Genomic DNA, 57,046 nt, shown 5'->3' with positions numbered 1-57,046 from the left:
GAGATCGAAATCGCGGTGCGCAAGTACGGCGTGCCGCACGAGTTTTCCGAGCCGACGCAACGCGAGGCGGAAGCGCTGCCCGACGTGGTCCGCGACGCCGACCTGGCTGGCCGCATCGACTTGCGCGATGTGCCGTTGGTCACCATCGATGGTGAAGACGCACGCGATTTCGATGACGCGGTCTACGCAGAGCAGGTCAAGATCGGCCGCACCAAGGGCTGGCGTCTGATCGTGGCGATTGCCGACGTGTCGCATTACGTGCGGCCCGGACATCCGCTGGATGCAGACGCCATTGATCGCGCGACCTCGGTGTATTTCCCGCGCCGCGTGATCCCGATGCTGCCGGAGAAGCTCTCGAACGGCTTGTGTTCATTGAACCCGGAAGTGGACCGTCTGTGCATGGTCTGCGATGCGGTGATCACGGCCAAGGGCGAGATCAAGGCTTATCAGTTCTACCCGGCAGTGATGCACTCGAAGGCGCGCCTGACCTACAACGAGGTCTGGGCGATCCTGTCGAACGTGAAGGGTCCGGAGGCTGCCAAGCGTGCGCCGCTGGTGCCGCATCTGCAGGACCTGTACGAGCTGTATCAGACGCTGCTCAAGGCGCGCCGCGAGCGTGGCGCGATCGACTTCGACACCACCGAGACGTACATCGTCTGCAACGCGCAGGGCAAGATCGAGCAGATCCTGCCGCGCACCCGCAACGACGCGCACAGGCTGATCGAGGAGTGCATGCTGACGGCCAACGTCTGCGCGGCCGAGATGCTGGAGAAGTACAAACATCCGGCGCTGTACCGCGTCCACGCTGGCCCGACGGAAGAAAAGCTGCAGGCGCTGCGGGCCTTCCTGAAAACGAGCGGCTTGACCTTGGGCGGCGGCGACAAGCCGCAGGCGGCCGATTACGCCGAACTGATGGAAAAAGTGGCTGCGCGTCCTGACGCACCGATGCTCCAGACCATGCTGCTGCGCTCGATGCAGCAAGCGGTTTACAGCCCGGACAACATCGGCCACTTTGGCTTGGCGTATCAGGCATATGCGCACTTCACCAGCCCGATTCGCCGCTATCCGGACTTGCTGGTGCATCGTTCCATCAAGTCGATCCTGCATCGCACGCGCTATGTTCCGGCGCTGGCACCGGGCGTGCAATTGAATAGCGCGCTGTCGCCCAAGGCGCGCCGTTTACAAGCCGAAGCCGAGAAAGGCGTGCCGGCAGCGGTCGTCAACAAGGCCAAGACAGAAGCGATCTGGAATGAACTGGGCGTGCACTGTTCGGCCAACGAGCGTCGCGCCGACGAAGCCTCGCGCGATGTCGAAGCCTGGCTCAAGTGCTATTTCATGCGCGACAAGCTCGGCAACGAGTTCTCGGGCACCGTCAGCGCGGTCACATCGTTCGGCATCTTTGTGCAACTGGATGAGCTGTACGTGGAAGGCTTGGTACACGTGACCGAGCTCGGCAGCGATTACTTCCAATACGACGAAGCCCGCAACGAACTGCGCGGCGAGCGCACGGGCATCCGTTATCGCCTGACCGACCGCGTGCGCGTGCAGTTGCTGCGCGTGGATCTGGATGCCCGGAAGATGGATTTCCGCCTGATCCAGGAGCCTTCAACCAAGGCGCTGCGCCCGGCCAAGGTGACCGGCGCCCCAGAAGCCGCGACCGCGCGTCAGCCTGCAGGGGCAACGCCGGCGCCGCCGGTTGGCCGCAAGAAGCCGCGCCAGTTGGCTGCATTGCTGGGCGGTACGGCCAAACCGGAGGAGTCTTTTGACGAGACGCTTGATCGCGTCATCGAAGAGCAGCCGGTGTTTGAGCCGGGAGGCCGTGCCGTGCCCCCGGGCCATGCGCACGCCAAGCCAGCGCGTAAGAAGCAGCCGGCGCGAGGCCCGAAGCCCAAGGGCAGCGCCAAGACTGCTGCGCCGCGCAAGACAGCAGGCAAGGCTCCGCGCAAGACCAAGGGACGTTAAACCGGTTAAAGCGGCCGGGGAGCGAGGGCAGACGGGTACAATCGCGCCATGTCTAAGTCCAAGCTCCTCATCGGCTTTCATGCCGTTACCGCCCGACTGCGCCACGGCGCCAAGTCGATCGACGAAATCTACTTCGAGGCCAACCGCCGCGACCGCCGCATGCAGGATTTCCTGAAAGCGGCGGAAGCAGCGGGCGTGCGTCTCATCCCCGCTGATGCCGACCGTCTGCGCGGCATTGCCGGGACCGACCGCCACCAGGGCGTGGTTGCCAAGGCAGAGTCGCTGTCGCTGGCGCTCAATCTCGATGAACTGCTCGACGGCATCGAAGGCACGCCGCTGCTGCTGGTGCTCGACGGTGTGACGGATCCGCATAACCTCGGTGCGTGCCTGCGCGTGGCGGATGCTGCCGGTGCGCATGCCGTGATTGCACCGAAGGACCGCAGCGTTGGGATCAACACGACGGTCGCCAAGGTGGCTAGCGGCGCGGCCGAAACCGTTCCGTACATCACCGTGACCAACCTGGCGCGCACGCTGCGCGAGTTGCAGGAGCGCGGCGTATGGGTGATTGGCACGGCTGACGAGGCCGAACAGGATCTCTACCAGGCGGACTTCAAGGGCCCCATCGCCATCGTGATGGGCGCCGAAGGTGAGGGCATGCGTCGCCTCACGCGCGAGACGTGCGACGCGCTGGTCAGCATTCCGATGGCGGGCAGCGTGGAGAGCCTGAACGTATCGGTGGCCAGCGGCGTGTGCCTGTTTGAAGCTGTGCGCCAGCGTGCAGCGGCACCTGCCAAGAAGTAATGAGTATCGAACCCTCGGCCGCATTGGCCCAGGCCCGTGCCTGGGTCGAGGCCGCCCAGCGCGTTATGGTGCTGACGGGCGCTGGCGTCTCAGCAGAATCCGGCGTGCCTACCTTCCGTGATGCGCTGACTGGCCTGTGGTCGCGGTTCAACCCCGAAGACATGGCCACCGAGGCCGCGTACCGCAAGCACCCGCGCACGGTGTGGGACTGGTATCAGGAGCGCCGCGAGCGCGTGCTGCAGGCGCAGCCGAATCCCGCCCATCTGGCGATTGCCGCACTGGCCAAGCGCAAGAGGGTGACGCTCGTCACGCAGAACGTCGATGGTTTGCACCAGCGCGCCGGCAGCGAAGGGGTGATCGAACTGCACGGCAACCTGTTTGCCAACAAGTGGTTGGGTGGCTGCGGCAAATGCGATATCGCCACCGCCGAGCAGGGCAGGCCGCCGCGTTGTGCGACGTGCGGCGCGATGTTGCGCCCCGGTGTCGTTTGGTTTGGCGAGCAGCTGCCCCTCGTGGCGAACTACCGCGCTGAAGAGGCAGCCAACACGTGTGACGTATGCCTGGTGGTTGGCACGTCCGGCATGGTGTATCCGGCGGCCGGGCTGCCGGGGTTGGCAAAGGACCACGGCGCTAAGGTGATCGTCGTGAATCCGGAGCCGAGCGCGCTGGATGCAACGGCCGACCTGGTGATCCACCAGCGGGCGGGCGTCTGCTTGCCCGCCATGCTGGAATAAGGCGCGGCGTTCTTCTTACGCTGCCACGCGCAGCGGCTCAATCAACGCTTCCAACTTGACCGCGTCCGCCGCAAACAGGCGGATGCCTTCGGCCAACTTTTCGGTGGCCATGGCATCGGCGTTCATGTGCCAGCGGAACGATTGCTCGTCAGCCGGCAGCCGCACGATGTTGGCGGCGTTGGCATTGTCCGGAGAGAGCTTGCGTTCGACGGGCGCGTCGGACTGCTGCAGCTGGGCGAGCAAATCGGGGCTGATGGTCAGGAGGTCGCAGCCGGCCAGTTCAACGATCTGCGAGATGTTGCGGAAGCTCGCGCCCATCACTTCGGTCGGGTAGTCGAACTTCTTGTAGTAGTTGTAGATGCGCAGGACGGACTGCACGCCGGGGTCGTTCGCGCCGCCTTGTGCGATCGGGTCCCAGTTTGCGCCGGCGTCCTTCTTGTACCAGTCGTAGATACGGCCGACGAACGGCGAGATGAGCTGCACACCTGCTTCCGCGCACGCCACGGCCTGGGCCAGCGAGAACAGCAGCGTCATGTTGCAGCGAATGCCTTCGGCGCGGAGTTGATCCGCTGCGCGAATGCCTTCCCACGTCGACGCGATCTTGATCAGCACGCGCTCGCGCGCCACGCCACGCGCCTCGTACAGCGCAATCAGATGCTTGGCCTTGGCGACCGTCGCCTCGGTGTCGAACGACAGGCGCGCATCGACTTCGGTCGACACGCGGCCCGGGATGATCGACAGGATTTCGCAGCCGAATGCCACGAGCACGGCATCGATGATGTCCTCCACGCTGTCGCTGCGGGCGTCACGCACGGCTTGTTCCAGCAGCGGACGGTACTCGGCCTTCTGCACGGCCTTGAGAATCAGCGACGGATTGGTCGTCGCATCGTGCGGCGCGAAGGCGCGCATGGCCTGGAAATCGCCCGTGTCGGCGACGACGGTGGTGAACTGCTTGAGTTGATCGAGCTGAGTCATGAAGCGAGTCCGAAGTGCGTTCCAGCGTTTCGCTGGAGGTGGAAAGGTGAATCGATTGTACTCCGCAGGTTTGCCTCCGCCAGCCGGCCGAGAGCCATCGCATTGATCCGGTACACTACCGGGTTTTCCGATCCCGACCGAGTTTTTGCGATGACGCAGGATGAACTGAAGGCGCTGGTGGCGCAGGCCGCAGCAGATTACGTATTGGCCAACGTGCCCGAGGGCGCCGTGCTGGGTGTCGGCACCGGCTCGACCGCCAACCTGTTCATCGACGCCATGGCGCCGCACAAGGCGCGCTTTGCCGGCGCGGTGTCCAGTTCCGAAGCTTCGACGCGCCGCCTGCAGGGGCACGGCTTCACGGTGCTCGATCTGAATGAGGTCGATGCCATTCCCGTGTACGTGGACGGCGCTGACGAGATCGACGCCTCGGGCGCCATGATCAAGGGCGGCGGCGGTGCGCTCACACGCGAGAAGATCGTCGCGTCGGTCGCCAGCGTGTTTGTCTGCATCGCCGATGGCAGCAAGCTGGTTGAAACGATGGGTGCGTTCCCGTTGCCGGTGGAAGTGGTGCCGATGGCACGTGCGGCCGTGGCCCGCCAACTTGCTGGGCTGGGCGGTCAACCGCGTCTGCGCATGACGAAAGAAGGCCAGATCTACAAGACCGATAACGGCAACGTGATCATCGACGTGGTGGGCCTGCGCATTGCCGATCCGAAGGGCCTGGAATCGATCGTCAACGATATTCCGGGCGTGGTGACAGTCGGCCTGTTTGCCAAGCGCGGCGCCAATGTGCTGCTGCTGGGGACCGAAGCGGGTGTGCAGCGTCGCGATTTCTGATCGCTGTTCGCGCATTGTCGAAAGGCTGCCCATGCAAATGGGCGGCTTTTTTTGTGGTCGTTGCGGCGCGTTGAGTCGGCATTGCCCAAACAAAAAGCCGTTCAGTTTTGCGCTGAACGGCTTTTTATTGGCAACGGCCGATTAGGCCGAGGGCGGCGGCACGTAGCCGGCGGCTTCGTCTGCACCATCGCCAAAAAAGTACTTCTCGGTCTGCTTGAGCAGGTACTGGCGTGCGCGCGAGTCCGCCATGTTCAGGCGGTTTTCGTTGATCAGCATGGTCTGGTGCTTGAGCCAGCCGGCCCAGGCTTCCTTCGAGACGCTTTGCCAGAGTTTCTTGCCCAGTTCGCCGGGCAGGGGCGGGAAGTCGAGACCTTCGGCTTCCTTGTTGAGCTTGACGCAGTGGACCATGCGGGCCATGGGGATTCCTCTTGTGTGGCGGGAGCGCCGCTCGAGCGCGACGCAGGTGCCGCTATTGTAAAGGCCGCGCGCCGCCGGGCTAGGATTCCACGACGCGCGCCAAGGGTTTAGAGCTTCTTCATCAGCACCATCGATCGCCGCTGCCAGTTGTACAGCTTGCGGCGGTCTTCCGGCAGATCGTCCACGCTCGCGCGCACGAAGCCACGCTTGAGGAACCAGTGTTCCGTCCGAGTCGTGAGGACGAACAACCGCCTGAGGCCCAGCGCACGGGCGCGCACTTCTGTGTGCTTGAGCAGGCGCTCGCCGTCGCCGGTGCCCTGGCTGTCTGGGGAGACGATCAGGCAGGCCATTTCGGCCATGCCGTCCTTCGGGTACGGATACAGCGCGACACAGCCAAAGATGATGCCGTCGTGCTCGATGACCGAGAAGTTGGCGATATCGCGCTCCAGCAGCCGGCGTTCGCGCGGCACCAGCGTGCCGTCGGCTTCCAGCGGCTCGATGAGCGAGACGATGCCGCCCACGTCGTCCAGTGTGGCGTCGCGCAGATATTCCAGATCGGTGTGCGAAACCATGGTGCCCACGCCATCGTGCAGGAACAGCTCCAGCAGGATGCTGCCGTCCAGCGCGAACGGAATCACGTGTGCCCGGCGCACGCCGCCGCGCATCGCCTTGACGATGTGCTGCAGGTAATAAGCCGTGTCGTGCGACAGGCTGCCGTCGCGCAGGCGCTCGATCGCTGTTTCCATCGACAGGTCCTGCTGCAGCTTGCCCACGCGGTCCATGATGCCGGGCAGCTCCGTGATGAAGATGAGCTTGTCGGCCTTAAGCGCCGTGGCGGTGTTGGCGGCCACGTCTTCCATCGACAGGTTGAACGCCTGGCCCGTCGGCGAAAAGCCTAGCGGCGAGAGCAGCACGATCTTGCGGTTGGACAGGGAATGCTGGATCGACTCCGCATCGATCTTGCGCACCAGCCCCGTGTGCTGGAAGTCCACGCCGTTGACGATGCCCACCGGCCGCGCTGTCACGAAGTTGCCAGACACCACCGACATGCGCGCGCCGGCCATCGGTGTGTTGGGCAGGCCCTGGCTGAAGGCGGCTTCGATATCCAGGCGCAGTTCGCCGGAAGCCTCCTTGGCGGATTCCAGCGCGGCTGCGTCCGTTACGCGTACGCCATCCACGAACTGGGTTTTCACGTTGCGCAGGGCAAGCTGTTCTTCCACCTGCGGGCGCGAGCCGTGCACGAGCACGATGCGCATGCCCATCGCATGCAATAGCGCGACGTCGTTGACGAGTGCGCCCAGCATGCCGGCCTGGACCAGCTCGCCGCCAAAGCCGATCACGAACGTCTTGTCGCGGAAGGAATGAATGTAAGGCGCCACCTCGCGCAGCCAGTCCACAAACTGCTGCTGTTCGGGCGTGGGCGGAATCGGCGCGACGTCGACTGGGGCGGGCGTGTGCGCCGCCAGCGAAACGCCGGAGGCGGGGGCGGAGGAGCGAGCGGTCACGGACGGAGGAGGAAAAGCGGCACGGGGCGCGGGCCGGCGTAGGAAAGATGCGCGGATTATAATCCCGCCCGATGTCAGATTCCCACGCCCAGCCGCCCCGGCCACGCCCGGCGGCGCCTTCCCCGAAATCGCCGAAAGACACGCCGCCGCCCGAGCGCAAGCCGGGCGGCAATGGTCGTCCGCAGCGCCGCCAAAAGCCCACGCCGGAAGAACTGGCCGCGGCGCTGGAGGCTCGCCGCGCACGTGCCAACCGCGTCCCCCCGATTACGTTTCCTGAAGCGCTGCCCGTGTCGGCCCGGCGCGACGAGATCGCCCAGGCCATCGCCGCCAACCAGGTGGTGATCGTCTCGGGCGAGACCGGCTCAGGCAAGACCACGCAGTTGCCGAAGATCTGCCTGTCGATCGGGCGAGGCATTGGCGCGGGCGGTACCGGGCTGATCGGCCATACGCAGCCGCGCCGGATTGCCGCAACGTCTACCGCCAAGCGCATCGCGCAGGAAATCGGCACGCCGGTGGGCGAGCACGTGGGCTTCCAGGTGCGCTTCAACGACACGCTGTCGGCGGGTGCATCGGTCAAGCTGATGACCGACGGCATCTTGCTGGCCGAGACGCAGAACGATCCGCTGCTGCGCGCCTACGACACGATCATCATTGACGAGGCGCATGAACGCAGCCTCAACATCGATTTCCTGATCGGATACCTGAAGCAGCTTCTGCCGCGCCGGCCTGACCTGAAGGTGATCATCACCTCGGCGACCATCGACGCGCAGCGGTTTGCCGAGCACTTTGCGGGCCCCAAGGGGCCGGCGCCCGTCATTGAAGTCAGCGGCCGGTTGTATCCGGTCGAAGTGCGCTACCGCCCGATCCAGCGCGACGAGAAAGACAAGGAGCGCGATCTTTACGAAGCCCTTGTCGATGCGGTGGACGAGCTCGCCCGCGAAGGCTCGGGCGATGTGCTCATCTTCCTGCCCGGCGAGCGCGAGATTCGCGAGGCGGCCGAGGCGCTGCGCAAGCACCATCCGGCGCATACCGAGATCCTGCCGTTGTTTGCGCGCTTGTCCGTGCAGGAGCAGGAACGTGTGTTCCGGCCGTCCAACGCGCGGCGCATCGTGCTGGCGACCAACGTGGCCGAGACTTCGCTGACGGTCCCGGGCATTCGCTACGTGGTCGATACGGGGCTGGCGCGCGTGAAGCGCTATTCGTATCGCAACAAGGTCGAGCAACTGCAGATCGAGCCGGTGTCGCAGGCCGCGGCCAACCAGCGCGCCGGTCGTTGCGGCCGGGTGGCCGATGGCGTGTGCATCCGCCTGTATGACGAGGCGGATTTCATTGCGCGGCCGCGTTTTACCGATCCGGAAATCCTGCGTTCGTCGCTGGCCGCGGTCATCCTGCGCATGAAGGCGCTGCGGCTGACGGATGTCGAGCAGTTTCCCTTCATCGAGCCGCCGCTGGGCCGCGCGATTGCAGACGGCTATCAGCTCTTGCAGGAACTCGGTGCTGTCGACGATGAAAACGCGCTGACGCCGCTGGGCAAGCAGGTCGCCCGTCTGCCGCTGGACCCGCGCGTGGCTCGGATGATCCTGGCTGGCCGCGACCACCAGTGCCTGCGCGAGATGTTGATCATCGCGAGCGCCTTGTCCGTGCAAGACCCGCGCGAGCGTCCGCAAGAACTGCAACAGCAGGCTGATCAGGCGCATCGCCAGTTTGCCGATGAGAAATCGGAGTTCCTCGGCTGGGTGAAGCTGTGGAAGTGGTTTGAAGAGGCTGTCGCACACAAGAAGTCGAACAAGCAGCTGCAGGATCAGTGCCGCTCGCACTTCCTGTCGCACGTGCGGTTGCGGGAGTGGCGCGACGTGCATTCGCAGTTGCACACCACGGTGGCGGAGCAGGGCTGGAAACTCAACGAATCCGATCCGACGTATGAGCAGTTGCACCTGGCGCTGCTGACGGGGCTGCTCGGCAATATCGGTGTGCGTATTGAAGAGGCGGATGGGAAAGGCCGCGAATACCTCGGCGCGCGCGGTATCAAGTTCTTCCTCTGGCCGGGGTCGGTCATTGCGCGCAAGGCGGGCAAGTGGGTCGTGGGTGGCGAACTGATCGAGACCAGCCGCCTGTTCGGCCGCACGCTGGCACGCATCGAACCGGAATGGGTGGAGAAGGTCGGCGCGCACCTGTTGAAGGTGTCGTGGAGCGATCCGCACTGGGAAAAGAAGGCCGGGCAGGTGATGGCCTTTGAGCGCGGCACGTTGTACGGCCTGCCGGTCTATCAGCAGCGCCGTGTGCACTTCGGGCCGATGCAGCCGAAGGAAGCGCGCGAGATGTTCATCCGCCGCGCGCTGGTCGATGGCGAGTTCGAAACGCGTCTGCCGTTCTTCACGCACAACCAGCGCCTGGTGCGCGAGATCGAAAACCTCGAACACAAGTCACGCCGACAAGACGTGCTGGTGGACGACGAACTGATCTACGCGTTCTACGACAGCCAGATTCCGGCGGACATCTACAACACCGTATCGTTCGAACGCTGGTATGCCGAAGCCGCCAGCGCGGGCGGCAAAAGCGGCCAGAAGCTGCTGTACCTGAATCGCGATGACCTGATGCGGCACGAAGCGGCCGGCATCACGACTGACCTGTTCCCGAAGGTGCTGCCCATTGCCGGTATCGACATGGGGCTGACGTACCACTTCGAGCCCGGCAGTCCGCGCGACGGCGTAACGCTCACCGTGCCGCTGTATGCGCTCAACCAGGTGCCCGTGCAGCGCACCGAATGGCTGGTGCCGGGCATGCTCAAGGAGAAGGTGCATCTGCTCCTGAAGAGCCTGCCGCAGAAGCTGCGTCGCCATTGCGTGCCGCTGCCGGACTACGCCGCAGGGTTCGTCTCGCGCGTGCGGTTGGGCGATGGCGACCTGCTCGACCGCTTGATCGCCGACGTGCGCGAGCAGACCGGCATCGCGCTCAAGCGTGCCGATTTCAAGCTCGAAACGCTGCCCGCGCATCACTTCATGAATTTCAAGGTGATCGACGAGCACGGCCGCCAGCTCGACATGGGCCGCAATCTGGCCCAGTTGCGCGCGGAGCTGGGCGGACGCGCGCAGCAGACATTCCAGTCGATCGCCGCGCAGGACGCTGCCGTGGCCGGAATCCAGAGCGACAGTGCGAGGCCCGGCAAGGCGGGCAAGTCGGAAGCGCCGTCAAACGCCGCGCTTTACTCGGGCCTGACGACATGGAGCTTTGGCCAGTTGCCGGAACTGCTGGAGGTCCGCAAAGGCAACCAGACGCTGTTCGGGTATCCGGCACTCGTTGATGCCGGTGATCACTGCGATGTGGAAGTCTTCGATGATCCGGCGGAAGCCACGCGCATCCATCGCCTGGGCTTGCGGCGGTTGTTTGCAATTCAGCTGCGCGAGCCGTTGAAGTACCTGGAAAAGAACATCCCGGGCCTGTCGCAGATGGCGATCCAGTTCATGAACCTCGGCACGCAGGACGATTTGCGCGACCAGATCCTGGATGCCACGCTGGAGCGCGCCTGCCTGCAAGACCCGCTGCCCACCGATGACGCCAGCTTCGGTGCCCGCAAGGACGAAAGCCGCGCGCGCCTGACGTTGCTGGCACAGGAGATTGCGCGGCTGGTCGGCGCCATCCTTGCCGAATATGCGCAACTGCCGCGCAAGCTGCAGATCGCCAAGCCGTTTGCCGCCGCCACCGCCGATATCGACGCGCAGCTCAAGACGCTGATGCACAAGCGCTTTATCGAGGCGACGCCGTACGCGCAATTAACGCATTTCCCGCGTTACCTGAAGGGCATCGCCCTGCGCATCGACAAGCTCAAGGCCGACCCCGCCCGCGACACGCAGCGCATGCAGGAGATGGCGCCGCTTATCCAGCAATACCAACGCGCGGAAAAGGCCTTGCGTGTGCAAGGGCAGGGCGGCAACGACCCACGCATGGAGGAATTCCGCTGGATGCTGGAGGAGTTGCGCATCGCCCTGTTTGCACAGGAGCTGCGCACGCCGGTGCCGATGTCGGTCAAGCGGCTGCAGAAGGTGTGGGAATCAATGCAGCGATAGCTGGAATGCGTTGTCGGGAGCGGGGAAAGTTCCCGCTTTCTTTTTTTGATTTGTGTCAGCGATGGCGTAAATGCGAGCGTTAAAATGGCTGGCTAAGTTGCTGAATCTTCTCGATATGTCTGCCTTGCGCGCCTCGTTTGCCTCCCGTTGGTTTTCCACGCTTATCCTTTCGGCCGCTGCTTTGATGGCAGCGCATGCGGCGCGTGCTGAAGTCGTCACCGTGCTCAATTCGGGCGACGCAAGCGTCTCTTTGATCGATAAAGACACCCGCAAGGTGCTGGAGACGTTTCCGATCGGCAAAGAGCCGCACCACCTGATCGCGACGCCAGACGAAAAATCGTTGATCGTCGCCAACGCCGTCGGCAACGAGCTGGTATTCCTCGATCCCGTGACCGGCAAGATTCAGCAGCGTGTTCCGCACATCGACGACCCATACCAGATCGGCTTCTCGCCGGACCAGAAATGGTTTCTGACGACCGGCAACCGTTTGGATCGCGTTGACATTTACCGTTGGGACGGCCACGCGCTGACCATCGCCAAGCAAATTCCGGCAGCCAAGACGCCCAGCCACATTGCCTTCACCGCCGACAGCAAGATCGCGTTCATCACCCTGCAGGATTCCAACGAGGTAATGGCCATCGATTTGCCTACGCAGAACGTGATGTGGCGCATGACCATTGGCTCTGCACCGGCCGGCGTGTGGGTCACGACTGACCAGAAATACCTGCTGGTGGGCATGACCGGCGCGGATTACGTCGAGGTGATCGACTGGCACAACCGCACCAGCGTCAAGCGCATCCCGACCGGCAAGGGCGCGCACAACTTCCGCGCGCTGGGCGACAAGCGTCACCTGTTCCTGTCGAACCGCGTGTCGGGCACGATCAGCATCATTGATCAGCAAACGCTGACCAAGGTGGGCGACATTACCGGCCTGCCGCCTGGCCCCGATGACATGGAATTGACCGCCGACGGCAAACAGCTGTGGGTGACCTGCCGCTGGGCCAAGCGCGTGGCGATCGTCGACGTGGCAAGCCGCAAGGTGGTGGAAGAGATCAAGGTGGGGCGCTCGCCCCATGGCATTTACTTCCGCACACGCGCTCCCCTGATTTGAGTATTGCGACGATGAAATCCGGCCTGTCGATGTTGCGCACGGTCGCTGCTACGGCGGCGCTGGGTTTGTGCGCGTTGGCCACGGCTGCGCCCGGTGGGGTGAATGCCGGCGCGTGCAAAGGCACCGTCTATTTGACGTTCGACACAGGCAGCATGAGCCAGGCGCAGTTGATTGCCGACACGCTGCGCCGCCATCGCATCCACGCCACGTTCTTCCTTGCCAACGAGAAGACCATCCACGGCGACAGCACGCTGGATGACGGCTGGGCGCCGTATTGGAAATCGCTTGCTGCCGATGGTCACGCCTTCGGTACGCACACCTTCGACCACGTCTACTACAAGGGCGAGGCGGGCGTGGGCAAGGTCCGCTTCCGCCCGCAGTTTGGCGAGCAGGGCGGCCGTAATGTCGTGTGGGGCGAGCCTGAATTCTGTGCGGAACTGAAACACAGCGCCGAGCGCTTCAAGGCCATGACCGGTCAGCCGATGGACCCGCTGTGGCGCGCGCCGGGTGGGCATCTTTCGGCAACGACCGAGGCCTGGGCCAAGCAATGCGGGTTTGCCCACGTGGCATGGGCGTCCGCCGGTTTTCTGGGCGATGAGTTGCCGTCCGAGCGTTACCCGAACGATGCGCTGTTGCAGAAGGCACTGTCCAGTCTGCGCGACGGCGACATCACCATGGCGCATCTGGGCATCTGGTCGCGTAAGGATGCGTGGGCGCCAGCGGATCTGGAGCCGCTGATCACCGGTCTGGAGCGCAAGGGTTTCTGCTTTGCCACGCTGCGTGATCATCCGCAGTACAAAGCCTGGTTTGCTGCTCACCCGGCACACACGGCGGCCCGCTGACATGTTTGACTGGATTGCCGACACCTTCACGCAAGCCCAGGATGTGCTCTTCCAGCACGTCGTGATGCCGATCACCTATGCCATCGGCCTGGGTGGTTACGTTGAAGATGCGTACCCGGGCACCGAATGGCTGCTGATGGGGCTGGTGCAGATTGCAGTGCTGCTGTTGATCTTCCGCCCGCTGGAGCGCTGGCGCCCGGTGGAGCCGATGCACGACCGCAAGGCCGTGCGCGCCGACATCTTCTACACGCTGTTTCACCGCCTGGGATTCTTTCCGCTGCTGCTGTTCTTCACGCTGCAGCCGCTGATCGACCACCTCGACGGCAAGCTGCGCTTCTGGGGCTGGGCGCATTTGAACGTGGAAGACTGGTGGCCAGGCGTCACGTCGGTTTCCATCGTCAGCTTTCTGATCTATCTGGTGATGTTCGACTTGCTCGACTACTGGTATCACCGCCTCTCGCACAAATTTCACTGGTGGTGGAACCTGCATTCGCTGCATCACAGCCAGCAACAGATGACGCTGTGGTCTGATGACCGCAACCACATCCTCGACGATGTGCTGCGCGGCGCGGTGTTTGCCGTTGCGGCACTGGTCATTGGGGTAGAGCCCTCGCAGTACGTGCTGCTGGTCGCCATTTCGCAGTTGCTGCAAAGCCTGCAGCACGCCAACGTGCGGTTGCATTTTGGCTGGCTGGGCGACCGGCTGCTGATCTCGCCGCGCTTTCATCGGATGCATCACGCCATCGGGCTGGGGCATGAGCTGCCGGGGAAGCCCGGCGTGCTGGGTGGCTGCAATTTTGGCGTGCTGTTCCCGTGGTGGGACATGCTGTTCGGCACCGCCATCTTCTCGCCGGAGTACCACGCCACCGGTATCCGTGATCAACTTCCCGCACCGCAAGGGCGCTCGCGAGACTACGGACGCGGCGTGCTGCGTCAACAGTGGCTCGGCCTCAAGCGCTTGTTCGGCCGAGCGTAAAGCGCACGTGCGGCGGCGCCGGCGTCGTTTCTGCGCGCTGTGCTAGGCTGTTCGCTCCCTGAATTCCCGATTTCTGCATGAACGACCTGATTCGCTCATTTGGCCGGGCGCTGCTCTCGCAACTGCATCCGCGCATGCTGTTCCTGACCGTCATGCCGTTCGTCGTGGCTGTCGTTGTCTGGGGCGGGGTGCTGTATTTCGGCTGGGATGCCATGAACGGCATAGCCCGCAACGCCGTGGAAGGCTGGGCCTTCATGGGCTGGATCAAGAGCGGCCTCAACGCCATCGGCATGGCCGGGTTGTGGTCGGCCATCGCGCCGCTGCTGGTGATCACCTTGCTGGTGCCGGTGATTGTCGTGTCGATCCTGGTGCTGGTGAGCGTGGCGTCCGTGCCGGTGGTCATGCGTTTTCTTGATCGCAGCTATCCACAGTTGGAGCGTCGCAAGGGCGGCTCGGTGTTGGGCAGCCTGACGCATGCGCTGCTATGCACGCTTGTGGTCATCCTGGTGGCCGTCGTCACGCTGCCGCTGTGGCTGATTCCCCCGTTTTTTGCACTGATTCCACCCTTGTTGTGGGGTTGGCTCACGTACCGGTTGATGACGTACGACGCGTTGGCTGACCACGCGACGGCCGAAGAGCGTCGTGCGATCATGCAGCGCTACCGGCTGCCGCTTCTGGGTATCGGCGTGGCCGTTGGCATGTTGGGCTCGGCGCCCACGCTGCTGTGGGTATCGTCGGTGGTGACGATTGTGTTGTTCCCGATCATCGCCATCGCCGTCATCTGGTTGTATGTGCTGATCTTCATTTTCTCGGCACTGTGGTTCGGTCATTTCTGCTTACGTGCGCTCACGCGCCTTCGCGCTGAAGCGCCGCCCGCGCGCATGGTCGAGGCCAGCGTGATCGAAGTCACTACCATTGAACTACCTCGCGAATAATCAGGAACCATCGGAACTGACATGGCTTTCGGCATGATCATCATCGGCGACGAGATTCTCTCCGGCCGCCGCGAAGACAAGCACCTGCGCAAGCTGATCGAAGTGCTCGGCGAGCGTGGCCTGGCATTGGAGTGGGCCGAGTACGTCGGCGATCAGCCCGCGCGCATCACGAGCGTACTCAAGCGTACGTTCGCCAGCGATGACGTAGTGTTCTGCACTGGGGGCATCGGCGCAACACCCGATGACCATACACGCCAATGCGCCGCTGCTGCGCTGGGCGTGCCATTGGAGCTGCATCCGGAAGCGCGCGAGCAGATCACGTTGCGTATTTCAGAGTCGGCCAACGGTGACCCGGTCAAGGCCGATGTCTCCACGCCTGAAAACCAGCACCGCTTCAAGATGGGTGAATTTCCGCTGGGCGCGCGCATCATCCCGAACAGCTACAACCGTATCCCCGGATTCTCGGTGGCGCATCACCATTTCATGCCGGGTTTTCCGGTGATGGCGTGGCCGATGATGGAGTGGGTGCTTGACACCTATTACGCCGATCAATTCCACCGCGCGCCGCGTGAGGAGCGCTCGTTCCTGGTGTTCGGCTTGCCGGAGTCGCGGCTCACGCCGCTGATGGAGCGCATCGAAGCTGAGTTCGATGGGGTGAAAGTCTTCAGTCTGCCCAGTGTGGGCGATGCAGCGCGCGGCGAGCGCTATGCCCGCTCGCACATCGACCTGGGCGTTAAGGGCTCACCGGACGCTGTGTCGCGCGCCTATCTGTTGTTGCGAGAGGGCGCGTTGGCGCTGGGTGGCGAGATTTTCGAGGCGGACGCCCCCACGGCGTCCTGACGCCCAGCAGCGTACCTCAGGCGCCGTGCCAGGGCAGGCCCCGGAAGCACCAGCCCTCCACGGTCTTGCGATGGCCTTCGGTGTCTTTGGCGCCCTCAAAACCTTCCAGCACATCCATCGCTGCCGCATAGCCTGCTTGCGCAGCCGCTGCCGCCGCGTGCTTGGAGCGCGCGGCGCTGCGGCACAGGAAGAGCACCGGCACATCTTTTGGAACGGCAGCTTCCAGCGCGCTCAGAAAGTTGGCGTTGCGTACGCCGCCCGGATACTGATTCCATTCCACATGCACGAACTGGCTTGGCGAGATGTCCGGCGTGCCGACCCAGTCGAGCTCGGCGCGCGTGCGCACGTCCACGAGACGAGCCTGCGGGTCGGCGGCCAATAGGGCGGCAGCCTCTTGCGGCGACAGTGCGCCGAAGTACGGCAGTTGGTCTGCCTCGCGGCGGGCGGCAGCAGCCTCGAGCAGGGACTCGCGGGTCAGCGTGGTGGCAGTCATGATGGGCAGGAGCCAGTGAAAGAGTAAGTGACCATTCTAGCGCCGCCGTCACATGGCGCGGGTAAAAATCCCCGAGATGGTGCGCGCACCGTCTTTGTGCACACAAATAGTGCTGCTTGGGGTGATATGCACTGTTTGTGTGCGTTGACTATGCTGCTTGGACAGCGTTAGCTCCTTCAGCGGGGCAGCGCGAACATGGGGCCGGCCGGATTGCCGGGACGCGCGCACCGTGTCAGGCATGGGCTGGCGCGGCGCTGCACTGTTTGCGGGAGTGCGTGCCCGATGTCGGACCGGAATTGGCATAGTTTCTGCTAAGATTCCCGCGGTCTTTTTCGGGGGCGTCCGTTCATGTCGGACGACCTTGCTGGAAAGAAGATGTTTCGGAGTGAGGACGAATTGCGGCCGATGTGCAGCGATCCGTCACACAACCGGCTCACAATACTTTGCGTTATTGCGCTACCAGGAGAATGGCATGTCCCAAAGCATTGCAGACGTGATGAAGCTCGTGAAGGAAAACGACGTCAAGTTCGTCGATTTCCGCTTCACCGATACCAAGGGTAAGGAGCAGCACGTCTCGGTCCCCGTTTCGCACTTCGACGAAGACAAGTTCGAAAGCGGCCACGCTTTCGACGGCTCGTCGATCGCCGGCTGGAAGGGCATCGAAGCGTCGGACATGCTGCTCGTGCCGGATGCAAACACCGCGCACGTCGACCCGTTCTACGAAGAGCCGACCCTGGTCCTGACCTGCGACGTGGTCGAGCCGTCGGATGGCAAGGGCTACGACCGCGACCCGCGCTCGATCGCCAAGCGTGCCGAGGCCTACCTGAAGAGCACCGGCCTGGGCGACACCGCCTACTTTGGCCCGGAACCCGAATTCTTCATCTTCGACGGCGTGACCTGGAACATCGACATGCAGGGTTGCTTCGTGAAGATCGATTCCGAAGAAGCTCCGTGGTCGTCGGGCAAGGAGTTCGAGCACGGCAATTCGGGTCACCGTCCGGGCAAGAAGGGCGGCTACTTCCCGGTTGCTCCGATCGACACGTTCCAAGACATGCGCTCGGAAATGTGCCTGATCCTGGAATCGCTGGGCATTCCGGTTGAAGTGCATCACCACGAAGTGGCAGGCCAAGGCCAGAACGAAATCGGCACGAAGTTCAGCACGCTGGTGCAACGCGCCGACTGGACCCAACTGCAAAAGTACGTGATCCAGAACGTCGCACACACCTACGGCAAGACCGCAACGTTCATGCCGAAGCCGGTCGTGGGCGACAACGGTTCGGGCATGCACGTTCACCAGTCGATCTGGAAGGACGGCCAGAACCTGTTCGCAGGCAACGGCTACGCCGGTCTGTCGGAATTCGCGCTGTACTACATCGGCGGCATCATCAAGCACGCTCGCGCGCTGAACGCCATCACTAACCCGGGTACGAACTCGTACAAGCGTCTGGTGCCGGGCTTCGAAGCTCCGGTCAAGCTGGCTTACTCGGCACGCAACCGCTCGGCTTCGATCCGTATTCCGTACGTTGCGAACCCGAAGGGTCGTCGTATCGAAACGCGCTTCCCGGATCCGCTGATGAACCCGTACCTGGGCTTCTCGGCACTGATGATGGCCGGTCTGGATGGCGTGCAGAACAAGATCCACCCGGGCGAAGCCGCAGACAAGAACCTGTACGACCTGCCGCCGGAAGAAGACGCAAAGATCCCGACCGTGTGCTCGAGCCTGGATCAGGCCCTCGAGTACCTGGACAAGGATCGCGAGTTCCTGACCCGCGGTGGTGTGTTCTCCAACGCCATGCTGGACGCCTACATCGAACTGAAGATGGAAGAAGTCACGCGCTTCCGCATGACGACTCACCCGCTCGAGTTCGAGATGTACTACTCGCTGTAATCTGTGAGCGCCCCGGGCAATGTGTCGGGGCGAAGAGACGGTTGTGAGAGGAAGGGCGGCGCAGGTCGCCCTTCCTTTTTATGAGCGGAGTTTTGTGGCTAGAATGAGCGTCCGCCGGACTCCGGCGCCCGATCGACGTATCCGCCAGGTTCCATTCATGTTCCGTCCTTCCCCACGCATCGCATCCGGACTGTTTGCCGCGGCTGCGGCGGTGTTTGCCACGCTGTCCGTGCAGGCGCCCGCGTACGCCGATGATGTCTATCTGTGCACCGGCCCGAATGGCGTGCCGGAGTACCGCAACAGCGGCAACGTGAAAGGCTGCAAGAAGTTGACGCTGCCCGATGTGGTGACCGTCCCCGGTACACGCAGCCCGCGCAGTGCAGGAGCCGCGCCCGCACCGGCTCAAAACAATGCAGGCGGCGGTTTCCCCCGCGTGGACAACGCCACGCAGAAGGCACGTGATGGCGAACGCCGCCAGGTGCTGGAGGCCGAGCTGGCAGACGAGGAGCGCAAGCTCCAGGCGTTGAAGACCGAATACAACAACGGTCAGCCCGAGCGCCAGGGCAACGAACGTAACTATCAGAAGTATCTGGACCGCACCGCGCAGTTGAAGGGCGACATCGAGCGCAGCCAGGCCAATGTCGATTCCATCCGCCGGGAGCTGGGCAACCTCAAGGACTAGATGAACCATGCGTCGACTGATCCGCAAAGCGGCACGCCGCGATGAACAGGAACAGACGACGCCATCCGCGCCGTCAGCCTCCGCCGCCGGGCTGGAAGTCTCCGTAGGCGAGCCCATCGACGGGCCGCCGCTGATTCCGTTCTCACATGGTGCACCGCCGTCGTTCCCTGGGCTCGATGCGGTGCCCAATCCCATCCTCTTCGTCCGCCATCCGGCGCTGACGGTTTTCTACGCCAATCCTGCCGCTGAAGCCGCACTGGCCGTGTCCCGCCGCCAGTTGGTGGAGATGTCGCTGTACGAGCTGTTTGCCGATCCGTCGGAGCTGGCCGAGATGATCGCCACCGTGGCAGCGCGTCAGTTCGACGCCAAGCGGCGCGACGTCTCGCTCGACCGTGTGGGTCATGAGCCGCTGCACGCGCACGCCGTGGTGGGGGCGCTCGACTTTGCGCCCGGTTCGGTGCTGCTCGAGCTGCTGCCCAACGAGCAGAAGATCCGCAGCGAGCGAGAAGAGCGTCTGCTCGACCTGACCTCCGCCAACAAAGAACTGATCCGCAACCTTGCGCATGAGATCAAGAACCCGTTGGGCGGCATTCGCGGCGCGGCCCAGTTGCTGGAGTTCGAGCTGCCCGAGCGCTCGCTGCGCGAGTACACACAGGTGATCATCAAGGAATCCGACCGGTTGCAGACGCTGGTCGACCGCCTGCTGGAGCCGCACCGGCATCCACATATCGTGGGCGATGTGAACATCCACGAGGTGCTGGAGCGTGTGCGCTCGGTGGTGCTGGCGGAATTTCCGCAGGGCTTGCGGATCGTGCGCGACTACGACGCGAGCCTGCCGGAATTCCGAGGCGACAAGGAGCAGCTCATCCAGGCCGTGCTCAACATCGTTCACAACGCGGCGCATGCGCTGGGCCCTCGCATTGCGCAGGGCGACGGCGAAATCATTCTGCGCACCCGAGTGGCACGCAAAGTTACGATTGCAAAACGTCTTTACAAGCTGGCATTGGACTTGCATGTAGTGGACAACGGTCCTGGTATCCCGGAGGACATCCGCGAGCGAATCTTCTTCCCGCTGGTGTCCGGAAGGGAGGGGGGAAGTGGGTTGGGCCTGACACTCGCGCAGACGTTCGTGCAGCAGCACGATGGTCTGATCGAATGCGAGAGCAGGCCAGGCCAGACGGATTTCCGCATTCTCGTGCCGCTGCACTGAAGCGCCTGAGCTTCAGCGACGCAGCGCGAGACGGCCCAGGCGAGACGAAGTCAAGCAGACGAACCAACACATGAAGCCAATCTGGATAGTCGACGACGATCAATCCATCCGCTGGGTCCTCGAGAAGGCGCTCGCGCGTGAGAGCCTGCTCTCGCGCAGCTTTACCAACGTGCGCGACGCGCTCAATGCGCTCGACGAAGAAACGCCGCAAGTCCTGATTTCCGACGTCCGCATGCCGGGCGGCTCGGGGCTGGATCTCCTGCAGGCCATCAAGGCCAAGCACCCCGGGCTGCCGGTCATCATCATGACCGCGTATTCGGATCTGGACAGCGCCGTGGCGGCGTTCCAGGGTGGCGCGTTTGAATACCTCGCCAAGCCGTTTGACGTGGATCGCGCGGTCGAGCTGATCCGCCGCGCGCTGGAAGAGAGCCTGCGCGAAGAGGAAATCGACGATCGCCTGAGCGATGCGCCTGAGATTCTCGGTCAGGCGCCGGCCATGCAGGACGTGTTCCGCGCGATTGGGCGGCTGTCGCAGTCGAACGTGACGGTGCTGATCACCGGGGAATCGGGCACAGGTAAGGAACTGGTGGCGCGGGCGCTCCATAAGCACAGCCCGCGCGCGAGCGGCCCCTTCATCGCGCTGAATACGGCGGCGATTCCGAAAGACCTGCTCGAATCCGAGCTGTTCGGCCATGAGCGTGGCGCATTTACGGGCGCGCAGACCATGCGCCGCGGTCGCTTCGAACAAGCCGAGGGCGGCACGCTGTTCCTCGACGAAATCGGCGACATGCCGTTCGATCTGCAGACGCGGCTGCTGCGCGTGCTGTCGGATGGACATTTCTATCGCGTGGGCGGTCACAACCCGCTCAAGGCCAACGTTCGCGTCATCGCGGCCACGCACCAGAATCTTGAAACGCGCGTCAAGGACGGTCTGTTCCGCGAGGACTTGTTTCACCGCCTGAACGTGATCCGTCTGCGCTTGCCGGCGCTGCGTGAACGCCCGGAAGACATCACGCTGCTGGCACGCCATTTCCTGCAGAAGAGCGCTAAGGAACTCGGCGTGGAGCCCAAGCGCATGTCGGACGATGCGCTTGCACATATCGCCACGCTGCCGTTTCCAGGCAACGTGAGGCAACTGGAAAACCTCTGCAACTGGCTGACCGTGATGGCGCCGGCGCAGACCATCGAAGCCAAGGACTTGCCCGCCGACCTGGTGCGGGGCAACGCGCAAATGCTGCCGGCCATGGGCGACGCCCCGGCGCGCCAGGCCTTCATCGGCGAGCCTTCGCACGGTGGCGAACCGTATGGTGTTGCGCCGTCGGTCGATACGTTGCTCTCAACCGCTTCAGTGGGCGCATCCATCGCCGCAGGGTGGGAGCGTGCGCTCGCGGGTGAGGCCAAGGCCATGCTTGAAGCGGGCCAGCCTGACGTGATGGACGCGCTTACCCGTCGCTTCGAAAAGGCGATTCTGGAGGCTGCGCTTGGTGTCACGCGCGGGCGCCGCGTCGAGGCGGCAACGCGCCTGGGCATCGGCCGCAACACCATTACACGCAAATTGCAGGAGCTTGGCTTCGACTGACGCGCTGTCAGCAGGGCCAGTCCACCGAATATCGTCGAGCTTGGCGATTGGGATTGGGCGGATTTCCAATACGGGAGTCCGCCCTTTTTTTGTGCCGCGAATGCGTGCCGCGCTTAGTGCAGCTTGTGCTTCAGCTGCGACAGTTCTTCATGCGCGCGCATCACGGCAGATTCCACGGAGTGGTCGACCTTGCCGGTGGCGTTTTGGCAGGCCATCTTCGCGCGGTCGGAGCAGGCTTCGAGCTTGTCGATGGCCTCAACGAAGGTCTGCTGATCTTCAGCGCCTTCCAGGCGCGAGTGGCATTGGCGAGCTTGGTCGTCCAGTTGCTGGATCGATTGCTTCAACGAGTCGGGCACGTCCTTGTGCGAGGCACAGGTCCGGGCCAGTTCGGCGATGGTGCTTTCCGCATGTTCAAAACGCTGGCGCAGTTTCTCTGTTTGCATGGAGGGCTCCTGTCGGTTGCGTGAAAAGGGCGTTGCCGCCGTATGCACCGTTATGAGGCCGTCACATGGTGCAAAGCGGTGCAACGCCCAATTTCGGCGCAAGCGGCGTGCCGTGTGCGGCAAGCGACGCCGCACCTCCAGGTTGTGTTGCGGTGCAAGGATGCTGGGTCAGGCGCGCGGCGCGGGCAGGGCCAGAGAACGCGCTTCCAGGATGCGCTGGGCAACTTCGGCAAAGCCGCCGCCGCCCTCGGCCTCTGTGAGGTAAGTGGGCGGCACGGGCAGCGTATCGATCACGTCCAGCACATTGGCCACACCCACCGAGAGCGGGAAGAACTCGAACATTGCAGCATCGTTGGCAGAGTCGCCCACGAACACCCAGCGGTCGCGCTCGGCATGCAAGTCCAGGCCGAATGCGCGGCGCGCGAGCGACACGCTGGCGCTCAGCTTGTCGTGCTTGCCGAACCAGCCGTTGACGTGAATCGAACTGACCGTGGCATGCATGCCGTGCGTGCGCATGATGTCGACGATATGTTGCACGGCGTGTTGCGGCAGCGGCGGGACTTGCTCCGCATGATCGACAGCGAGATCCGCCGCGTGCCAAGCCTGGTCCGTTGCCAGCGCAGAACCCGGCACGGCGCGCCTGATCTCCGCACCGACTTCACGGATGCGCTCCAGATTGCGCGCGCGCGTTTGCGCGTCGTCAACAAAGTCAGTGGCCAGATGCCCGCGCGAATCGACGCGCATCGCAAACGCGCCGTTCTCGCCGATCACGGCATCGACGGGCCACAGTCGCGCGATGACTTCGCACCAGGCAATCGAGCGGCCCGTGACCGGCACGACCTTGATGCCGGCGCGATGCAGGCGCTCGAGCGCCGAGTACGTCTGCGCGGGAAGCTTCCCCCTCGTGGTGAGGGTGCCGTCCACATCGGTGAAGACGCCGGTGATATTGCGCAGCGCATCATCCGAGAGCTGGTGCAAGGCCAGCGGAATACGTCGCTCGGCGATGAGGGGCGTGGCTTCAGGCGAGTCCGGAGCGGCAGGAGTGGTGGGCGAGGCGAGCATGCTGCGGGTGCAAAAGAGAGTGTCTTGAACCCATTCTAACGGCCGTTGCAAGCCAAACCTTGGAGGGATTTCCCGATTTCTTTGTGACAGAAAGCCAAGTAACATCCCGCTGTCATAAAAATGACCGACCGTGCATATACAGTCGGCGCGCCGTGGGCGGAGCGAGGGAGCCCGCCGGGTCGAAACCAGGAGAAATCATGTCGATCAAGAAGATTGCGGGGGCCGCAGCAGTATTGGCCGCGTGTACGTTTGCGCAAGGCGCGTACGCGGTGACGGAAATCCAATGGTGGCATTCGATGGAAGGCGCCTTGAACGACAAGGTGAACGAGATCGCCGCCAAGTTCAACGCGAGCCAGTCCGACTACAAGATCGTGCCGGTCTACAAGGGCCAGTACGATGAATCGCTGGCTGCGGGCATCGCGGCATTCCGCGCCGGCAACGCACCGGCCATCCTGCAGGTGTTCGAAGTGGGTACCGCGACGATGATGAACGCCAAGGGCGCCATCGTGCCGGTGGCCAAGGTCATGAAGGACGCCGGCGAGAAATTTGATCCGAAGGCCTACGTGCCTGCTGTGGCTGGCTACTACACGTCGAACAAGGGCGAGATGCTGTCGTTCCCGTTCAACAGCTCGACGACGATCATGTATTACAACAAGGACGCCTTCAAGAAGGCCGGCCTTGACCCGAACAAGCCGCCCGCAACGTGGCAGGAAGTGGCCATCGATGCGGCCAAGCTCAAAGCCGCAGGCGTGCCCTGCGGCTACACGACCGACTGGCAGTCGTGGGTGCATCTGGAGAGCTTCTCGGCCTGGCACAACGTTTCGTTTGCGACCGAGAACAATGGTTTTGGTGGAGCAAAGGCTCGCCTGAACTTCAATGGCCCGGTGCAGATCAAGCACATCCAGAACCTGCTCGACATGGAGAAGAAGGGCTACTTCACCTACGCCGGCCGCAAGGACGAGCCGAAGGCGAAGTTCATTGCGGGTGAGTGCGCCATGCACACGGGTTCGTCGGCAGCGCTGGCGAACATCCGCAAGGGCGTGGGTACCAAGTTCGCCTTCAGCCCGGCTCCGCTGCCGTACGAAGCCGGCGTGCCGGGTGCCCCGCAGAACACGATCATCGGCGGCGCTTCGCTGTGGGTGATGGGCGGCCACAAGTCTGAAGAGTACAAGGGCGTCGCGAAGTTCTTCTCGTTCCTGTCGCGTCCGGATATCCAATCTGACTGGCACCAGTCGACCGGCTATCTGCCCGTCACGATGGAAGCGTATGAGCTGACCAAGAAGTCCGGCTACTACGACAAGAACCCGGGCGCTGACGTGGCCGTCAAGCAGATGATCGTCAAGACGACCGACAAGTCGCGCGGCATTCGTCTGGGCAACTTCCCGCAGATCCGGCAGGTGATCGACGAAGAGCTGGAAGCCGTCTGGGCCGGCAAGAAAACGCCAAAGGAAGCGCTGGACACGGCTGTGGCACGCGGCAACGAGCTGCTCGCCCGCTTCGAGAAGACCGTCAAGGAATAAGCGCCGATTCGGTGCTCGTCTAAACCGCCGGCCTCGTGCGTTCGCACCGGCCGGCGGTGCGTTTTTGGAATGTCGCATGGAAAAACGCGTCGTTTTTCGGTCGCGCTGGCTGCCGTATGTGCTGGTAGCCCCGCAGATCGTCATTACTCTGGTGTTCTTCTTCTGGCCCGCGGGGCAGGCGCTGTATCAGTCGCTGCTGCGCCAGGATGCCTTCGGCATCAACCTCGAATTCGTGGGGCTGGAGAACTTTCGTGATCTCTTCAACGATCCGACCTACCTCGGGTCGTTCCAGACCACGGCAGTGTTCGCCATTGGCGTCGCGCTGGTGGGTCTGGGCACCTCGCTGGCGCTGGCGTACTTTGCTGACCGCGCGCTGCGTGGTGCCACGTTCTACAAGACCCTGCTGATCTGGCCGTACGCCGTTGCGCCGGCCGTGGCTGGCGTCCTGTGGAGCTTCCTCTTCAACCCGACGCTGGGCATCGTGTCGTTCGTGATCCGCAAGATGGGCGTGGACTGGAACTTCGTGCTCAACGGCGGGCAGGCGCTGACGCTGGTGGTCATCATCGCGGCATGGAAGCAGATCAGCTACAACTTCCTCTTCTTCCTGGCGGGGCTGCAGAGCATTCCGAAGTCGCTGATCGAAGCGGCGGCCATTGACGGTGCGGGGCCGTGGAAGCGCTTCTGGTCGATCGTTTTTCCGCTGCTGTCGCCCACCACGTTCTTCCTGATGGTGGTGAACGTCGTGTACGCGTTCTTCGACACCTTCGCCATCATCGATTCGGTCACGCAGGGCGGGCCGTTCAAGGCGACGGAGACGCTGGTGTTCAAGGTCTATCAAGACGGCGTGCGCGGTCTCGATATCGGTGGATCGGCGGCCCAGTCGGTGATCCTCATGGCCTTGGTGATCGTGCTGACGATCGTCCAGTTCCGCTACGTCGAACGCAAAGTCCAATACTGAAAGGAGGGCAACCGCACCATGATTGAACGCCGTCCGTTCCTGGACTTCCTCACCCACGTCGTGCTGATCCTTGGCGTGATCGTCGTGGCGTTTCCGGTGTACGTTGTATTCGTCGCATCGTCATTGACGGCCGAAGACGTGCTGCAAGCACCGATGACGCTGATTCCTGGTCCGCACCTCATCGAGAACTACCGCACGGTGCTCACGTCGGGCATGGGCAACTCGGCCACGCCGGTCGGCACCATGCTGATGAACAGCCTGATCATGGCGTTGGGCATCTCGCTCGGGAAGATCGCGATCTCCATCATCTCGGCCTTCGCGATCGTCTATTTCAAGTTCCCGCTGCGCAAGACGTTCTTCTGGCTCATCTTCGTTACGCTGATGCTTCCGGTGGAAGTTCGCATCCTGCCCACGTACAAGGTGGTGTCGGATCTCGGCATGCTGAACAGCTACTTCGGCCTGACCATTCCGATCATCGCGTCGGCCACGGCCACGTTCCTGTTCCGGCAGTTCTTCCTGACCATTCCCGATGAACTGGCGGAAGCTGCGCGCATCGATGGCGCCGGCCCGCTCAAGTTCTTCTGGGATGTGGTGCTGCCGCTCTCGCGCACCAGCATCGCGGCGCTGTTCGTGATCCAGTTCATTTACGGCTGGAACCAGTACCTCTGGCCGCTCTTGATCACGACCGAAAAGAGCATGACGCCGATCGTGCTGGGCGTGACGCAAATGATCTCTCGCTCTGGCGATTCCGCCACCGACTGGAACCTGCTGATGGCCACCGTGATGCTGGCCATGTTGCCGCCCGCGGCAATCGTGATCGGCATGCAGCGGTGGTTTGTGAAGGGCCTCGTCGAAACCGAAAAGTAAAAGAAGCAAGATGGCAAAACTTTCGCTACGCAACGTCCAGAAGCATTACGCCAACCTCCAGGTCGTGCACGGCATCGACATGGAAATCGGCGACGGGGAGTTCATCGTCATCGTCGGCCCGTCGGGCTGCGGCAAGTCCACGCTGCTGCGCATGGTGGCGGGGCTGGAGCCCATCACCGGTGGTGAAGTGTGGATTGGCGACCGCGTCGTCAACGAACTGGAGCCGGCCGAGCGCGATATCGCGATGGTGTTCCAGAACTACGCGCTGTATCCGCACATGAGCGTGTTCGACAACATGGCCTACGGCCTGAAGATTCGCGGCTTGCCCAAGAGCGATATTCAGGCGCGTGTGGAACAGGCGGCGGGCATTCTTGAACTCGGCAAGCTGCTGGATCGCAAGCCGCGCCAGCTCTCGGGCGGCCAACGCCAGCGTGTGGCCATGGGCCGCGCGATCGTGCGTGAGCCGGCCGTGTTCCTGTTCGACGAGCCGCTCTCCAACCTGGATGCCAAGCTGCGCGTGCAGATGCGCCTGGAGCTGAAGGATCTACATCGCCGTCTGCGCACGACGAGTCTTTACGTCACGCACGATCAAGTTGAAGCGATGACGTTGGCTGATCGCATGATGGTGCTCAACGGCGGGCGGGTCGAGCAGATCGGCACGCCGCTTGAGGTGTACTCGCGTCCGGCCAGCACGTTCGTGGCGGGTTTCATCGGTTCGCCGCCGATGAACCTCGTGCCCGTGTCGCGCCATGCCGGCGGCGGTACGCAGATCCGGGTGGATGGTGCGAAGGAGGGTGAGGCTGCCGCCACGCTGGGCCACCTGCCGATGGGCCTTCACCTGCCCGAGCGCGCGCTGATGGGTTTGCGCCCCGAGCACATCGAGCCGTGCTCTGCCGATGAGGCCATCGCCTTGATTGACGTGCGCGTGGTCGAAGCCCTCGGTGCAGATGCGTTCGCGTACGGCACGCTGGCGGGTCACCCTGTCGTGGTCCGCCTGGAACCGCACGCCAGCGTAAAGGCCGGTGACAAGCTGCCGATCACCGCCTCGGCCGAGCATCTGCACTGGTTCGACCCGCAAACCACGCGCCGCATCGAGGCCCTGGCATGACCGGCGCAGGCGTCTTGCCGGCCTGGCCGTATCCGCGTGCCATTGCACACCGTGGCGCGGGCAAGCTGGCGCCCGAGAACACGCTCGCGGCGTTCCGCCATGGCGCATCGTTCGGCTACCGCATGTTCGAGTTTGATGTGAAGCTCTCCGGCGACGGCGTGTCAGTCCTGTTGCACGATGCCACGCTGGATCGCACCACGAACGGCGCAGGCCGCCTCGATGCGCTCACGCTCGGTCAGATTGCGCAACTCGACGCAGGCAGTTGGCACAGCCCCGCCTATGCCGGCGAGCCGGTGCCGACGCTGGCAGCCATCACGCGCTACCTGCGCGCCAACAACTTCCTCGCCAATATCGAGATCAAGCCGGTGCCGGGCGCGGAGTGGCGCACGGGCGCTGCTGTTGCGCTCGATGCCCGCACGCTGTGGGCCGGCGCCGACGTGCCGCCGCTGCTGTCGTCGTTCTCCGAAGAAGCGCTGGCCGCCGCGCGCGAAGCTGCGCCGGAGTTGCCTCGCGCTTTGCTGCTCGACAAACTGCCCGCTGATTGGCTCGATCGCCTGCGTGCATTGGATTGTGTTGCGCTCGACGCCAACCATCGCGAACTGACGCCCGAAATCATTGACGAGGCACACGCCGCAGGGTTTCGCGTCTGCTGCTACACGGTCAATGACCTGGACCGTGCGCAGTTGCTCTGGGGCGCTGGGCTGGATGGGTTGATCACCGATTGGGTCGACCGTATTTCGCCCGCCTGAATGTGATGGAAGCATGGCTTTGACGTCGCATAACAAGCGTCGTTTGTCACGTCAAAGAATCAGAATATTGCTTATAAACATGCTATGCTTCCCCTCCGTGAAGACTTAGGTCCTTCCCGCACAACTTGTCTGTAAAAGCTGTCTCGGTACCTCCTTTCTGCATTGCGCGATCCGGTCCGACCAGGTGATTTCAGGCGATTTAGTTTGCGATCCGCTAACCGGTCAAGCCGTGTCGCGGAAGGTTGATGAACCCGCTGAACTCCGGCAGACCCGGAGAAAAGTGAGCGCCCCATGACAGAGCTGTATAAGCAGTACCAGGACACTTCGTACCTGTCCGGCGGTAACGCCGCCTACGTTGAAGATCAGTACGAAGCGTATCTTCAAGATCCCACGTCCGTTAGCGAGGCCCTGCGCGCGTACTTCGATGCGCTGCAGAACGTCCCCGCCGTCGACGGTTCCAACGCCCGGGATATCCCCCACGCCCCCATCGTCACGTCGTTTGCTGAGCGCGCCAAGTCCGGCCCGATCAAGACGATTGTCGCGTCTGCCGATTCCGATATGGGTCGCAAGCGCGTGTCGGCCACGCAGCTGATCGCTGCGTACCGCAATGTGGGCCTGCGTTGGGCCGATCTTGATCCGCTCAAGCGTCAGGAGCGCCCGCCGGTGCCGGATCTCGACCCGGCTTTCTACGGTTTCACCGAAGCCGATCAGGACATCATCTTCAATGCCAGCAACACGTATTTCGGCAAGGAGTCGATGAGCCTGCGCGAGCTGGTCAACAACCTGCGCGAAACGTACTGCGGCTCGATCGGTGCCGAATTCATGTACATCAGCGACCAGGCCCAAAAGCGCTGGTGGCAGGAGCGTCTGGAAACCATTCGCTCCAAGCCGACGTTCTCGGCTGAAAAGAAGAAGCACATCCTGGAACGCCTGACGGCCGCTGAGGGCCTCGAGCGCTTCCTGCATACCAAGTACGTCGGTCAGAAGCGCTTCTCGCTGGAAGGCGGCGAGAGCTTCATCGCGGCGATGGACGAACTGATCCAGCACGCCGGCGCCAAGGGCGTGCAGGAAATCGTGATCGGCATGGCCCACCGCGGCCGTCTGAACGTGCTGGTCAACACGCTGGGCAAGATGCCCGCCGACCTGTTTGCCGAATTCGAAGGCAAGCACGTGGACGACCTGCCGGCCGGCGACGTGAAGTACCACAAGGGTTTCTCGAGCGACGTCACCACCCCGGGCGGCCCCGTCCACCTGTCGCTGGCGTTCAACCCGTCGCACCTGGAAATCGTCAACCCGGTCGTGGAAGGCTCGGTCAAGGCACGTCAGGAACGCCGCGGTGACAAGCACGGCGCGCAAGTGCTGGCAGTGCAGGTGCACGGCGACGCGGCCTTCGCTGGCCAGGGCGTTGTGATGGAAACGCTGAACCTCGCACAAACGCGTGGTTACGGCACGGGCGGCACGATCCACATCGTCATCAACAACCAGATCGGTTTCACGACGTCGGACCCGCGCGACTCGCGCTCGACGCTGTACTGTACCGACGTGGTCAAGATGATCGAAGCGCCGGTCCTCCACGTGAACGGTGACGATCCGGAAGCCGTCGTGCTGGCCATGCAACTGGCCGTGGATTACCGTACCGAGTTCCAGAAGGACATCGCGGTCGACATCATCTGCTTCCGAAAGCTCGGCCACAACGAGCAAGATACGCCGGCGATGACGCAGCCGCTGATGTACAAGAAGATCGGCACGCATCCCGGTACGCGCAAGCTCTACGCAGACAAGCTCGTCACGCAGAACACGCTGAAGACCGAAGAGCCGGACGGCCTCGTGCAGGAATTTCGCGCCGCCATGGACGCGGGCAAGCACACGGTCGACCCGGTGCTGTCGAACTTCAAGAACAAGTTCGCTGTGGACTGGATGCCGTTCCTGAACCGCAAGTGGACGGATGCGGCCGATACCGCCGTGCCGATGGCCGAACTCAAGCGTCTGGCCGAACGCATCACCGCCATCCCCGATCACTTCAAGCTGCACCCGCTGGTTGAGAACGTCGTCAACAACCGCGCCAAGATGGGCAAGGGCGAGCTGTCGCTGGACTGGGGCATGGGCGAGCACCTGGCCTTCGCATCGCTGGTGGCGTCGGGCTATCCGGTGCGTATCACCGGTCAGGACGCTGGTCGCGGTACGTTCACGCACCGCCACGCCGTGCTGCACGATCAGAACCGCGAGCGTTGGGACGCCGGCAGCTACATCCCGCTGCAGAACGTGTCGGAGAGCCAAGCTCCCTTTACGGTGATCGACTCGGTGTTGTCGGAAGAAGCCGTGATGGGCTTCGAATACGGCTATTCGTCGGCTGAGCCGAACACCCTGGTGATCTGGGAAGCCCAGTTCGGCGACTTCGCCAACGGCGCACAGGTGGTGATTGACCAGTTCATCTCGTCGGGCGAAGTGAAATGGGGCCGCGCCTCAGGCTTGACGCTGATGCTGCCGCACGGCTACGAAGGCCAAGGTCCGGAGCACAGCTCGGCACGCCTGGAGCGCTACCTGCAGCTCTGCGCAGACCACAACATGCAAGTGGTGCAGCCGACCACGCCGGCACAGATCTTCCACCTGCTGCGTCGCCAGATGATCCGGATGTTCCGCAAGCCGCTGATCATCCTGACGCCGAAGTCGCTGCTGCGCAGCAAGGATGCGGTGTCGCCGCTGTCGGATCTGGCCAAGGGCCATTTCGAAACGGTGATCGCCGATACGGCCGAAGATCTGAACGCCGCCAAGGTCAAGCGCGTCGTGGCCTGCTCGGGCAAGGTCTACTACGACCTGGTCAACGCCCGTAAGGAGCGTGGCCTGACCGACACGGCCATCATCCGCGTGGAACAGCTCTATCCGTTCCCGCACAAGGCGTTCGCAGCCGAGCTGAAGAAGTATCCGAACCTCGCCGAAGTGGTGTGGTGCCAGGACGAGCCGCAGAACCAGGGTGCCTGGTTCTTCGTGCAGCACTACATCCTCGAGAACATGACCGAGGGTCAGAAGCTGGGCTACGCAGGCCGCCCGGCATCGGCATCGCCGGCCGTGGGCTACTACGCGAAGCACAACGAGCAGCAGAAGGCGCTGATCGATGCCGCGTTCGGCAAGCTCAAGGGCTTCGTGCTGAACAAGTAAGCGACCTCTGCACCAGGGCGGCAGCTTCGGCTGTCGCCTTGACGCATCTTCGCTCCCGAATTCCACCGTATATCGAATTTAGCGCGGCTCCCGCACAAGAGGAGCACGTGCACATGAATCCAAGGAAGCACCGAAATGGCTATCGTTGAAGTCAAGGTCCCGCAGTTTTCCGAGTCCGTTGAAGAGGGCACGCTGATCTCCTGGAAGAAGAAGCCGGGCGAAGCCGTGGCCCAGGACGAAATCCTGATCGAAGTCGAGACCGACAAGGTCGTGCTGGAAGTGCCGGCCCCGTCGGCTGGCGTGCTGGCTGAAGTGCTGGTGGCGGACGGCGCAACCGTGACGTCGGAACAACTGCTGGCCAAGATCGACACCGAAGGCAAGGCAGGCGCTGCCGCTCCGGCTGCTGCTGCACCGGCTCCCGCAGCCGCTGCACCGGCTCCGGCTGCCGCCGCTCCGGCCGCTGCTGCTGCGGGTGGCGTGGCCATGCCGTCGGCTGCCAAGCTGATGGCTGAGAACAACCTGTCGGCTGGCCAAGTGGCCGGCACGGGCCGCGATGGTCGCATCACCAAGGGCGACGTGCTGGGTGCCGTGGCTGGTGGCGCCAAGCCGGCTGCAGCTGCTGCTCCGCAAGCCGCTCGTCCGGCGCTGCAGCAAGTCGCTGCACCGGTAGATTTCGCCGCCCTGGGCGACCGTCCGGAAGAGCGCGTGCCGATGAGCCGCCTGCGTGCCCGTATCGCCGAGCGCCTGGTGCAATCGCAATCGACCAACGCCATCCTCACCACCTTCAACGAAGTCAACATGAAGCCGGTGATGGACTTGCGCGCCAAGTTCAAGGACCAGTTCGAGAAGACCCATGGCGTGAAGCTGGGCTTCATGTCGTTCTTCGTGAAGGCGGCTGTCCACGCACTGAAGAAGTACCCGGTCATCAACGCCTCGGTTGACGGCAACGACATCGTGTACCACGGCTACTTCGACATCGGTATCGCTGTCGGCTCGCCGCGCGGCCTGGTGGTGCCCATCCTGCGCAATGCCGACCAGATGAGCCTGGCCGATATCGAGAAGAAGATTGCCGAATTCGGCCAGAAGGCCAAGGACGGCAAGCTGACGCTCGACGACCTGACCGGCGGTACGTTCTCGATCTCGAACGGCGGCACGTTCGGCTCAATGCTGTCGACCCCGATCATCAACCCGCCGCAATCGGCCATCCTGGGCGTGCACGCCACCAAGGACCGTGCTGTGGTGGAGAACGGCCAAGTCGTCGTTCGCCCGATGAACTATCTGGCCATGTCCTACGACCACCGCATCATCGACGGCCGCGAAGCCGTGCTGGGTCTGGTGGCGATGAAGGAAGCGCTGGAAGACCCGGCCCGCCTGCTGCTGGATCTGTAAACCTGCCCACGGTCCTACTGCGCGGCCCGATCTTAAACCTGCGATGCTCGCCGTACCCGTGTACGGCTGCGCTTCTCGCTCCAACCTCGGGCCGCTCGCTACAGACCGTGAACAGGTTTGAACCGATTGTTGACGTTCCCGCTCAAGCGGGAACGACAGACCAAAGGATTTCTCCATGAGCAAAGAATTTGACGTGCTGGTGATCGGCGCCGGCCCCGGCGGTTACATCGCCGCCATCCGCGCTGGTCAGCTCGGCCTGAACGTGGCCTGCTGCGAAGACAACGCCTACGACGATCCGAAGGGCGAGCCGCGCCTGGGCGGCACCTGCCTGAACGTCGGCTGCATTCCCTCGAAGGCGCTGCTGGCCTCGTCGGAAGAGTTCGAGAACGTGAACCACCACCTGGCCGACCACGGCATCACGGTGGACGGCGTCAAGGTCGACGTGGCCAAGATGCTCAAGCGTAAGGACGACATCGTCGGCAAGATGACGAAGGGCATCGAGTTCCTGTTCCGCAAGAACAAGGTGACGCTGCTCAAGGGCCACGGCAAGTTCGTCGGCAAGACGGACGCCGGCTATCAGGTCGAGATCGCGGGCAAGGCCGGCACGGAAGTCGTGACCGCCAAGCACGTGATCATCGCGACGGGCTCGAAGGCTCGCCACCTGCCGGGCGTGAAGGTCGACAACGTGACCATTGCCGACAACGAAGGCGCACTGAAGTTTGGTGAAGTGCCGAAGAAGCTGGGCGTGATCGGCGCTGGCGTGATCGGCCTGGAGCTGGGTTCGGTGTGGCGCCGTCTGGGTGCCGAAGTGACGATTCTCGAAGCGCTGCCGAGCTTCCTCGGTGCGGCTGACGAATCGGTTGCCAAGGAAGCCAACAAGCTGCTGACCAAGCAGGGCCTGAAGATCAACGTCGGCGTGAAGGTCGGCGAGATCGAATCGTCGGGCAAGGGCGTGAAGGTGAACTACACCGACGCTGCCGGCGCTGCGCAAGTGCTCGAGTGCGACAAGCTGATCGTGTCGATCGGCCGCGTGCCGAATACCGACAACCTGGGCCTGGAAGCGATCGGCCTGGCGGCGGATCAGCGCGGCTTTATCGAGGTCGATGAGCACTGCGCGACCAAGCTGCCGAACCTGTGGGCGATCGGCGACGTAGTGCGCGGCCCGATGCTGGCGCACAAGGCTGAAGACGAAGGCGTGGCCGTGGCCGAGCGCATCGTCGGTCAGAAGCCGCACATCGACTACAACTGCATTCCGTGGGTCATCTACACCTACCCGGAAATTGCATGGGTGGGCAAGACGGAGCAGCAGCTCAAGGCCGAAGGCCGCGAGACCAAGGCCGGCCAGTTCCCGTTCATGGCGAACGGCCGTGCACTGGGCATGGGCGCATCCGACGGTTTCGTGAAGGTCATCGCCGACGCGAAGACCGATGAAATCCTGGGCGTGCACATCGTGGCAGCCAACGCCTCGGACCTGGTCGCCGAAGCCGTGGTGGCGATGGAGTTCAAGGCTGCAGCCGAAGACATCGGCCGCATCTGCCATCCGCACCCGTCGATGTCGGAAGTGATGCGCGAAGCTGCGCTGGCCGTCGACAAGCGTCAGCTCAACATGTAAATCGCAAGCCGTAAGGCAAGCACGATGCCCGGTGAATCCACAAGATTGCCGGGCATCGGTCCATTTGGGCCCGCAAACGGTGCCCCATGCAGAACAAGCAGATGAACGTCCAGGAAACCTACCTGCAGGAACTGAAGGCGCGCGGCTATCAGCCCGACGAAGCGCAACAACGCGCCGTCGATCGTCTGCAGCGGTGCTACGACGAATGGGTCGCCTACAAGGCCCGTCGATCGAATGCGCTGCGCAAGATGCTCGTGCGCCCCGATTTGCCGCGTGGCGTCTACATGTGGGGCGGGGTCGGGCGCGGCAAGTCGTTCCTGATGGATGCGTTTTATAGCTGCGTGCCGTTGGTGCGTAAGACGCGCCTGCACTTTCACGAGTTCATGCGCGAAGTGCATCGCCAACTGGAAGAACTGCGCGGCCGCGCGGATCCGCTGGACGAGCTGGCCCGGCGCATCGCCAAGCGCTACCGCTTGATCTGTTTTGACGAATTCCACGTCAGCGACGTTGCCGACGCGATGATCCTGCACCGCTTGCTCGATCAGTTGTTTGCCAACGGCGTGCAGTTCGTGATGACATCCAACTATCGGCCCGACTTGCTGTATCCGGACGGCTTGCACCGCGACCGTGTGCTGCCGGCCATTGCGCTGCTGCAGGAGAAGCTCGACGTCCTCAACGTCGATGCGGGCGTCGACTACCGCAAGCGGGCGATGGAGCAGGTGCAGGCGTACTACACGCCGCTAGGCGCCAAGGCCAACTCGGCGCTGCGCGATGCGTTCGCTGCGGTGGCCGGAGTGCCGGACGAGTCCCCGGTGCTACGCATCGAGCACCGGGAGATTCGCGCGGCGCGCAAGGCGGGCGGGGCGGTGTGGTTCGATTTCGCCACGCTGTGCGGGGGGCCGCGCTCACAGAACGATTACCTGGAAATCGCCTCACGCTTTCACACCGTCATCCTGGCCGATGTGCCGAAGATGACGCCGCGCATGGCGTCTGAAGCGCGCCGCTTCACGTGGCTGGTCGACGTGTTCTATGACCACAAGGTCAAGCTGCTGATGTCGGCGGAGGTGCCGGCGGAAGAGCTGTACACCGAAGGCCAGATGGCCAACGAATTCCAGCGCACCGTGTCGCGGATCGTCGAGATGCAGTCGCGCGAATACCTCGAGGCACCTCGCCGCGAAGTGGACACGTCACTGACTTGATCTTGCCCGCTGCTGTGTGCCTAGTGTGACGTCGGCGGCGAATTTCGGTGCGACGGCGGGGCCTGCGAGGGCCGCAGGCTTGCGCCAAAGAAGTCCTGTGGCAGGCGCTCGGTCTTGCGGTTGACGTTGCGGAACGCGCCTTCGACCAGCATGGGGGCGACGTTGCTCACATCGGTTTGCGAAGCCATGGTCACGTCTTCGGTAAAGCCGCGTTCGCACAGTTCGCGGCCGGACACTGAATCAAGCAACCACGCTTTCATCATGCCGGTCCGCGACGCCTCGCGATAGATCGCACGAGCGGCGAGCGCTTCGGGCGACAGCGCTTGGGGCAAGAATCCCGCCACCGTTTCCGACAGGTGATGCACGATCGCCCCGGCGGCCAACCAGTCTTCCAGGGCCGGGCGCAGGCTGCCATCAGCCCAGCGCTCTCCTGACGCCACCACGGCCACGCGACGGCCCAGCCGCGATGCGGCTTCCGCCACCGCGCGCGCGTTGCGCAGGCAACCAGCAAACGTCGGCGTCGACCCGGTGGCGAGTGCGAGCGTTGCCCCATTGGGCGAGGGCAGGACCAAGCTGCTGCCGATGGGCAATTCACGCAGCGACGCTGGCGAGAGCGTATACCCCGCCTGGCTGCGGTTGTAGCCCGCTAGCATGGCGCCGGCGCGGCGCGCGAAAGTTTCAGCGCTGGCGTCGCGCCATGGGTACGGATAGATGCGTGCCCCGCGCGCCACGGCCACATCCACACAGGTGCAAAAAGACAGCACGTCCACCACGATGACGGCGTCGCAATGTGGCGCCAGCGCGGATGCTCCGTGCTCACCCCATTCACAGTGGATGTTGTACAGGCTGAATTCGGTTGCCATGTCGCGCCCTCCTGTTTGCCTGGTGCAGCTATTCACTATAGGCGGCCTATTTTTTTATGGGAGGGTAGGCGTGGTTGATGTGCGCTGAGAATCGCCTGACCGGTGGATTCTTATTGCGCCGTGCTTGATGCGCATCAAGGGCGCGCCCGGGGTTGCTGGCTAGCATCGTCCCCATAATGACGACGATATTCGCCCCCAACCATCCAACCGCGCCGGTTGACGGCATAAGCTCGCCTATCGGCCCGAGCGGGGCAGGCGCGTCGCACGTCACCTGCTATCACTGCGCGTCGCCACTGGACGGCGCCACGGCCGTCCATGCCGACATTGGCGGCAAGTCCCGGGAATTTTGCTGCGCTGGCTGTCAGGCTGTCGCGCAAACGCTGCACGCCTCCGGCATGGGCCACGTCTATGACGGCCCAATCGCCTTCGCCAAGCCGATCGAAGGCGACCGTCGCACCGAAGCCGAAGCCGTTTGGGCGACCTACGATCTGCCCGTCATGCGTGAGCGCTTCGTACGCACACGGGCTGACGGCGCGGAAGAACTTTCTCTTGCCATCAGCGGAATGCGTTGCGCCGCGTGTGTATGGCTGATCGAGCGCGCGCTCTCGCGAGTGCCAGGCGTGCGCGAAGCCACCGTCAATTACGCCACGGAACGCGCGCGCATCGTTGGAGATGCCGGGGCGATGCGGCTGTCCGCGGTATTTGCCGCCATTGCCGACGTCGGATACGAAGCGTGGCCCGACCAGCCATCCGCCCGCCGCACTGCTGAAGCACGTGAGCGTCGCAGCCTGCTGATCCGCTTGGGGCTGGCGATGCTCGGGATGATGCAAGTGATGATGTACGCGTGGCCGGTTTACCTGCACGGCAGCGACATCCCCGTGAGCCAGACGCGCCTGATGCAGTGGGCCAGCTTGATGCTGACCGTGCCGGTGGTGTTGATTTCTGCGCGGCCCATTTTCGTCAATGCTTGGCGGCAAGTGCGGCATGCGCACGTCGGTATGGATGTGCCCGTGGCGCTGGGAGTCGGCGCGGCGTTCATTGCCAGTGTGCTGGCGACCTTGCGCGGTCATGGCGAGACGTATTTCGATTCCGTGACGATGTTCGTCGCTTTCCTGCTGGCGGCGCGCTATCTCGAACTGCGTGCGCGGCAGAGCGCCGCTTCTGGCGCTGAAGCGTTGGTGCACCAGTTGCCAGCCACCTGCCGTCGCTTCCATGCCGAAAGCGGCGCGCTGGAAACCATCCCCGTTGCAGCCTTGCAGCAAGGCGATTGCGTGGAAGTGCGCGCCGGCGAAGTTCTGCCCGCCGACGGCACCATTGAACGCGGCACCACTGAGATCGACGAATCGCTTCTCTCCGGTGAAAGCGTGCCGCGTCCGCGTGACGTGGGCGCGACCGTGCTGGCGGGCAGCTACAACGTCGTGAGCGCCATTCGCGTGCGTGTGAACCGCGTGGGCGCCCAGACGCGCCTTGCCGCCATCGTCGATCTGCTGGAACGCGCCCTGTCGGACAAGCCCCGTATGGCTGAACTCGCCGATCGTGTGGCAGGGCGCTTTGTGGCAGTGCTGCTCGGTTGGGCGCTGCTGACGGCGATCGCGTGGTGGTGGATCGATCCGACTCGCATGTTTGCCGTCACCGTGGCGGTGCTGGTGGTGAGCTGCCCATGTGCGTTGTCGCTGGCCACGCCGTCTGCATTGGCCGCAGCCAGTGGCGCGCTGGCACGGCGCGGTGTGCTGGTCACGCGCGGTCACGCGATCGAGAGCCTGGCAGCCGTGACGGACGTGCTGCTCGACAAGACCGGTACGCTCACCGAAGGGCGTCTGCACTTGCTGAGCATCGAGACGTTCGCCGATGTGGATGCCGAGCACTGCCTCGCATTGGCGTGCGCGATGGAGCAATCCGAGAATCATCCGATCGCCCAGTCGTTGCGCGCCGCCACCTCCGCTGAAATGCTTTTGCCAACGTTGGGGCGCGTGACGAATGTGCCGGGGCAGGGCCTGTATGGCGCGGCTGATAACCAGTTGGTGCGTCTTGGTACGCAGTCGTTCGCAGCAGCGCGCTACGCAGATCAGCCGGTTGCTTCCATTCGCTACGGCACGCAAGCGCCGATGGAGGAAGTGCCGCCGGCGGCCGCATGCACGTCGATCTGGCTCGGCCGCGATGGCCAACCGCTCGCGCGCTTCACGCTGGCCGATACGCCACGTGCCGATGCGCCCGCATGCTTGAGCGCGTTGCGTGCACAAGGATTGCGCCTGCATCTCGTTTCCGGCGATGCGCCAGAGACCGTGCACTGGTGGGCCAACCGCCTTGGCATCGACCGCGCCGTGGGCGGCGCCAGCCCCGAAGACAAACGTGCCTATGTGCGCCAGCTGCAGGCAGACGGCGCTCGCGTGCTGGCCGTCGGCGACGGCATCAACGACGCGCCGTTGCTCGCGCAGGCGCAGGTCTCCATCGCCATCGGGTCGGGTGCGCCGCTGGCCCAGGCCGGCGCGGATGCCATTCTCACCGAGCCTCGCCTGTTTGCCATCAGCGAGGCCGTGTCGATTGGCCGTCGCACGTTGCGCGTGGTGCACCAGAACCTTGGCTGGGCCTTCGCTTACAACGCGATCAGCATTCCGCTCGCCACGCTTGGGTGGCTGTCGCCGCTGGTAGCGGGCATCGGCATGTCGGTGTCGTCGTTGCTGGTGGCGCTCAATGCGTGGCGTTTGTCACGTGCCGCTTAAGGAGCCGAAATGGAAACGCTGTTCCTGCTGATTCCGCTGTCGCTGATGTTGGTGGTGGCGATTGTCGGAGTGCTGTGGTGGGCCGTCGGCTCGGGCCAGTACGACGATCTCAAGGCGCCTGCTGAATCGATTCTGCTGGACCCTGATACCCCGGCGCGTGACGCAGTGTCGCGGGACGGAACTACTTGACCACGTTGGCTGGGGTGCCTTGACGCACGTCAAGACTCGAATATCGCCCCATTCTTAACATGACCCTATCAAACCAACACTCTCGGGGAGCAAGCATGCAATCGTCCAGCGCGTTGCAGCCCACCCAGACCTTCAATTACCGCGTTGTTCGCCAGTTCTCGATCATGACGATCGTCTGGGGCATCGTCGGTATGGCGGTCGGTGCGCTGATCGCGGCCCAGTTGATCTGGCCGCAACTGAATTTCGGGGTGCCTTGGCTGACCTACGGCCGGCTACGCCCTCTGCACACGAATGCCGTCATCTTTGCGTTTGGCGGCAGCGCGCTGTTTGCGACGTCTTACTACATCGTGCAGCGTACCTGTCAGGTGCGTCTGCTTTCCGACAAGCTTGCTGCCTTCACGTTCTGGGGCTGGCAGGCAGTGATCGTGGCGGCTGCCATCACGCTGCCGCTGGGCTACACAAGCTCGAAGGAATACGCCGAACTCGAATGGCCGATCGACATCCTGATCACCGTGGTGTGGGTGGCTTACGCGATCGTGTTCTTCGGCACAATCGCCAAGCGCAAGACCCGGCACATCTACGTGGCCAACTGGTTCTTCGGCGCCTACATCATCACGATTGCTCTGTTGCATATCGTCAACAACGCTGAATTGCCAGTGTCGATGTGGAAGTCGTACTCGGCCTATGCCGGCGTGCAGGATGCGATGGTGCAATGGTGGTATGGCCACAACGCAGTGGGCTTCTTCCTGACCACCAGCTTCCTGGGCATGATGTATTACTTCGTGCCCAAGCAGGCCGAACGCCCGATCTATTCGTATCGCCTCTCGATCGTCCACTTCTGGGCGCTGAATTTCACCTACATGTGGGCGGGTCCGCACCACCTCCAATACACGTCGCTGCCCGACTGGGCGCAGTCGCTGGGCATGGTGTTCTCGCTCATTCTTCTGGCACCGTCGTGGGGCGGCATGATCAACGGGATCATGACCCTGTCGGGTGCCTGGCACAAACTGCGCACCGATCCGATCCTGAAGTTCCTCGTGGTGGCGCTGTCGTTCTACGGCATGGCGACGTTCGAGGGCTCGATGATGTCCATCAAGACCGTGAATGCGCTGTCGCACTACACCGACTGGACGATCGGCCACGTGCACTCCGGCGCCCTGGGCTGGGTGGCGATGATCACCATCGGTTCGATGTACTACATGATCCCGCGCCTGTTCGGCCAGCAAAAGATGTACAGCACGCGTTTGATCGAGGTCCACTTCTGGGTGGCGACCATCGGCGTGGTGCTCTACATCGCCGCCATGTGGGTTGCCGGCGTGATGCAAGGCCTGATGTGGCGCGCCACCGAGGCTGACGGCACGCTGACCTACAGCTTTGTCGAAGCGGTGAAGGCAACGTACCCGTTCTACCTGATTCGCTTGGCTGGCGGTCTTTGCTTCCTGGGCGGCATGCTGCTGATGGCATTCAATGTGTTCAAGACCATCCAGGGCAGCAAGGCCATCGATGCACCGATTCCTCAATCGGCCCAGACCCCGATGGTCGCGGCTCAGTGAGGAGGGGAACATGAGCAACCAATCCAACAAGTTTTTCTCGCACGAGACGCTGGAAAAGAACATCGGTCTGCTGATTGTGATGACGCTCGTCGTCGTCAGCATTGCAGGCCTGGTGCAGATCTTGCCGCTCTTCTTCCAGCATTCGACCACTGAACCGGTCAAGGGCATCGCCCCGTATTCGCCGCTGCGGCTGGCGGGGCGCGACATTTACATCCGCGAAGGCTGCGTTGGCTGCCACTCGCAGCAAGTGCGTACGCTTCGCGCCGAGACCGAGCGCTATGGCCACTACTCGCTGGCTGGCGAGTCGGTGTTCGATCACCCGTTCCTGTGGGGCTCTAAGCGTACGGGCCCGGATCTGGCGCGCGTTGGGCAGCGCTACTCCGACGACTGGCATCGCATCCATCTGCGCGATCCGCGTGAAGTGGTGCCCGAGTCGAACATGCCGTCGTATGCGTGGCTCTCGAAGACGCCGCTGGACAACAGCGACATCGAGAAGAAGATGCATGTCTTGCGTAAGCTGGGTGTGCCTTATACGGATGCCCAGATCGCCGGGGCGCGCGAGCAACTGGCAGGCAAGACCGAAGAAGATGCCGTGGTCGCCTATCTGCAAGGCCTTGGCGTAGAGCTGCGTAACGTCCGGGACGTGGCTGTTGCTCCGGCGGCGGCGCCTGCCACCGTTGCAGCGAAGGAGTAAGCCATGGCCACGCTGAGTGCAATTGCCACTGCCGTCTTCCTCGTGCTGTTCGTCTGCATCACCTGGTGGGCATTCTCCGCGCATCGCCGCGCTGCGAATGCGGAATCGGCCATGCTGCCGTTCCTGCTGCCCGATGAGACCGAGGTCGCCGGTGCGCACGCAGACGCGTCGCGCCCGCATCAATAAGGACACAGAATCATGAGCGACTTCATTTCGGAGTTCTGGGGGTATTACATCGCAGCGATCGCCCTGGTCGGCATCGTGTGGTGTGTCTGGTTGCTGTTTTCGCAGCGGCGCATTCAAGTGGCACCCGGGCACAGCGCCGGGGAAGATACGGGCCACGTATGGGATGGCGATTTGCGGGAATTGAATAACCCGCTGCCGCGCTGGTGGATGTGGATGTTCCTGCTGTCGTGCATCTTTGCGTTGGGGTACCTGATCCTCTACCCGGGGTTGGGTTCATACGGCGGCGCGCTCGGTTTCTCGACACGGGGCGAATTGGCCGCGCAGCGTGCTGCAGCCGATGCGCAGGTCCGTCCGGTCTATGCGCGTTATGCCAGCATGGATATCAAGCAGATCGCCGCCGATCCCCAGGCCCACGAGATCGGCCAGCGCCTGTTCCTGAACAACTGCGCGCAGTGCCACGGCTCCGACGCCGGCGGCTCGAAGGGCTTCCCGAACCTGACCGACAGCGACTGGCTGTACGGCGGCGATCCCGAGACGATCCTGACCACCATCACCAAGGGGCGCCACGGTGTCATGCCATCGCTGGCTGCGGTGGTGGATGGCAACCAGGCGGTCAACGTGGCCAACTACGTGCGCTCGCTGTCGGGCCTGTCTTACGACCCGATCAAGGCAGCGCGTGGTGAACCGACGTTCAAGTCGGTCTGCGCGGCCTGCCACACGGCAAGCGGCAAGGGCAATCAGACACTTGGCGCACCTAACCTGACCGACCGCGTCTGGCTGTACGGCAGTTCGGAAGCAACCATCGTCGAGACCATCCTCAAGGGTCGTGACAACACGATGCCGGCACACGAGAACCTGCTCTCACCAGAGAAGATCCGCATGCTGGCGGCCTATGTCTGGGGTCTGTCGAACAGCAACACGAGTCACGCGCAATGAGCGACAAAGAACCAGCCTGGCGTCCGATGACGCCCGCCACCGCGGCGGCGGGCGCCGAAGACGCACCCACCGAGCAGATGCTCTATGAGGTCCGGCGCAAGATTTATCCGCGCGCCGTGACCGGCGCCTTTGCGCGTTGGCGAGTCTGGCTGGTTCTGGCCACGCAAGCCATCTTTTATGGCCTGCCGTGGTTCCAGTGGAACGGTCGCCAAGCGGTGCTGTTCGACCTAGGCGCACGCAAGTTTTACCTTTTTGGGCTCGTGTTGTGGCCGCAGGATGTCATCTATCTGACGTTGCTGCTGGTGCTGTCGGCGCTGGCGCTGTTTCTATTTACGGCGGTGGCGGGGCGCCTCTTTTGCGGCTATGCCTGTCCGCAGACGGTCTACACCGAGATTTTCATGTGGATCGAGCGGCATATCGAAGGAGATCGCTTCGCGCGCATCCGCCTCGACGGTGAGCGTTGGAGCCTGCGCAAGTTCCGCCTGAAGGCCGCAAAGCATTCGGCCTGGATCCTCATTGCGCTCTGGACGGGCTTCACCTTCGTCGGTTTCTTCACGCCGATCCGCGATCTGGGCATGGAGACCTGGACGCTGTCTCTCGGCCCCTGGCAGACATTCTGGATGCTGTTCTACGCATTTGCGACGTGGGGCAACGCCGGTTTCATGCGCGAGCAAGTCTGCCGCTACATGTGTCCCTACGCTCGTTTCCAGAGCGTGATGGTCGATCCCGATACCTACGTCGTGACGTATGACACGCAGCGCGGCGAGCCGCGCGGCAGCCGCTCGCGCAACGCCGATTTCGAAGCTCAGGGTCTGGGTGCGTGCGTCGACTGCAGCATCTGCGTGCAGGTGTGCCCCACCGGCATCGATATCCGCCAAGGGCTGCAATACGAATGCATCGGTTGCGGTGCTTGCATTGACGCCTGTGACCAGGTCATGGACAAGATGCGCTACCCGCGGGGTCTGATCCGGTACACGTCGGAACGCGCGATGCTTGATCGGCTCAGCCCGAAGGAAGCCCGGCGACATCTGCTGCGCCCGCGCGTGCTGATCTATACGGGGATCATGCTGGTGCTCGTCACGGGGTTCATCGTGGCGTTGGCCATGCGGCAGCCGCTCAAGGTTGACGTGATTCGTGATCGTGGCGCACTGGCGCGTGAAGTGGACGGCGGCAAGATCGAGAACGTTTATCGCCTGCAACTGATGAACGCGTCCGAGCACCCCATGCGCGTGACCATCACCGCAGAGGGCATGCCGGAACTGGACGTGCAGGGCGGTCAGGGCGAGTCCACCACACTGGAGCTCCCGCCGGCGGCTAACCGGCTGCTGCCAGTGCGCGTGCGCCGGCCGGCTGACGATGCCGCCCCCGGCTCGCACAAAATCCGTTTCGTCATCCATGCAGACAGCGGTAGCGACAGCCTTGTACTGCGCGAACCGTCGAGCTTCATCGTGCCGCGCTGATGCGGCATCCCCAACAGGAGGCAACGATGCACGCAACGCAATCTTCCGCACAGGCCCGTCCGTGGTGGCGCGAGCCTTGGCCGTGGCTGCTGATGGCAGGGCCGTTCGTCGCCATGATCGGCTGTGGCGTGACCATCTGGCTGGCAATGTCGCATCCCGATGCTGTCATTCACGACAACGTCGTACGGCGCGGTTTGGTCGTCGAAAAGACGGCTGGCGCACCGGCGCATGCCATTCACACGGAGGCCCGATGAAGCGTCGACTGCTGATGTGGATTCTGTGGCCGGCATTTCTGTCGGCTGCCCTGGCTGAGCTGGTGGTCTTCGCGGTGGTAGACCCCGCCGACCTGCGCTTTTTCGGCGAACAGATCACGGTGTCGGCCCAGGCGGTCTACACCGTGTCGTTCTTTGTGTTCTGGTTGTTGTGCGGATTGTCGAGCGCGCTGACGCTCTATGTGTCGCCTGGCATTGGCAAGCTGGAAGCGCATGAGCACCCGCTGGTCTGAGCGGGCGCCATGGACGGCAGCTTAGGCCGCCTGACCGCTCATGACCTGGCGCAGGCCGGCCAGGTCGATCAGCTTGACGTGGCGTTGGCGGATCTGGATGAGACCTGCTTCGGCAAAGCGCGAGAACAGGCGGCTGACCGTTTCGAGCTTCAGGCCAAGATAGCTGCCGAGTTCTTCGCGGCTCATGCGCAGGACAAACTCGGTCGACGAATATCCGCGCTGGGCCGAACGCTTCGACAGGTTGAGCAGGAAGGCTGCGAGACGCTCCTCCGCACGCATGGAGCCCAGCGTGAGCAGCATCAGATGATCCTGCGAAATCTCCTTGCTCATGATTCGCAGGAACTGATGCTGCAGCGAAGGCAGCCGGCGCGAAAGGTGCTGCAACTCGTCGTAGCGCACCACGCAGACTTCGGTATCTTCAAGCGCGGTGGCGTCCGACACGTGGCGCATATCGCCAATGCCATCAAGCCCGACGATTTCACCCGGCAGGTGGAAACCCGTGATCTGATGCCGGCCGTCTTCAAGCGTCAGATGGGTTTTGAGCGTGCCGAAACGAATGCCGTACACCGCCTCCAGCGGCTCACCCAAAGAATAGAGCGATTGCCCCTTCTTAATGCGGATGCGCTCGCCGACCAAATCGTCCATCTTGCGCACGTCGTCCGAGTTCATTCCCACCGGCAGGCAGATTTGCCCGAGTACACAGGTGGAGCAACGCGAGGCTTGGTCGGTAAGTGCGATTCGAGTGAGCACGGGCGGGGGCGAATTTCGGGAAAGTGAAATGAGTAATTCTTGTTGTACAGCGCCAGCTTATTATAACGGCGACCTTCTTGTCCTCGGACATTTCCGATGGGGCAAAACGCGTCAATTAGGCTTAGTTCGCAACAGTAAAACGAAAACCTTGGTCCATATCAAAAGAGCGTCAGAAAGATGAGTGCCGCGGCGCTTCTGAGCGTTTTCCTGATTGCATTGCTCGGCGGTGTGCATTGTCTGGCGATGTGCAGCGGTATCGCACTCGCGGCCGAACGTGGCGCTGTGGCGGTGCGGATCGTGTCCCGTCGCCGGCTCTGGTTTGAACAGGTCGTCATGCATGCCGGCCGGCTGTCCACCTATGCGTTGCTGGGCGCAATCATGGGTGCGATGGGCGCGACCGTCTGGCGCCAGCAATGGCTGCCGATTCAACGCGGCTTGTTTGCTTTCGCTAGCGCATTGCTGGTCGCCTATGGGGTTTTACTGCTTGTGCGTTCCGCTGGAGATGCGTGGCGGAGTGTGTGGCTTGAGCGCTTGCTTGGCCGCGTGGCAGGTGGCCTGTCTCGAGGGGCTGCCACGCTGGGCGGTAGGCTGCAGCGTCAGCCGCCGCTGCTGCGCCGCTATCTCACGGGTATGGCCTGGGGGCTGGTGCCGTGTGGCATGGTCTACGGCGCATTGGCTGTGGCGTTGTTGGCAGGCAACGCCGCTTCCGGCGCCGTGGTCATGCTCGCCTTTGGTGCCGGTACGTTGCCCAACCTGATGATGATGTCTGGTCTGGCTGGGTGGCTGCGCGGGCTGTCGCGCCAGCGATGGGCGCGGGGCGCGGCCGGCATCGCCATCGCCGGGTTCGGGGTCTGGGGGCTGGCTCACGCAATCTGGTTGCCAGAGATGCTTAACGCACACGGATTCTGTCTGGTGCTGTAGGCGTTCAGGCAGCCGAAAATTGCCAATCGTCCCATGATGGGAGGCTGGGACATCTTCCCGGTTGCGGCGCTGCTGGAAATTGCCCTACAATCAACCACAATTCGATTCGCCACCCGCGCAAATCAACAATCCTAAGCGCGGCGCCAAGCGATGCCATCCAGCGGTAGAGTCCCCTGGACAGTCGATTCGGGCGGGCTGCCGTTCTTCTTGGTAGTCGTCCGGTGCAGTATCCGTCCCCATGGCGGCGGAAGAAATTGCCCTTGTGGTGCCTGACCGGCACCGGATCAACTCGCTCCTCCGGCCCTACTTTGCGGGCATAGCCACTGCGTTTCGGTGCAGGGTCCAATTGAATTAATTGGTCTTCGCGCGCCGGGCCCGGGCGGGCAACAGCATTCAGAAATGCCGCGTGCTTCGCGGTGGGACGACAAACCTCAAGCGTGACGGCGACTGGCCGCGCGCGAGCAATGACGAGCCGCTCAACCCGATGAATACCCAAGAGGCGAAGATCGTCCTCGAAACCGCGCTGATCTGCGCGCAGGACCCGTTGCGAGTCAATGACTTGCGCAAGCTCTTCGACGAAGACGTGTCCGCAGACACCATCCGTGTGCTGCTCGAAGAGCTGCGCCAGGATTGGTTGAATCGAGGTGTCGAACTGGTCGCGCTGGCCTCCGGCTGGCGCTTGCAGAGTCGCCCGGAAATGCGCGTGTACCTCGATCGCCTGCACCCGGAAAAGCCGCCCAAGTACTCGCGCGCTGTGATGGAAACGCTGGCGATCATCGCTTATCGCCAGCCGGTCACTCGCGGTGATATCGAAGACATTCGCGGCGTGACGGTCAACACCCAGGTCATCAAGCAGATTGAAGACCGTGGCTGGATCGAGGTTATCGGTCATCGCGACGTGCCGGGCCGCCCCGCGCTGTATGCGACGACCAAGCAGTTTCTCGACGACCTTGGATTGCGCTCGCTGGACGAACTGCCGCCGCTTGAAGATGCCCGCGCCCAGGCGCAGGCGAGCTTGCTGGAGCAGGGCGCCATCGAATTTGAGGGCGGTGCAATTGCTGTGGAAGAGCTGACTGCGCTCGTCAACGACGCGCCGGAAGGCGCTGAGAGCGGCGAGGTTTCGGTGCAGGAATCGGCTGGGTCGCCGGTTGCCGAGGCTTCCGTTGAGGTCATCGTTGAAGCGCCGGTGCCGCCTGCTGAGATTGCGGCGGGTGACGAGCCAGTGCTGGAAACCGAGTCGCAAGCGCTGAGTGCGACCGAGTTTCCATCCGAAGATGAGTACAAAACACCGGTCGAGCCGCCTGCGGCTCCGGCCAATGAACATTCGTAATGCCATGGCAGCCGCGCAGTCGGCGCATGGTCTGAACCCTTAGATTTGAAAGACGTTGTGAGCACCCAGCCAGATTCCATGGATACACGTATGCCGGCCGACGCCGACGCTCAGCCGCCGCGACAAGACGGCGGTGATGGGACTGAGGCCGCGCCTCGTCGCAAGGGACTGCGCCGCGGCTTGCGCAACCTCGTGGCTTCGCGCCGCCAGCAGCAGGACGGCCGCCCTGAGGGTGAAGCCGCTGAGGTGGGTGGCGCGGACGCTGGCCAGCCTGCGCTGCCGCGCAAGAGCCGCGCGCCACGGGTGCGGAAGCCGAAAGAGGCGGCGGCTGAGCCGACGGTCGTTGCCGCAGAAAGTGCTGCATCGGCCGACCAGGCGCCAGCAGACAGCCAGGGCGAGCGACGTGGTCCGCGCGGCCGTTTTGGCAAGAACCGTCGCCGTCAAGGCGAAGGCCAGCCGGCGGAGCGCGCTGAGCGCAGCGAGCGTACGGAAGGTGCAGGGGGCAAGAATGCCGGCGGTCGTGGCAAGCAGCAGAGCCGCAACGGCAAACCGCAAGGCAAGGCCGGCGGCCCGACCCAGAATCGCGGGGGCAAGGGGCTGAAGGGTGGCAAGGGCTCCGAAGACGTCTTCCAATACGTGATTTCAGGCGCGTACGACTCGGAGGTTGACGCCGGCGGCGCCTCGCAGTCTCCCAAGACGCGCGAACTGACATCCGACGATGACGCGCCCAAGCTGCACAAGATCCTGGCTGATGCCGGACTTGGCTCGCGCCGCGACATGGAAGACCTGATCCTGCAGGGTCGCGTTTCAGTGAATGGTCTGCCGGCTCATATCGGCCAGCGCATTCTCGCCACCGACCAGGTGCGCGTGAATGGCAAGCTGATCCAGCGCAAGCTTCCCAACAAGCCGCCGCGCGTGCTCCTGTATCACAAGCCGGCCGGTGAGATTGTCAGCCAGTCCGATCCGGAAGGCCGTCCGACCGTGTTCGATGCATTGCCGCGCATGAAGACCGGCAAGTGGGTCGCTGTGGGTCGCCTAGACTTCAACACCGAAGGCCTGCTGATTTTCACGACTTCCGGTGACATCGCCAACCGGTTCATGCACCCGCGCTATGGCGTTGAGCGTGAATATGCGGTGCGTACGCTTGGAGAGCTGGCTGAGACCGATCGCCAAAAGCTGTTGCACGGCATCCCACTCCAGGACGGCGAAGCCAACTTCCTGCGCTGCGTCGATGGCGGCGGCGAAGGTGTCAACCACTGGTATCACGTTGCTCTGACCGAAGGCCGGAACCGCGAAGTCCGGCGCATGTTCGAAGCGGTCAACCTGACCGTGTCGCGCCTGATCCGTACGCGCTATGGCAGCTTCGTCCTCCCGCGTGGCCTCAAGCGCGGGCGCTGGCAGGAAGTGTCGGCCGAGGATGTGCGTACGCTGATGGGCACGCTGGGCATGAAGGTGCCGACGGCCAGTTCTGGCGGTGGGCAAGACCGCCAGGGCAATCGTCGCCGTGGGCCTGCGCCGGTGCTGATGGGGCCGATGTCGTCTGGCTTTGCCGGTGAAGCAAACTTCCAGTCGCGCGGTATGGGTGTTGAGAACGGTAATCGCGCGCAGCCCGCGCAGCGCCGTCCGTCCAACCCGCGTCAGCCCGATCCGATGCAAACGTCCATGGGCTACATCAATGTGGGCGGTCCGACCACGCTGACAGCGCGCACCCGTATGGGCGAGCGCACGAATGTCCGCGGCGGCGCGGCCGGTGGCGGTGGGATGCGTGATGGGAATCGTTCGCCCGGCGGCAAGCGCCCTGGAAAGAGCGGCGGCGGCATGCCTAACGGCAACAAGGCGCCGCGCGGTGGTGGAAAACGCGGCGGTAAGCGCTAAAAAATGCGGGCGTTGTGTGCGGCAGCCGTCGCAACGCCCCCTTTTGTGGCGGCTTCAGGGCAATTTTTGCGTTTTGCCTGGAAGCGTATTACAATATGAGTCTAATCAAAAGTCATCCTGTAGAAGATGGGCGAATGATATGGGCGTTGCGCCCATTTTTTTTTGCTTCCGCAGGTTGGCCATACCGGGAAATTCTTCAGGAAAAACGTGCATCTGACTGATCTGATTGAGAAAACCCTCACCGCCATGGGTTACGAGCTGGTGGAAGTGGAGCGCGCGCCCGCCGGGCTGCTGCGCGTGTATATCGATCAGGCAGAGAACGGCATCGTCATTGAAGATTGCGAAAAAGTGAGCCATCAGCTCACGCGCGTGTTCGAAGTTGAAAACGTCAACTATGAACGGCTGGAAGTGTCGTCGCCGGGGCTGGATCGCCCGCTGCGCACGCTGGCCGACTTCACGCGCTTCGCCGGCCTTGAGGCCAAGGTGACGCTGCGCTTGCCGGTTGGCGGGCAAAAGAATTTCACGGGAATCATTCAGGCCCCGACGGGCGAACCAGGCCAAGAAAGAATCGGCCTTGAGTTTGAGGGCAAGGAAGGCCCCGCGCTGCTGGAATTTACGCTGTCGGAACTCGACCGCGCCCGGCTGGTGCCCGTGCTGGACTTCAAAGGAAATCGAAACAAAGGGAACAAGCAATGAGCCGCGAAGTTCTGTTGCTCGTCGATGCGCTTGCGCGCGAAAAAAACGTCGACAAGGATGTGGTGTTCGGGGCGCTGGAGGCCGCATTGGCTTCCGCGACCAAGAAGCGCTTTGAAGAAGACGTGGATGTGCGCGTGGCGATCGACCGTGAGTCGGGCGAACACGAAACCTTCCGTCGCTGGCTCGTCGTTCCCGACGATGCAGGCCTGCAGGAACCGGACAAGCAGATCCTGCTGTTCGAAGCCAAGGAGCAGAATCCTGACCTCGATGTAGACGACTTCGTCGAAGAGCAGATCGAGTCGGTCGAGTTCGGTCGCATTGGCGCGCAGGCTGCAAAGCAGGTGATCCTGCAGCGCATCCGCGATGCCGAGCGCGAGCAGATCCTGAATGATTATCTGGATCGTGGCGAGAAGGTCATGACCGGTACGATCAAGCGTGCCGACAAGAAGGGCCTGATCGTTGAAACCGGTCGCGTCGAGGCGCTGCTGGCCCGCGACCAGATGATCCCGAAGGAAAATCTGCGTACGGGCGACCGCGTCCGGGCGTACATCCTGAATGTCGACCGCACCGCACGCGGCCCGCAGATCGAGCTTTCGCGCACTTGCCCTGAGTTCCTGATCAAGCTCTTCGAAAACGAAGTGCCGGAAATGGAACAGGGCCTGCTGGAGATCAAGGCAGCCGCGCGCGATCCTGGCGTGCGTGCGAAAATCGCGGTTGTTGCACACGACAAGCGTATCGATCCGATTGGCACCTGTGTCGGCGTGCGCGGCACCCGTGTGACGGCTGTGCGTAACGAAGTTGGCGGCGAGGCCGTGGACATCGTGCTGTGGTCGGAAGACCCGGCGCAGTTTGTGATTGGTGCGCTGGCGCCGGCGCAGGTGCAGTCCATCGTCGTGGACGAGGAAAAGCACAGCATGGACGTGGTGGTCGACGAGGAAAACCTCGCCGTTGCCATCGGCCGTAGCGGCCAGAACGTTCGCTTGGCGTCGGAATTGACCGGCTGGCAGATCAACATCATGACGCCGGCAGAGTCTGCGCAAAAGCAGGCAGAAGAAAGCTCCGTCGTTCGCCAGTTGTTCATGGCGAAGCTGGACGTGGACGAAGAGGTTGCCGACATCCTGATCGAAGAGGGCTTCAGCTCGCTCGAGGAAGTGGCCTACGTGCCGCTGCAGGAAATGCTGGAAATCGAAGCGTTCGACGAAGACACCGTCAACGAGCTGCGCAACCGCGCTCGCGACGTGTTGCTGACGATGGAGTTGGCGAAGGAAGAAAAGGTCGAGAAGGTGTCGCAAGACCTGCGCGACCTCGAGGGGCTGACCCCGGAGCTGATCGGCAAGCTGGCCGAGGGGAACATCCAGACGCGTGACGACTTGGCCGAGCTGGCCGTGGACGAATTGGTCGAGATGACCGGCGTCGACGAAGAACAAGCCAAGGCGCTGATCATGAAGGCGCGTGAACACTGGTTTTCGTGAGTCGCATAAGCGTTGATCGTTTATCGCAATCCTCACTGAAACCAAGCATCGAAAGGGTTTGAATGGCAAGCACAACAGTTGCCCAACTCGCTGGCGAATTGAACCGTAGCGCATCTGCGCTGCTGGAACAATTGCAGGCCGCGGGCGTGCAAAAGGCGACGCCGGAAGACGTCATCACCGAATCGGACAAGACCCGTCTGCTCGACTATCTCAAGCGAGCACACGGCAGCGCCGAGGATGGCGCGCGCAAGAAGATCACGATCACCAAACGCGAAACCAGCGAAATCCGCCAGGCGGATGCCACCGGCAAGACGCGTACCGTGCAAGTGGAAGTCAAGAAGAAGCGCGTGCTGGTCAAGCGTGATGAGCCGAACGCGGCACAGGCCGAATCGGAGGCTGCAGAGGCCGCACCGGTGGTCGATGCCGAGGAAGTCGCGCGTCGCGAGGAAGAACAGCGCCGCCAGGCCGAATTGCTGGCTCGCCAGGAAGCCGAGCTGAAGGCACGCCAGGAAGCGATGGAGCGCGAGGAGGCTGAGCGTCGCGCCCGTCAGGAAGCCGCCGAAGCCGAGCAGAAGCGTCAGGCTGAACTCGCTGCCAAGAAGGCGGAAGAGGAAGCCGTGGCTGCCCGCGCTGCCGCTGAAGCGTCGGACGAAGCCCCGCGCCGCAAGGCCGAGGAAGACGCCGCACGTCTGGCAACCGAGCGCGAAGCGGCCCAGAAGGCTGCTGACGAAGCGCGCGTTGCTGCCGACAAGATCAAGGCCGAGGAAGATGCCGCTCGCAAGCGTCGCGAAGCTGCTGAAGCCGAAGCCCGAGCCATCCGCGAGATGATGAGCGCTCCGGCTCGCGTGCTGAAGACGCCCGCTGAGCGTAAGGCTGAAGAGGTCAAGAAGGCCGAGCAATCGGGCACGCTGCACAAGCCGGTCAAGCCGGCTGGCGAAGCACGCCCGGCTGCGGCTGCCAAGAAGCCGGCTGCCCCCGCACCTGCCGCTGCTGCACCGGGCTCGCCTACGGGTGACAAGAAGGGCGGTCGTGGCAAGGCGGGTTGGCAAGACGACAACCGTGGTGGGAAGCGTGGCGGCTTGAAGACACGCGGCGACACCGGTGGCGGTGCCGACGGCTGGCGCTCAGGCTCCAAGGGTGGCCGCAACCGCCATGGCGACGACAACCGCAATGCCTTCCAGGCACCGACCGAGCCGGTCGTGCGTGAAGTGCACGTGCCGGAAACCATCTCTGTGGCCGATCTGGCGCACAAGATGTCGGTCAAGGCTGCCGAAGTCATCAAGCAGATGATGAAGCTCGGCCAGATGGTGACGATCAACCAGGTGCTGGACCAGGAGACCGCGATGATCGTGGTCGAAGAGATGGGCCACCAGGCGGTCGCAGCCAAGCTGGACGATCCGGAAGCGCTGCTGATTGGCGGCGTGGAAGAGCCGACGAACGCCGAGGCCGAAACCCGTCCGCCTGTCGTGACCGTCATGGGTCACGTCGATCACGGCAAGACCTCGCTGCTGGACTACATTCGTCGTGCCAAGGTTGCGGCAGGCGAAGCCGGCGGCATCACGCAGCACATCGGTGCGTATCACGTTGAAACCGATCGCGGCGTCATCACCTTCCTCGACACCCCGGGTCACGAGGCCTTCACGGCCATGCGTGCACGTGGTGCCAAGGCAACCGACATCGTGATTCTGGTCGTGGCTGCCGACGACGGCGTCATGCCGCAGACGAAGGAAGCCATCGCCCACGCGAAGGCGGCCGAGGTGCCCATCGTGGTGGCGATCACCAAGGTCGACAAGCCCGAAGCCAACCCCGACCGGGTCAAGCAGGAGCTGGTGGCGGAGAGCGTGATTCCGGAAGAGTACGGCGGCGATGTGCCATTCGTGCCGGTATCCGCCAAGACTGGCGAAGGTATCGACAGCCTGCTGGAAAACGTGCTGCTGCAGGCTGAAGTGCTGGAACTGAAGGCGCCGGTCAATGCGCCGGCCAAGGGTCTGGTGGTGGAAGCGCAGTTGGACAAGGGCAAGGGCCCGATCGCTACGGTGCTCGTGCAGAGCGGTACGCTCAAGCGCGGCGACGTGGTGCTCGCAGGCACGGCCTATGGCCGCGTGCGTGCCATGCTGGACGAAAACGGCAAGTCGGCCAAGGAGGCTGGTCCGTCGATCCCGGTGGAAATTCAGGGTCTGTCGGAAGTGCCGGGCGCCGGTGAAGAAGTGCTGGTACTGCCGGACGAGCGCAAGGCGCGCGAAATCGCGCTGTTCCGCCAAGGCAAGTTCCGCGACGTGAAGCTGGCGCGCCAACAGGCTGCCAAGCTGGAGAACATGCTGGAGCAGATGAGCGAAGGCGACGTGAAGTCGCTGCCGCTGATCATCAAGGCAGACGTTCAGGGCTCGCAGGAAGCGCTGGTGCATTCGCTCAAGAAGCTGTCGACCGGCGAAGTGCGTGTGCAGATCGTGCACGCTGCTGTGGGCGGCATCACTGAGTCGGACGTCAACCTGGCAACCGCGTCGAAGGCCGTCATCATCGGCTTCAACACGCGGGCCGATGCCGGTGCGCGAAAGCTGGCGGAGAACCACGGCATCGACATCCGCTACTACAACATCATCTATGACGCTGTGGATGAGGTGAAGGCGGCGATGTCGGGCATGCTTTCGCCGGAAAAGCGCGAAGAGACGACGGGCCTTGTCGAGGTGCGCCAGGTCTTCCACGTACCGAAGGTGGGTGCAGTGGCTGGCTGTATGGTGCTGGACGGCTTCGTCAAGCGCAATTCGCTGGTGCGGGTGCTGCGTGCGAACGTGGTCATTTTCTCGGGCGAACTCGATTCGCTCAAGCGCTTCAAGGACGATGTGAAGGAAGTGAAGCAAGGCTTCGAGTGCGGCCTGTCGATCAAGAACTTCAACGACGTTCAGGAAGGCGATCAACTCGAGGTCTACGAGATCACCGAGGTGGCGCGTACGCTGTAATACGTTGGCCGGACGCTGCGGTGTCCGGCTCGACTTTGCGACGGTGGCCCGGGCGCGTCCCGCGCCACCGTTTTGTCTTTTGGGCCGGGCTGGCGCGTGCCGGCGGCGCCCATGTGAGGAACACACTATGCCGAAGAAATCGGGATCGGCCGCTGGCCGCAACGTGCGCATCGCCGATCAGATCCAGCGTGATCTGGCCGAATTGATCCAGCGCGAAATCAAGAACCCGGCGATGGGCCTGGTGACGCTGCAATCCGTGACGCTCACGCCTGACTACGCGCACGCCAAGATCTACTTCACGGTGCTGGGCGCCGAGCCGGAAGTCGCCGGCGCCATCCTGAACGACAAAGCTGGCTACCTACATTCGCTATTGTTCAAGCGCCTGCACATCCACACGGTGCCGACACTGCATTTCCACTTCGACGGTTCGGTCGAGCGTGGTATCGAGATGTCGCGATTGATCGATGAGGCCAACGCCACGCGCGCCAAAGACGACTGAAGATGGCTGAGCAACATGCGCCCAGGTCGCAGAAGCCGCCGCGCCGTGATGTGCACGGTGTGCTGCTGCTGGACAAGCCGATCGGCTGGTCGAGCAACGATGCGCTGATCCGCGCCAAGCGCCTGCTGTGGGCTAAGAAGGCGGGGCATACCGGCACGCTCGATCCGCTGGCTACCGGCCTGCTACCGCTGTGTTTTGGCGAGGCGACCAAGTTTTCACAGGATTTGCTCGATGCGGATAAGACGTATGAGACCGTCGTGCGGCTTGGCATCAAGACGAGTACCGCAGATGCGGAAGGCGAGGTGCTGAGCGAGCGTCCGGTGTCGGTCACGCCGGAGCAACTGCAAGTAGCCATCGCGCGCTTTGTCGGCGAGATCGACCAGGTGCCGCCGATGCACTCGGCGCTGAAGAAGGACGGCAAGCCGTTGTACGAGTACGCGCGCGCGGGTCAGACCGTGGAACGTGCTGCACGTCGAGTAACGATCCACGCGATCGATGTGCTGGCGACGGATCTGGAGTCGGCAACGCCGACGATCACGTTGCGCGTGTCATGCAGCAAGGGAACGTACATCCGCACGTTGGGCGAAGACATTGGCGAAGCGCTGGGCTGCGGCGGGCATCTGGTTGCGCTGCGTCGCACGCAGGTCGGCAATCTGACACTGGACGGCGCCGTGACGCTCGAATCGCTGGACGCAGCCCCTGACGATGCGCGCGCCGCATTGCTGGCACCAGTCGATGCGCTGTTGCAGACCCTGCCGCGTGTGGAGTTGGATGCGGAAGAGAGCCGCCGCTTCCTGCATGGTCAGCGCTTGCCGTTGCGATTGGCGTTACCGAATGCAGATCAGGTGCGTGTGTACGGCGTGCGTGACCCGATTGCAGCGGATGCCACAGCGTCGCTGCTCGGTGTGGCGGCTTGGCAAGGCGGTGTGCTGCGGCCGGAACGGCTCGTGCATCTTTAAGCCGATCGACGGCAACAAAAAGCCACGCAGCTACGCGTGGCTTTCTTGTTTGCGCGATCTTGGATCAGTGCGCGCCGGCTGCCGCTTCTGCACCCGCCGCCGACTTCGCCGGCTTGGTCAGCCAGATGAAGACGATCAGCACGATAAACAGCACCGCCGAAATCCAGAAGATATCGTTGGCGCCCAACATTGCGGCTTGCTGCGAGATCACGCGTTCGATCACGCCATTGGCCTGCAGGTTGGGCATGCCAAGCTGCGTGTACTGGTTGATCGACGACGCATAGGCCGGGTTGTACGGATTCACGTGTTCAACCAGTTGCGCGTGGTGCAGGGCAGAGCGGTTGTCCCACACCGTAGTCGAGATCGATGCTCCGATGCCACCGAACATGATCCGCACGAAGTTCGATAAACCCGATGCTGCCGGAATCCGCTCGGGCGACAGGCCCGACAGGATGATCGACGTGAGCGGGATGAAGAACATTGCCATGGCGGCGCCCTGGATCAGCGTCGGAATCATCAGCGTCCACGTATCCACCTGCACGGTAAAGTGCGAGCGCATCCAGAACA

General features: G+C 63.2%; 49 protein-coding genes (2 of these 49 only partly in view). 40 read left to right on the top strand and 9 right to left on the bottom strand.

Features of this window, described 5'->3' with window-relative positions:
- The 3 genes in view from rnr to ACTJK6_RS03415 are tightly spaced (at most 48 nt apart) and all read left to right on the top strand, a layout consistent with a single transcriptional unit that may run on beyond the window.
- On the top strand, positions 1-1,962 hold the 3' portion of the coding sequence (gene rnr, locus ACTJK6_RS03425; RefSeq protein WP_232042520.1) for a ribonuclease R. Its footprint begins 633 nt before the window's first position; only the last 1,962 of its 2,595 coding nucleotides appear in the window; its start codon lies off the left edge, out of view; it ends in the stop codon at positions 1,960-1,962.
- Between the two features lie 48 nt (positions 1,963-2,010).
- The gene (gene rlmB, locus ACTJK6_RS03420; RefSeq protein ID WP_012761781.1) at positions 2,011-2,763 is read left to right on the top strand and encodes a 23S rRNA (guanosine(2251)-2'-O)-methyltransferase RlmB; all 753 of its coding nucleotides are present in this window, start codon (positions 2,011-2,013) and stop codon (positions 2,761-2,763) included.
- A complete protein-coding gene (locus ACTJK6_RS03415; RefSeq protein WP_440076982.1) occupies positions 2,763-3,497 on the top strand; it encodes an SIR2 family NAD-dependent protein deacylase in 735 nt (244 codons plus the stop codon). Before rlmB ends, ACTJK6_RS03415 begins: the two co-directional genes overlap by 1 nt.
- Positions 3,498-3,512: 15 nt before the next feature.
- Here ACTJK6_RS03415 and tal read toward each other — a convergent pair whose 3' ends face one another.
- Positions 3,513-4,472 carry a transaldolase gene (gene tal / locus ACTJK6_RS03410; protein ID WP_232042522.1) on the bottom strand — a complete coding sequence of 320 codons (960 nt, stop codon included), beginning with the start codon at positions 4,470-4,472 and terminating at the stop codon, positions 3,513-3,515.
- A gap of 150 nt (positions 4,473-4,622) precedes the next feature.
- On the opposite strand from tal, the gene rpiA reads away from it, so the two are divergent.
- Positions 4,623-5,309: a ribose-5-phosphate isomerase RpiA gene (rpiA, locus tag ACTJK6_RS03405; RefSeq protein WP_316868821.1), complete on the top strand. Its 687-nt coding sequence runs from the start codon at positions 4,623-4,625 to the stop codon at positions 5,307-5,309.
- Between the two features lie 141 nt (positions 5,310-5,450).
- Here the strand turns inward: rpiA and ACTJK6_RS03400 are convergent, their stop codons facing one another.
- Entirely contained in the window at positions 5,451-5,726 is a 276-nt protein-coding gene (locus ACTJK6_RS03400; protein ID WP_004626344.1) for an oxidative damage protection protein, read from the bottom strand.
- A gap of 107 nt (positions 5,727-5,833) precedes the next feature.
- Positions 5,834-7,231, bottom strand: a complete 1,398-nt coding sequence (argA, locus tag ACTJK6_RS03395) for an amino-acid N-acetyltransferase (RefSeq protein ID WP_232042523.1) — start codon at positions 7,229-7,231, stop codon at positions 5,834-5,836.
- Positions 7,232-7,302: 71 nt separating this feature from the next.
- Here argA and hrpA point away from each other — a divergent pair, with 71 nt between their 5' ends.
- From hrpA to ACTJK6_RS03365, 6 genes are all read left to right on the top strand, one after another.
- Positions 7,303-11,295: an ATP-dependent RNA helicase HrpA gene (gene hrpA, locus ACTJK6_RS03390; RefSeq protein WP_440838348.1), complete on the top strand. Its 3,993-nt coding sequence runs from the start codon at positions 7,303-7,305 to the stop codon at positions 11,293-11,295.
- Positions 11,296-11,410: 115 nt separating this feature from the next.
- A complete protein-coding gene (locus ACTJK6_RS03385; RefSeq protein WP_440838347.1) occupies positions 11,411-12,406 on the top strand; it encodes a YVTN family beta-propeller repeat protein in 996 nt (331 codons plus the stop codon).
- An 11-nt stretch (positions 12,407-12,417) separates the two neighbouring features.
- Positions 12,418-13,248, top strand: a complete 831-nt coding sequence (locus ACTJK6_RS03380; RefSeq protein ID WP_260802633.1) for a polysaccharide deacetylase family protein — start codon at positions 12,418-12,420, stop codon at positions 13,246-13,248.
- A gap of 1 nt (position 13,249) precedes the next feature.
- On the top strand, positions 13,250-14,224 hold the full coding sequence (locus tag ACTJK6_RS03375; protein WP_440838346.1) for a sterol desaturase family protein: 975 nt from the start codon (positions 13,250-13,252) through the stop codon (positions 14,222-14,224).
- 77 nt (positions 14,225-14,301) lie between these two features.
- Positions 14,302-15,159 carry an EI24 domain-containing protein gene (locus ACTJK6_RS03370; RefSeq protein ID WP_440838345.1) on the top strand — a complete coding sequence of 286 codons (858 nt, stop codon included), beginning with the start codon at positions 14,302-14,304 and terminating at the stop codon, positions 15,157-15,159.
- Positions 15,160-15,180: 21 nt separating this feature from the next.
- Complete coding sequence (locus ACTJK6_RS03365) at positions 15,181-15,999, top strand: competence/damage-inducible protein A (RefSeq protein WP_440838344.1); 819 nt, start codon at positions 15,181-15,183, stop codon at positions 15,997-15,999.
- A gap of 16 nt (positions 16,000-16,015) precedes the next feature.
- Here the strand turns inward: ACTJK6_RS03365 and ACTJK6_RS03360 are convergent, their stop codons facing one another.
- Positions 16,016-16,492: a rhodanese-like domain-containing protein gene (locus ACTJK6_RS03360; RefSeq protein ID WP_316853760.1), complete on the bottom strand. Its 477-nt coding sequence runs from the start codon at positions 16,490-16,492 to the stop codon at positions 16,016-16,018.
- 472 nt (positions 16,493-16,964) lie between these two features.
- Between ACTJK6_RS03360 and ACTJK6_RS03355 the strand changes: the two genes are divergently transcribed.
- The 4 genes from ACTJK6_RS03355 to ntrC all read left to right on the top strand — a co-directional run bounded on the left by ACTJK6_RS03355 (position 16,965) and on the right by ntrC (position 21,851).
- Positions 16,965-18,380, top strand: a complete 1,416-nt coding sequence (locus ACTJK6_RS03355; RefSeq protein ID WP_232042531.1) for a 3-hydroxylaminophenol mutase — start codon at positions 16,965-16,967, stop codon at positions 18,378-18,380.
- 157 nt (positions 18,381-18,537) lie between these two features.
- On the top strand, positions 18,538-19,062 hold the full coding sequence (locus ACTJK6_RS03350) for a DUF4124 domain-containing protein (RefSeq protein ID WP_260802631.1): 525 nt from the start codon (positions 18,538-18,540) through the stop codon (positions 19,060-19,062).
- 7 nt (positions 19,063-19,069) lie between these two features.
- Positions 19,070-20,272 (top strand): nitrogen regulation protein NR(II), encoded by a 1,203-nt coding sequence (glnL, locus tag ACTJK6_RS03345; protein ID WP_232042533.1) that lies wholly within the window; start codon positions 19,070-19,072, stop codon positions 20,270-20,272.
- A 70-nt stretch (positions 20,273-20,342) separates the two neighbouring features.
- Positions 20,343-21,851, top strand: coding sequence for a nitrogen regulation protein NR(I) (ntrC, locus tag ACTJK6_RS03340; protein WP_260802629.1), 1,509 nt, complete (start codon positions 20,343-20,345; stop codon positions 21,849-21,851).
- A 113-nt stretch (positions 21,852-21,964) separates the two neighbouring features.
- On the opposite strand, the gene ACTJK6_RS03335 is transcribed toward ntrC, so the two are convergent.
- Positions 21,965-22,294, bottom strand: a complete 330-nt coding sequence (locus ACTJK6_RS03335; protein ID WP_024975937.1) for a hypothetical protein — start codon at positions 22,292-22,294, stop codon at positions 21,965-21,967.
- A gap of 168 nt (positions 22,295-22,462) precedes the next feature.
- A complete protein-coding gene (locus tag ACTJK6_RS03330; protein ID WP_440838343.1) occupies positions 22,463-23,356 on the bottom strand; it encodes an HAD family hydrolase in 894 nt (297 codons plus the stop codon).
- A 197-nt stretch (positions 23,357-23,553) separates the two neighbouring features.
- Between ACTJK6_RS03330 and ugpB the strand changes: the two genes are divergently transcribed.
- From ugpB to zapE, 9 genes are all read left to right on the top strand, one after another.
- Positions 23,554-24,876, top strand: a complete 1,323-nt coding sequence (gene ugpB / locus ACTJK6_RS03325) for a sn-glycerol-3-phosphate ABC transporter substrate-binding protein UgpB (RefSeq protein WP_260802627.1) — start codon at positions 23,554-23,556, stop codon at positions 24,874-24,876.
- A gap of 76 nt (positions 24,877-24,952) precedes the next feature.
- Positions 24,953-25,834: a sn-glycerol-3-phosphate ABC transporter permease UgpA gene (gene ugpA, locus ACTJK6_RS03320; RefSeq protein WP_232042537.1), complete on the top strand. Its 882-nt coding sequence runs from the start codon at positions 24,953-24,955 to the stop codon at positions 25,832-25,834.
- Positions 25,835-25,852: 18 nt separating this feature from the next.
- A complete protein-coding gene (gene ugpE / locus ACTJK6_RS03315; RefSeq protein WP_440838342.1) occupies positions 25,853-26,701 on the top strand; it encodes a sn-glycerol-3-phosphate ABC transporter permease UgpE in 849 nt (282 codons plus the stop codon).
- Between the two features lie 10 nt (positions 26,702-26,711).
- Complete coding sequence (locus ACTJK6_RS03310; protein ID WP_316868831.1) at positions 26,712-27,809, top strand: sn-glycerol-3-phosphate import ATP-binding protein UgpC; 1,098 nt, start codon at positions 26,712-26,714, stop codon at positions 27,807-27,809.
- Positions 27,806-28,558: a glycerophosphodiester phosphodiesterase gene (gene ugpQ / locus ACTJK6_RS03305; protein WP_440838341.1), complete on the top strand. Its 753-nt coding sequence runs from the start codon at positions 27,806-27,808 to the stop codon at positions 28,556-28,558. The genes ACTJK6_RS03310 and ugpQ overlap by 4 nt, the downstream gene beginning before the upstream one ends.
- Before the next feature lie 291 nt (positions 28,559-28,849).
- The gene (locus tag ACTJK6_RS03300; RefSeq protein WP_232042540.1) at positions 28,850-31,714 is read left to right on the top strand and encodes a 2-oxoglutarate dehydrogenase E1 component; all 2,865 of its coding nucleotides are present in this window, start codon (positions 28,850-28,852) and stop codon (positions 31,712-31,714) included.
- A 135-nt stretch (positions 31,715-31,849) separates the two neighbouring features.
- A complete protein-coding gene (odhB, locus tag ACTJK6_RS03295; RefSeq protein WP_024975929.1) occupies positions 31,850-33,103 on the top strand; it encodes a 2-oxoglutarate dehydrogenase complex dihydrolipoyllysine-residue succinyltransferase in 1,254 nt (417 codons plus the stop codon).
- A 175-nt stretch (positions 33,104-33,278) separates the two neighbouring features.
- Positions 33,279-34,715 carry a dihydrolipoyl dehydrogenase gene (gene lpdA / locus ACTJK6_RS03290; protein ID WP_092971425.1) on the top strand — a complete coding sequence of 479 codons (1,437 nt, stop codon included), beginning with the start codon at positions 33,279-33,281 and terminating at the stop codon, positions 34,713-34,715.
- Between the two features lie 101 nt (positions 34,716-34,816).
- Positions 34,817-35,914, top strand: a complete 1,098-nt coding sequence (gene zapE / locus ACTJK6_RS03285) for a cell division protein ZapE (protein WP_414561404.1) — start codon at positions 34,817-34,819, stop codon at positions 35,912-35,914.
- A gap of 20 nt (positions 35,915-35,934) precedes the next feature.
- Here the strand turns inward: zapE and ACTJK6_RS03280 are convergent, their stop codons facing one another.
- Positions 35,935-36,777, bottom strand: coding sequence for a 2-phosphosulfolactate phosphatase (locus ACTJK6_RS03280; protein ID WP_232042542.1), 843 nt, complete (start codon positions 36,775-36,777; stop codon positions 35,935-35,937).
- 176 nt (positions 36,778-36,953) lie between these two features.
- On the opposite strand from ACTJK6_RS03280, the gene ACTJK6_RS03275 reads away from it, so the two are divergent.
- The 9 genes from ACTJK6_RS03275 to ACTJK6_RS03235 all read left to right on the top strand — a co-directional run bounded on the left by ACTJK6_RS03275 (position 36,954) and on the right by ACTJK6_RS03235 (position 45,020).
- Positions 36,954-39,497, top strand: a complete 2,544-nt coding sequence (locus ACTJK6_RS03275; protein ID WP_440838340.1) for a heavy metal translocating P-type ATPase — start codon at positions 36,954-36,956, stop codon at positions 39,495-39,497.
- Between the two features lie 9 nt (positions 39,498-39,506).
- Entirely contained in the window at positions 39,507-39,686 is a 180-nt protein-coding gene (gene ccoS, locus ACTJK6_RS03270; protein ID WP_232042544.1) for a cbb3-type cytochrome oxidase assembly protein CcoS, read from the top strand.
- A gap of 95 nt (positions 39,687-39,781) precedes the next feature.
- Positions 39,782-41,239 carry a cytochrome-c oxidase, cbb3-type subunit I gene (ccoN, locus tag ACTJK6_RS03265; RefSeq protein WP_232042545.1) on the top strand — a complete coding sequence of 486 codons (1,458 nt, stop codon included), beginning with the start codon at positions 39,782-39,784 and terminating at the stop codon, positions 41,237-41,239.
- A gap of 10 nt (positions 41,240-41,249) precedes the next feature.
- The gene (gene ccoO, locus ACTJK6_RS03260) at positions 41,250-41,933 is read left to right on the top strand and encodes a cytochrome-c oxidase, cbb3-type subunit II (protein ID WP_260802622.1); all 684 of its coding nucleotides are present in this window, start codon (positions 41,250-41,252) and stop codon (positions 41,931-41,933) included.
- Positions 41,934-41,936: 3 nt separating this feature from the next.
- The gene (locus ACTJK6_RS03255; RefSeq protein WP_232042546.1) at positions 41,937-42,119 is read left to right on the top strand and encodes a cbb3-type cytochrome oxidase subunit 3; all 183 of its coding nucleotides are present in this window, start codon (positions 41,937-41,939) and stop codon (positions 42,117-42,119) included.
- A gap of 12 nt (positions 42,120-42,131) precedes the next feature.
- Positions 42,132-43,055 (top strand): cytochrome-c oxidase, cbb3-type subunit III, encoded by a 924-nt coding sequence (gene ccoP / locus ACTJK6_RS03250; protein WP_232042547.1) that lies wholly within the window; start codon positions 42,132-42,134, stop codon positions 43,053-43,055.
- The gene (gene ccoG / locus ACTJK6_RS03245; RefSeq protein WP_232042548.1) at positions 43,052-44,515 is read left to right on the top strand and encodes a cytochrome c oxidase accessory protein CcoG; all 1,464 of its coding nucleotides are present in this window, start codon (positions 43,052-43,054) and stop codon (positions 44,513-44,515) included. Before ccoP ends, ccoG begins: the two co-directional genes overlap by 4 nt.
- 26 nt (positions 44,516-44,541) lie before the next feature.
- Positions 44,542-44,769: a FixH family protein gene (locus tag ACTJK6_RS03240; protein WP_260802621.1), complete on the top strand. Its 228-nt coding sequence runs from the start codon at positions 44,542-44,544 to the stop codon at positions 44,767-44,769.
- Positions 44,766-45,020, top strand: a complete 255-nt coding sequence (locus ACTJK6_RS03235; protein WP_004626404.1) for a hypothetical protein — start codon at positions 44,766-44,768, stop codon at positions 45,018-45,020. The genes ACTJK6_RS03240 and ACTJK6_RS03235 overlap by 4 nt, the downstream gene beginning before the upstream one ends.
- A gap of 21 nt (positions 45,021-45,041) precedes the next feature.
- On the opposite strand, the gene fnr is transcribed toward ACTJK6_RS03235, so the two are convergent.
- A complete protein-coding gene (gene fnr / locus ACTJK6_RS03230) occupies positions 45,042-45,770 on the bottom strand; it encodes a fumarate/nitrate reduction transcriptional regulator Fnr (RefSeq protein WP_080633364.1) in 729 nt (242 codons plus the stop codon).
- Positions 45,771-45,947: 177 nt separating this feature from the next.
- Here fnr and ACTJK6_RS03225 point away from each other — a divergent pair, with 177 nt between their 5' ends.
- From ACTJK6_RS03225 to truB, 8 genes are all read left to right on the top strand, one after another.
- Positions 45,948-46,691 (top strand): sulfite exporter TauE/SafE family protein, encoded by a 744-nt coding sequence (locus ACTJK6_RS03225; RefSeq protein WP_440838339.1) that lies wholly within the window; start codon positions 45,948-45,950, stop codon positions 46,689-46,691.
- A 484-nt stretch (positions 46,692-47,175) separates the two neighbouring features.
- On the top strand, positions 47,176-48,021 hold the full coding sequence (gene scpB, locus ACTJK6_RS03220) for an SMC-Scp complex subunit ScpB (RefSeq protein WP_440838338.1): 846 nt from the start codon (positions 47,176-47,178) through the stop codon (positions 48,019-48,021).
- 90 nt (positions 48,022-48,111) lie between these two features.
- Positions 48,112-49,896, top strand: coding sequence for a pseudouridine synthase (locus ACTJK6_RS03215; RefSeq protein WP_440838773.1), 1,785 nt, complete (start codon positions 48,112-48,114; stop codon positions 49,894-49,896).
- Positions 49,897-50,103: 207 nt separating this feature from the next.
- Positions 50,104-50,592 (top strand): ribosome maturation factor RimP, encoded by a 489-nt coding sequence (gene rimP, locus ACTJK6_RS03210; RefSeq protein ID WP_232042552.1) that lies wholly within the window; start codon positions 50,104-50,106, stop codon positions 50,590-50,592.
- Entirely contained in the window at positions 50,589-52,064 is a 1,476-nt protein-coding gene (gene nusA, locus ACTJK6_RS03205; protein WP_027677577.1) for a transcription termination factor NusA, read from the top strand. The genes rimP and nusA overlap by 4 nt, the downstream gene beginning before the upstream one ends.
- 62 nt (positions 52,065-52,126) lie before the next feature.
- Complete coding sequence (gene infB, locus ACTJK6_RS03200) at positions 52,127-55,021, top strand: translation initiation factor IF-2 (RefSeq protein WP_260802616.1); 2,895 nt, start codon at positions 52,127-52,129, stop codon at positions 55,019-55,021.
- A gap of 127 nt (positions 55,022-55,148) precedes the next feature.
- Positions 55,149-55,520 carry a 30S ribosome-binding factor RbfA gene (rbfA, locus tag ACTJK6_RS03195; protein WP_440838337.1) on the top strand — a complete coding sequence of 124 codons (372 nt, stop codon included), beginning with the start codon at positions 55,149-55,151 and terminating at the stop codon, positions 55,518-55,520.
- Positions 55,521-55,522: 2 nt separating this feature from the next.
- Positions 55,523-56,479 (top strand): tRNA pseudouridine(55) synthase TruB, encoded by a 957-nt coding sequence (gene truB / locus ACTJK6_RS03190; protein WP_440838336.1) that lies wholly within the window; start codon positions 55,523-55,525, stop codon positions 56,477-56,479.
- Between the two features lie 64 nt (positions 56,480-56,543).
- Here the strand turns inward: truB and ACTJK6_RS03185 are convergent, their stop codons facing one another.
- A protein-coding gene (locus tag ACTJK6_RS03185) for a DHA2 family efflux MFS transporter permease subunit (RefSeq protein ID WP_440838335.1) crosses the window boundary here: on the bottom strand, positions 56,544-57,046 show its final stretch. It continues 1,054 nt past the right edge of the window; only the last 503 of its 1,557 coding nucleotides appear in the window; the start codon falls outside the window, past its right edge — the gene reads right to left on this strand; it ends in the stop codon at positions 56,544-56,546.

It is taken from the genome of Ralstonia sp. 22086, from assembly GCF_052045975.1.
Lineage (GTDB): Bacteria > Pseudomonadota > Gammaproteobacteria > Burkholderiales > Burkholderiaceae > Ralstonia > Ralstonia wenshanensis.
Note: the sequence above shows the minus strand (reverse complement) of the source record. Positions and strands in the feature narration are given on the sequence as shown.

Excerpts from the sequence above, each read along its gene's own strand:
- ACTJK6_RS03415 (WP_440076982.1), top strand. The coding sequence starts at position 2,763 with ATGAGTATCGAACCCTCGGCCGCATTGGCCCAGGCCCGTGCCTGGGTC.
- ccoG (WP_232042548.1), top strand. The coding sequence starts at position 43,052 with ATGAGCGACAAAGAACCAGCCTGGCGTCCGATGACGCCCGCCACCGCG.
- ACTJK6_RS03335 (WP_024975937.1), bottom strand. The coding sequence starts at position 22,294 with ATGCAAACAGAGAAACTGCGCCAGCGTTTTGAACATGCGGAAAGCACC.
- ccoS (WP_232042544.1), top strand. The coding sequence starts at position 39,507 with ATGGAAACGCTGTTCCTGCTGATTCCGCTGTCGCTGATGTTGGTGGTG.
- rlmB (WP_012761781.1), top strand. The coding sequence starts at position 2,011 with ATGTCTAAGTCCAAGCTCCTCATCGGCTTTCATGCCGTTACCGCCCGA.
- ACTJK6_RS03240 (WP_260802621.1), top strand. The coding sequence starts at position 44,542 with ATGCACGCAACGCAATCTTCCGCACAGGCCCGTCCGTGGTGGCGCGAG.
- infB (WP_260802616.1), top strand. The coding sequence starts at position 52,127 with ATGGCAAGCACAACAGTTGCCCAACTCGCTGGCGAATTGAACCGTAGC.
- ACTJK6_RS03235 (WP_004626404.1), top strand. The coding sequence starts at position 44,766 with ATGAAGCGTCGACTGCTGATGTGGATTCTGTGGCCGGCATTTCTGTCG.
- ugpQ (WP_440838341.1), top strand. The coding sequence starts at position 27,806 with ATGACCGGCGCAGGCGTCTTGCCGGCCTGGCCGTATCCGCGTGCCATT.
- ccoN (WP_232042545.1), top strand. The coding sequence starts at position 39,782 with ATGCAATCGTCCAGCGCGTTGCAGCCCACCCAGACCTTCAATTACCGC.
- ACTJK6_RS03380 (WP_260802633.1), top strand. The coding sequence starts at position 12,418 with ATGAAATCCGGCCTGTCGATGTTGCGCACGGTCGCTGCTACGGCGGCG.
- lpdA (WP_092971425.1), top strand. The coding sequence starts at position 33,279 with ATGAGCAAAGAATTTGACGTGCTGGTGATCGGCGCCGGCCCCGGCGGT.
- ugpA (WP_232042537.1), top strand. The coding sequence starts at position 24,953 with ATGGAAAAACGCGTCGTTTTTCGGTCGCGCTGGCTGCCGTATGTGCTG.
- ACTJK6_RS03375 (WP_440838346.1), top strand. The coding sequence starts at position 13,250 with ATGTTTGACTGGATTGCCGACACCTTCACGCAAGCCCAGGATGTGCTC.
- hrpA (WP_440838348.1), top strand. The coding sequence starts at position 7,303 with ATGTCAGATTCCCACGCCCAGCCGCCCCGGCCACGCCCGGCGGCGCCT.
- ACTJK6_RS03310 (WP_316868831.1), top strand. The coding sequence starts at position 26,712 with ATGGCAAAACTTTCGCTACGCAACGTCCAGAAGCATTACGCCAACCTC.
- ACTJK6_RS03215 (WP_440838773.1), top strand. The coding sequence starts at position 48,112 with ATGCCGGCCGACGCCGACGCTCAGCCGCCGCGACAAGACGGCGGTGAT.
- ACTJK6_RS03225 (WP_440838339.1), top strand. The coding sequence starts at position 45,948 with ATGAGTGCCGCGGCGCTTCTGAGCGTTTTCCTGATTGCATTGCTCGGC.
- ccoO (WP_260802622.1), top strand. The coding sequence starts at position 41,250 with ATGAGCAACCAATCCAACAAGTTTTTCTCGCACGAGACGCTGGAAAAG.
- nusA (WP_027677577.1), top strand. The coding sequence starts at position 50,589 with ATGAGCCGCGAAGTTCTGTTGCTCGTCGATGCGCTTGCGCGCGAAAAA.
- ccoP (WP_232042547.1), top strand. The coding sequence starts at position 42,132 with ATGAGCGACTTCATTTCGGAGTTCTGGGGGTATTACATCGCAGCGATC.
- ACTJK6_RS03275 (WP_440838340.1), top strand. The coding sequence starts at position 36,954 with ATGACGACGATATTCGCCCCCAACCATCCAACCGCGCCGGTTGACGGC.
- ACTJK6_RS03255 (WP_232042546.1), top strand. The coding sequence starts at position 41,937 with ATGGCCACGCTGAGTGCAATTGCCACTGCCGTCTTCCTCGTGCTGTTC.
- ACTJK6_RS03280 (WP_232042542.1), bottom strand. The coding sequence starts at position 36,777 with ATGGCAACCGAATTCAGCCTGTACAACATCCACTGTGAATGGGGTGAG.
- tal (WP_232042522.1), bottom strand. The coding sequence starts at position 4,472 with ATGACTCAGCTCGATCAACTCAAGCAGTTCACCACCGTCGTCGCCGAC.
- ACTJK6_RS03330 (WP_440838343.1), bottom strand. The coding sequence starts at position 23,356 with ATGCTCGCCTCGCCCACCACTCCTGCCGCTCCGGACTCGCCTGAAGCC.
- ugpE (WP_440838342.1), top strand. The coding sequence starts at position 25,853 with ATGATTGAACGCCGTCCGTTCCTGGACTTCCTCACCCACGTCGTGCTG.
- ACTJK6_RS03300 (WP_232042540.1), top strand. The coding sequence starts at position 28,850 with ATGACAGAGCTGTATAAGCAGTACCAGGACACTTCGTACCTGTCCGGC.
- ACTJK6_RS03360 (WP_316853760.1), bottom strand. The coding sequence starts at position 16,492 with ATGACTGCCACCACGCTGACCCGCGAGTCCCTGCTCGAGGCTGCTGCC.
- ACTJK6_RS03365 (WP_440838344.1), top strand. The coding sequence starts at position 15,181 with ATGGCTTTCGGCATGATCATCATCGGCGACGAGATTCTCTCCGGCCGC.
- truB (WP_440838336.1), top strand. The coding sequence starts at position 55,523 with ATGGCTGAGCAACATGCGCCCAGGTCGCAGAAGCCGCCGCGCCGTGAT.
- ACTJK6_RS03350 (WP_260802631.1), top strand. The coding sequence starts at position 18,538 with ATGTTCCGTCCTTCCCCACGCATCGCATCCGGACTGTTTGCCGCGGCT.
- odhB (WP_024975929.1), top strand. The coding sequence starts at position 31,850 with ATGGCTATCGTTGAAGTCAAGGTCCCGCAGTTTTCCGAGTCCGTTGAA.
- ntrC (WP_260802629.1), top strand. The coding sequence starts at position 20,343 with ATGAAGCCAATCTGGATAGTCGACGACGATCAATCCATCCGCTGGGTC.
- zapE (WP_414561404.1), top strand. The coding sequence starts at position 34,817 with ATGAACGTCCAGGAAACCTACCTGCAGGAACTGAAGGCGCGCGGCTAT.
- ACTJK6_RS03385 (WP_440838347.1), top strand. The coding sequence starts at position 11,411 with ATGTCTGCCTTGCGCGCCTCGTTTGCCTCCCGTTGGTTTTCCACGCTT.
- ACTJK6_RS03400 (WP_004626344.1), bottom strand. The coding sequence starts at position 5,726 with ATGGCCCGCATGGTCCACTGCGTCAAGCTCAACAAGGAAGCCGAAGGT.
- ACTJK6_RS03355 (WP_232042531.1), top strand. The coding sequence starts at position 16,965 with ATGTCCCAAAGCATTGCAGACGTGATGAAGCTCGTGAAGGAAAACGAC.
- ugpB (WP_260802627.1), top strand. The coding sequence starts at position 23,554 with ATGTCGATCAAGAAGATTGCGGGGGCCGCAGCAGTATTGGCCGCGTGT.
- ACTJK6_RS03370 (WP_440838345.1), top strand. The coding sequence starts at position 14,302 with ATGAACGACCTGATTCGCTCATTTGGCCGGGCGCTGCTCTCGCAACTG.
- rbfA (WP_440838337.1), top strand. The coding sequence starts at position 55,149 with ATGCCGAAGAAATCGGGATCGGCCGCTGGCCGCAACGTGCGCATCGCC.
- rpiA (WP_316868821.1), top strand. The coding sequence starts at position 4,623 with ATGACGCAGGATGAACTGAAGGCGCTGGTGGCGCAGGCCGCAGCAGAT.
- scpB (WP_440838338.1), top strand. The coding sequence starts at position 47,176 with ATGAATACCCAAGAGGCGAAGATCGTCCTCGAAACCGCGCTGATCTGC.
- glnL (WP_232042533.1), top strand. The coding sequence starts at position 19,070 with ATGCGTCGACTGATCCGCAAAGCGGCACGCCGCGATGAACAGGAACAG.